Raw genomic sequence first — 48,443 nt, 5'->3', positions numbered from 1 at the left:
GGTCGAACGGCGCGATTATTTCGGCGCGAAATGGCTTCTCGGCGACGCGAAAAAGCTCTGCCCGCGGAAACTGGATGCGTACGAGATACTGGAAAAGCGTATCGCTCGTGAAGAACGTGCGGCCGAGAATTTCCGTATTGCCCTGTCATCGGTCGAGACCCGCAATTATACCAATGCGCAGAAACTCCTTGTCGATGCAAAACGCCTTCATCCTTTGGATATACCGAAGTTCGCGGAACTCGAGAACCGCATCACAAGCGAGCTCAGGGCGGCGGAGAAATATGCGGCAGCCGAAAGCTTCATCAAACGGGATGTGTACGACCGTGCACGAATGCTCATCGGCGAGGCGCAATTCCTTTCGACGCGGGACAGATCGCGCGGTGATGAGCTTACGCGGCGCATCGACAACGAGATCCGTGCGGCGGTATGCTACCGCGATGCCAGGGAACTTGTCGGACAGAAGAAATACTGGGATGCACGGACGAAACTTTCGGAGGCGCGCGCGCTCGGGGTGAATAACACCGCATCGTATGAAGCGCTCGAAAAACGCATCGCTCTTGAGGAGGGCGTCGGCGATAAGCTTCGCCAGGTCGAATCACTCGTTGCGAACAATGAATTCGCGAAGGCGAAGACGATAATCGCCGAGGCGCGTGCCGTTCGTACCGGCGCTGCCGACCGCGCATCGTTCTCAGCAATGGAGGCAAAGGTGCTTTCCCGTGAGCGCGCGTATACCGCGGAGCGCAGGGTGCTCTCATACATCAATGCGCACTCCTATGCGGATGCACGCGCACTCTTGTCCGAGATACGGCAGACACGAACGCTCGATACGAATACGACAGCGCTGCTTTACGGACGGCTCACCAATGAGGAACGCGCGTGGTCGGTGTTCCGGCCGTCCTATCTCCTTGTCGATGCGCGCAGGTATGAAAAGGCACGTACGGCGATGAACACCGTTGTACGCGTATCGGATGCCGACAGCCGCCGATTCGATGAGCTCACCCGCCGCATCTCGGATGAACTTCGCGCCGACGACCTCTATCGCGACGCGATACGGCTCCTGTCCAACCGGTCGTTCGCGGACGCGCGTCGTACGATGGCCGAAGCACGAACGCTCAATCCCCGGGAGGGATGGCGCTTTTCCGCTCTTGTCACGGTCATCGATGCGGACGAACGGTTCGATGCGAAGTATCGTGAGGCTCTCGCATTCGTCGACGGGGAAAAGTATGACGATGCCGATGCCGTTCTCGCAGGGCTCATCAAGGCGAACCCGAAGGATATGGTACGCTATCGCTCGCTCTCGGCGCGCATCGGCAATGAACGCTCGGCGGCGGCGAAATACGAGCGCTCGCGTTCGCTCATCGATGATCGCGCCTATGAGAAAGCACGCACGCTCCTTGTCGAAGCACGCACGCTCCATGCGGACAAGGCGTATCGCTGTGATATGCTCGAGCGCAGGATCAATGATGAGATCGCAGGTACGGCGGCGTACTATCGCGCCGTTGACGCGGTATCCAACCGCGGTTTCTGGTCGGCAAAATGGTCGCTTGCCGACGCGCGAAAGCTCAATCCGCGCGATGAAAAGAAATACAATGTGCTCCTGCAGCGCATTACGCTCGGGGAAAAGGCGGATGAGGCCGCGCGAAAAGCGGAACAGGCCATCTATGAGAGACGATATGCGGAAGGGTACAAACTGCTCAGGGAAGCGCGCGGCATCGATGCCAACGAACGTCGTTATTCCGAGATAGAAAACCGTATCCCCCCCGCCGAACTGGCAAAGCTCAAGCCGAAGGCCCGCGCGAAATGACGTTCGATTGACAAGCGTTCATGCCGTCCGTATAATGACTTCATGCTCCCCTCGTGCTATCACATCCCCGCTCAAGCGCAGAGCAAACGCGACTGGGCATCGCTCATCGAAGCGCGCGGGAACGTCTTTTCCTTCCGACAGAACGCCCCTGTCGAGATGTACCCCTACTATGTGTCTTACGATGGCCCGCGAACGATAGCGCCGCATTTCCACGGCTTCCTTGAGATAGAGCTCGTGCTCTCGGGCACATCCATCGTTCATATCGGCGGCAGGGAACACCGCGCACGCACCGGCGACCTCTTCTTCCTGAACGATCTCGAAGAGCACCGCGAGATCATCACCGCAGCGCGCATGGAAAAGCTCATCATCGGTTTTCTGCCGAAGGTCATCGATGATGCACTCACCGGCAGTACCGCGGACGACCTCCTCGGGGCGTTCCTTCTCGCACGGCCGTTCTCGGTGAAGGCGGGCATCGTGCATTTCCCGGACGATGCCCTTGCACGCATCACGAACGCGTGGCTTTCGCTCATCCACGAATTCTCCGCCGCACGGCATGACCGCATCTTTCACCTTTCAACGCAGTTCCGTTCGCTCCTGTCGCTCATCATTAGTACCGCCGGTCTTGCAGCAAAGAGCGAATCGCCCATGGCCCCCGTGTTCGATTATCTCGCCGCGCATATCGCCGAACCGACCAATGTCGCGAAGGCCATCACCTATTCGGGATTGAGCAAGAGCCATTTCTATCGGCTTTTCCAGCGTGCGTCAGGGATGCCGGTGACGGCCTATGTCAATCAGGTGCGCGTTGAAAAGGCGAAACGTCTTCTCTCTGCGACGACACTGCCGATACCGCGTATCGCCGCCGAGCTCGGATTCACGGATGCCGCCTACTTTCACCGCGTGTTCAAACGCATCGCCGGTATGACGCCGGAAGCGCTGCGTCGAGCGGAAGCGATACGCCGATCGGCTGCGACACCTATGCCATGACGCCGGGAACTATACGCCCACTGCCACGTCTAACGATGACCGGAGCGTGATCAATTGCGCCCGAACGATCATCAGGAGGATCTCTATGAAACGTATGCTTCTCTGCCTGCTCGCCGGTGTATTGGCGGGAACGCTCTTTGCCGCGGACACGAAAAAAGACGAGACATCGGGTACCGCAGACAAGAAAAAGACCGAAAAATCCGAAAGCGGTGAACACAAGCGTCCCGACATGCAGACGCTCACCGGCATGGCCGAAATGCTCAAGCAGACGCTCACGCTCACCGATGAGCAGTATAAGAAGGTGAAGGATCTCGCCGAAAAAGGCCAAAAGGAATTGGACGCCAAGAGCGAGGAGCTCAAAAAGTTCGTCGAGCCGCTCGAAGCCGAACGCGCGAAAGACGCCCCCGATATGGCGAAAGTGAAGGACGGCATGGAAAAACGGGCGAAAATGGCATCAGAGATCGAGTTTCTGCGCTTCAAATTCAATGTCGACTGCAAGCCGATACTCACGGCCGAGCAGGTGGAAAAATGGAAAGAAATGCGTAAGAAACTGGAAGAGCGCATGAAAAGCGCCCGCGAAAAACATAAAGAGAAATAATTCGACACCCTTGGTCCGCCGTTCGCCCTTTCCGGCGGCATTCCGATAATTCCCGGGATAACGAAGCATGGCTTTCGTTATCCCGTTTTTTATGCTCGGCGGAGGGGACGATAGTACACTGCAATGGGAAACGGCTACCCGCCACAATCCTGAATTCCATGGTATACTGATGTCATGAGAATGCATGTACTTTTCATCCTTGCTGCTATCTGCGTAAGCGCCGCCGGCATCGAGGAATCCGGTTTTCGCATGGACTGGACAGGCAATGCCGGATTCTCCGTCGCCCAGAGTAATACTGTCATTATCGCCAATTCACTCCTTCTCTGTATGGAACCGCCTTGGAAAAGCCACTGGTATTACGGTGCGAAACATGCCCCGCTCGTCACTCGCTCGGAACATGGGCTTACCGTCGCCACCGACCCGGCGAAGCCATCGCCATTCGCCGTCGAATACCATCGCATCACGGCGGCATCTCCCGATACGTTCGCGATAGCGGTGCGCGGCATTCTCACGGAGAACGTAAGCGCCTTCGTTACGCATGTCGTTGCGAACATACCCGAAGCGGTGATGAGCGGAGCGAAGATGGCATTCGACGCAAAGACCATCGATCTGGCGGCATATTATGCAGGAACCATGCCCGATTCTCCTCCATGGAGCGTCTGCGAGATACGCTCACCGAAGTGTGACATTACCGTCACCGTCAAGAAGGGCAGTAAGCTCATCATGCAGGACAGGCGCGAAAAGCCCTATCTCGGCGCGAAGGGTTTCATCATCATGGAGCAGAAAGCGGTAACGCTCTCGCAGAACGATGTGTACGAGCAGGAAGTATCGTTCACCGTACGTCAGAAAAGCACTATGGCCGCTGCGGCAGCTTCGGAGATACCGCCGGCCGTGCTCAGGACGAAAGTCTTTTTCGGTACCGCTGATGAACGCCCGCTTGAGGATATCGTACGGGCGGAATCGGCGTACGGCGGGAAATTCAGCTGGGACGATTACCGTACGCTCCTTGCCGAGATAACGAAACCGCAGTACCGCGTGCTCACCGTGCGCGATCTCGTTACGGATACAACAAAGGATACAGTCGTCATCGGCATGCGCCACGATATCGACAGCCATCCCGAAAAAGCGCTTGCGATGGCGAAGCTCGAGCATGAAGCGGGCATACGGTCGACATACTACATCCTTCACTCGGCAACATATTACGGCGATGTGAAGAACGGCATCATCGCCCCGAACGCGGCGATACGCGCGCTCGCGAAAAAGCTCTCGGATAAGGGATTTGAGATAGGCATACATACCGATCTTTTCAGCATGATGTGGAAATATCAGTTCGACCCCGTTGCGTTCATGAAAGAAGAGATAGAGCGATACCGCACGCTCGGCATCACCGTTACGGGAGCGGCGGCGCACGGCGACGGCACCGTCATCGGTATGGGACTCAACAATATGTGGATGTTCTCCGAGTTCGGGAAGAAGGGACATATCGTGACGAACGGCGTCTCCTATCCGTACGGCATGCATTCCACCGCCGACTACGGACTTTCGTATGAGGCATACCTTATCAAGCGCGATGTGTCGACCGGCGATATCGACGGGCGTTTCAAGGACAAAAGTGTCGCCGATCTTGCCGCATACCTCGCGTCGCTCACACGGGGCACACGGGTCATTATTCTTACGCATCCTGAGCATTGGGGAAAACCGCAATGAGAAGCAATATATATCATCCACGAGAACAGCGATTTGCAACCCGCTGTTCCACTGCTGTACGGAGGCAACCATGAAACACGTGATCGCGCTCATCATCATTCTCACTGCATCGATCTTCGCCCAGGGCGACTGGAAATTCGAAATGGCCAACCGCAACGACGGCCCGACGGTCACTTTCAAGGAGAACAAGTTCAGCATGGGAACTTCGTTCGTCTGCGTGGAGAAAAGCTGGAAGACGCAGTATTTCTGGCTCGCGAAATTCCCCGTTAAGACAACACGCACGGCATCGTCGCTCCTTATCACCTCCGACCCTGACAGCCCCACCGATTTCTACATGGACGAATTCCGGTTCGAATCGGTTTCACCCCAGTCGATACGCATCGTCATCGACGGCACGCTCAAGGTGGAACGCGATGCCATGCTCGAATACATTCCGCTCGCAATACCGGCGATATTCATGGAGGATGCACGCGTTGAGAACGAAGGCGGCATGGTGATGAACGTGACATCATCACTTTCCGAAATATCAGCGGAATCGAAACGGCTTACCATGAAAAGCAAGATCGGCACGATAGTCATCGAAGCGGTGAAAGGCCCCGGTTTCACGATGGTCGACCGCCGTGCAAAACCGTACAAGGGCCGCGAAATATTCATTTTTCCGGTATCGACGGCGCCGTCCATCGCGAAGGGCGAGCGTTTCTATCATGAGATGACGCTTACCGCATCCGGCGATTTCAAGAGCTTCATCGCGCTCCCGGCGGTGACGCCGCAGGGCGGATCGATCTCGCTTCGCGCACCGATGTCAGTGCAGAAACGATCGCTCAGCAGCGAGATATTCCCGAAGCCGAAGAGCGCATCGATATCCGGCGGAACGGTGATGCTCCCCGCATCGCTCGGCATCGCCATCGAGAACTCAAAGAACACGGCGCGCTACGCATCGCTTCTCACGGAGCTCTTTACCGCCGCCGGTATCGCCCGTACGGCAAAGCCGGAAGCCGCCGGATTCATCACCGTGAAGAAAGCGGCCGCGCCGAACGCTTCATCATTCGATTATCACGAGATATCGGTTAGCAAGTCAGGCGTCGTCATCAGCGCGAACACGCCGGCGAGCATTTACTATGCTCTTTCCACCGTAGTACAGCTCTGTGATGAGAGCGGCGCCATTCGCATCGGCACCGTGAAGGACTGGGCGGATTTCCCCTATCGCAGCATACATCTCCTTGCCGACGACAACTCGCTCAAGCTCCATTCGCTTTTCATCAGGAACGTGTTCGGCCCGCTCAGGATAAACCGCATACTCTTCGAATGCGAATACGCGAAATGGCCGAGCCATCCGGAGCTCCATCAGGCATGGGGCATGTCGATGGACGATATGAAGGAGCTCATACGCATCGCCGAAGAGCATTTCATCGATGTCGATCCGCTCTTTCAGACCTATGGACACAGCGAATATCTCTTTAAGAACAAGGCGAACATCGATATCGCCGAAGACCCTGGAATGCCGTATGCGTATAACGTTTCCAACCCGAGGACATACGAGATAATGAACGAACTCTTCGCGGACATGCGTACGATATTTCCCTCGCCGTCATATATCCACATCGGTCATGATGAGGTCACTATGCGCGGAAAGTATCCGAACCGTCCGGAGAACATGAAGCTGTCGCTTGCCGATCTTCTCTGGAAAGACATGCAGTTCTATGAAGTGTACGCGAAGAAGGAAAACCTGTCGCTCATGGTCTGGCAGGATTATCTCAACGGGCGTTCGCATCCGGCGCATCGCGAGGAACTCCTCAACGTAGCGAAAAAGATGGATAAAAGCGCGATGATAGCCGTCTGGGATTACCGCCCCGCGGCGGAATTCCCCGAGGTCGATCAGTTCCAGGCCCTGGGCTTCCGTGTTATCGGCGCCACCGGCGAAGAGGATGTGAACAACATCATCAATTTTTCACGCTACGGGAAAAAGAAGAACATCTACGGCATGCTCCATACCACGTGGACAGGATACAGCGGCAATGCGAAGTCGATGTTCCAATACGCAAAAAAGATGTGGCCGTATGTACAGGCGGGCGTATCGTTCTGGAATGCGTATACACCGGCCGTCGATTTCTATACGCCGTCGTTCGCCGTGCGCGGTTTCAACAATGTCGTCGCCGGGATGTATCCGGTACGCTATTTCCCGCGCGGCGGTGAGACGGCAGCACCCGTAGACCTCTCCGCGGCGGCTGATTCTTCATTCGCTGAGCCGGGCGGTTTCAGCGCCGGAACGTTCACGACCGAATACGGCATGCCTTTCTTCTTCGCGGGAAGCGGATCCGCGGCGGGCATTACCGTTACCGAGGAGAAATCGCTCACGATACCGGTCGGCAGGCGTGCAAAGGCGATATCGTTCCTCTATACCAGTCTTCAGACGGACGTTGCGATGAAGGAGATCGGCGCCATCAGCATTGAGGGGGATACGTCGGTCAAACAGCCCATTGTCATACGCCGCGAGATCGGCAATATCGTCATGAAGCTTCTCATGCCCGGCGATGTCGAGAACGGAAAACTGCTCACGCGCAATGCTCGCGAGGAGATCTATTCCGTCGCACAGCCGGTGTATTCCTCCGGCGGGAAGCATGGGCTCTGGCAGTACGACATGGCCGTCGGCGGCATGGTGAAGTCGATAACGCTCACTGCGGCGAAGAACATGGGATATGTGATCGCGGGCGTTACGATCGTAGAGTGAAGAAGCACAGGGCTTCAGCCCCGTGTAAAATTTTCAGTGACCGCGGTCCTGCCCGCGGTATCCGTAGAGGAGCGGTATCACCTTCTTCCATACGCCCTTTTCCTCTTCGGTGATATCGACCTTCTTGGTGAAGTCCGTGCTGTCGATGAATTTCCGCGACGCATCGCGCAACTCGCGGTATTTTTTCAGATGGTATTCATGGAACCATTTCGGCATGCCCCATGTCTCTTTCTCGAGCATGGCGTAATGCGGCACACAGAGTCCCGGCGATGAAAGAAAATCGCGCTTAAACGCATCATCCTCGAAATAGGCGGCCGTCGTCGAGAGATACTGCATTTCCATGGTGCGCTCATTCACGCACATCTTGCATTCCCCGCGCTTGATGCCCTTAAGCGATCCCTTCGCAAGCGCTTCGATGGCGATGTCAAGAAGGCTTTCATGCACGATGGCAATGCCGGCACCGTTGGTATATTCGAGGAATTTATGCGCATGATCGTTGCAGAAACCGAACGTCGTATTGTACGCGGCGCGGAAGAATTTATCGGTGAGATGCTCATAGACGAGCGTGTTGAAGTATTTATCGCGGCGGTCCTTGATGAGGTGACAGACCGGGCATTCCGACGCCTTGAACGTCTCGACAAGCTCGAAATACGGTATGTGCTTTTCGCGCTTCATGCTGCTATTATACGCCATGGGACGATTATAGCAAACAAAAAGCCAATTATCGGTACGATGCTCTTGGTATCACCCTAATCGATTCGATAATGACAGCCGGCGCTCACACGGTTGTCATTCGCTGCGGACGCGACCGCACTCGCCGTCGTAAGCGCGTTCTCCAGCTGCAGCAGCGAGCGGTTCTTTTTCGCCCCTGCATAATATCGCCCCATCGCCGCCCGCACATGCGTAAGGTCATGTACCGCACGCGCAAGGCGTCTCCTGCCCCGTACGATGCCGACACAGTTCCACATGATGTTCTTTATCGATGTCCAGTCCTGCGTTATCATATCGGCCTCAGGCACTCGGCTGCCGTTGTCATGCCACGGAGCAATGGCCGGCGTTGAACGCATGAACTTCTGCTCCGCGATATCCTGTGCGGCTCGTCTGCCGAACGTAAGACCCTCAAGAAGCGATGTACTCGCAAGCCGATTGGCGCCGTGCAGACCCGTCGAGGATACCTCGCCGACCGCGTAGAGCCCGCTCACCGCTGTGCGCGCATGCTCATCGACGGCGACGCCCCCGCAGGAAAAATGGAACGCGGGCACCACCGGGAGCGGCGTCGTGGTGATATCGACACCGGCGGCGAGCGCCTTCTCGACGATATGCGGGAAACGATCGCGAAGCATGTCCGCGCTGATGCCCCTGCAGTCGAGGAGCACATAGCCCTCGTTGCGTTTGACGAGCTCAAGCGCTATCGCGCGTGAAACGATGTCGCGCGGGGCGAGCGAAGCGGCGGGATGATACGACGGCATGAAGTCATCGCCGTTCTTCGCCAGTATGCGTGCGCCTTCTCCGCGCACTGCTTCGCTCACAAGGGCGTTGTTCGTACGCGGGTCGAACATGGTCGTGGGATGGAACTGCGTATATTCCATGCCGCGAAGCAGAGCCCCGGCACGAAGGGCGAGTGCAAAACCGTCGCCGGTGGCCGAACGGGGGTTCGTCGTATGCGCGTAGATCTGCCCGAGACCGCCCGCGGCCAGTATCACCGCGTCTGCGGGCAGAGCGGCAACATCGCCGTCGTCCTCTTTGGTGTAGACGCCGACGGCCCGTTTCCCTTTCACGGCGATACCGGCGATCATCGTCCGGCGCCGTATCGATATGAGCGGATGCTTCTCGGCATGCGCATAGAGCGTGCGGACTATCCCTTCGCCGGTGGCATCCTTGATGTAGAGTATACGCCGTGTGGAATGCGCGGCCTCGCCGCCGAAGCACAATTCGCCGTGCCCGTCGCGGGCGAACGGCACGCCGTATCGTTCGATGAGGAGCTCACGCACGGCAACGGGGCCTTCCGTCGCGACCAGATGCGCTATCGCCTTGTCGCCGGTATTGCCGTTGGCGGTCATGATATCCGCGACAAGGAGCTCGGGGGAGTCCTCGCGGCTGACATACACGATACCGCCCTGCGCATGATAGGAATTGCTTTCGAGGGGGTCCACCTCTTTGGTGATGAGCTCGACGGATATGCCGCGTTCGGCAAGTTCAAGTGCGGCGGTGAGTCCTGCGATGCCGCATCCGATAATGGCTGTGTTCATCTTTTATTTTCTATGCGGCGAATATCGATTGAAAGAGCGGCGCCCCGCCGGTGCCGCCGAGTATGGATTCGCTCACCCGCTCCGGATGGGGCATCATACCGAGTACATTCCCCTCGCGATTGATGATGCCGGCGATATTCCTGCACGAGCCGTTGGGGTTCGCCTCGGGCGTCACATCGCCCGCTTCCGTGCAGTAGGTGAACACTATCTGTCCGTTTTCAACGAGCGATGACAAGAGCGCATCGTCGGCACGGTAATTTCCCTCGCCGTGGGCTATCGGCACCGATATGACGGCGTTCTTTTTGTAGCCGCTCGTAAAACGCGTCTTCGCGTTCTCGACACGCAGACAGGAATCCTTACAGACGAATTTCAGGTTCGTGTTGCGGATGAGCGCACCGGGAAGCAGATGCGCCTCGGTAAGCACCTGAAATCCGTTGCATATGCCGAGCACAAACCCGCCGCGCTTTGCATGCGCTATGACGCTCTGCATGACCGGCGAAAAACGGGCGATGGCGCCGCAGCGCAGATAGTCACCGTAGGAAAACCCGCCCGGGAGTATTATCAGATCGTACGCTTTTTCATCGAATTGGTCCTTGTGCCAGACGAATGACGCCTGTTCGTGGAACACCGTGCCGGCTACGTGGCGGCAGTCGCGGTCGCAGTTCGATCCGGGGAAGACAATGACGGCGACCTTCACACGATCACCTCGAAGTCCTCTATCACCGGATTGGCAAGGAGCTTATCGCTTGCTTCGGCGAGCATTTTCTTCACTGCTTGCGGGTCGTTGCTGTCGACCTCTATCTCAAAGCGTTTGCCGATACGGAGCGAGGAAACGCCGAAACCGAGCGAGGACAGCGCTTTCTGCACCGTTACGCCCTGCGGATCGAGGATGTTCTTTTTCAGGTACACATTGACAATGGCCTTCATGGGGACCGCCTCATATCGGATGTGCGGATTATACCCTGACACAATGCAAAGTCAAGGAAGTGCATCGAACACGGCGTTCCTTCCGCCAAGAACATTCTTGACAGCACGCCCCGGTGCTGTATCATACGGGTAAGAAAGGAACCTCATGCACGACCCCTATCCCTACCCCGCAGTGTTCGGCTCGCGCTATTTCGTCACACTGCGATATTCCATCTCCGCTGTCAGCAATTGTGCGCTTGCTGCGGCCATGTTCGTTTTTCCGCAGTATCGGGATATTCTCTTCCTGTATTTTATCGCCGCCGTGGTAGAGACGGGCATTATTGCCGTGGTCGACGCCGGCTTACACCTTTTCCGCAGGAAGGACTGTAATCGCGATATTATCCTGCATTTCCTCTTGCTCGATATCATCTATCTCCTCGTGCTCGATGCCATCACCCGTGTCTATTTCCAGATACAATTCTCGCCGATATTCCTCATCCCCATCGTGACCATACAGGGGGCATATTTCTATCGTTCCATCACCCCGGCTTTTCGCATCCTGCCGAACGCGTTGTGGATAACCGTCTATTTCCTTGCGACCATGATCGCCACGGATGCCGTGCTCTATTTCCGGTACGCTCATTCCAATATCGTGTTCTTCCTCGTCAAGATTCTGATAATAATCTCCGCACATGCCTTCGTCACCCGGCTCTACAGCCTGCTCCTCTCATACATCGCCGAACGCCTTGAGGAGAACACCCGTCTCAATGAACGGCTCATCGGCTCGATGAAATTCATCGTGAGCGGCGAGATATTTTCCGTCATGCTCAACGACGTTAAGAGCATGATGCACACGATAGTCACCTCGCTGAACAGCATACGCGCGCATGCGGCGCAGCCGGCGGAGGGTGAACGCTTCTACCCCATCATCGGGCAAAGCGTAACAGATACAGAGACCATCGTCGATCAGTTCCTCTCATACATCAAGCTTGACCCGCAGTTCGTGGAGACCGTCGATGTGCGGGAGATCACACGGGAAGCGCTCGCGTTCATCCGCATCAGCCGGAAAAGAACGGCGCTCATCGAGTTCGTAACATCCGGTATCGATGAGGGCGACCCGATATACCTCACCGCATCAAAGTACCGCCTCCTCTCGGTGTTCCTCAACCTCATCACCAATGCCATTGACACGCCGGCCATGCAGTCTTCCGCGGAAAAACGCGTACGCGTATCGGTCGCTGCCGGCGAGTGCATCGAGGTCACTGTCGAGGATAATGGCCCCGGCATCAGCGCCGAGGACATCACGGACATGTTCTCGCTCTATTCGAAGAAGAAGACCGGGCTTGGCCTGTATTTCGTCCATGAGTACATCGTGGGCACGCTCGGCGGCACGGTCACGGCGGAAAGCGTTCCCAACGAACGCACCGTGTTCACCGTCCGTATCCCGCACGTGGGGAAATGAACGCGGTGAAGGCACGATATTCCACCGCCGGTGTCTTGACAAGCGTACTTCATACGGTACTATTGCGATACGTAAACTTCATTGGGGGAACAATGAAACGGAAAACCATCGCGGTCATCAAAGAGCTCTGTGTCATCGGCATCATCGGCTTGGGCGGCCTTGTCGGCGCCTTCTTCCTGCTCAACCACTATCATGAATGGAAGCTTTTCATCTTCTTCGCCGCGCTGCTCTTCGTCATCGGCATGTGCTTTGAGATATTCACCGACAGGCTCTGGGAATACGATTTTCTCATGCTGCGCATCCCGTTCGTCAAGCGCGACCTTTCGTTCTCATTACCGCTCGCCTGGTCGGGTCTCATGTCCTTCTGTTTCGCCGTAACGCACTGGCTTGAGACGGATATCCTCCGTTTCACCTTCGTTCCGCTCGCAGGCCTCCCCTCGGTCATCTACTACGTGTTCCCGTCCGTGCTCGTCACCTTCCTCATCGGGAATATCATCGAAGCGCTCTTTCACGCCATCCATTATTTCAAGTATACCAATTCCTTCTACAAAATATTCGGCAAGGCCATGACGCCGTGGAAGATACCCGTCCCTGTGTCGCTCGGCTACGGCTGGTTCTGGGGCATCGTCGTGTTCGCCGTACTGCGTACCGCCGCATGGCTCTTCCATGTCTGAGGCACTGTATCCCTGGTTCAGGCCGCGGCAGTACATACTCCTTCGCTATCTCCTTGCCGTCATCGGCAATGCAGGGCTTGTCGTGGTCGGCTTCATACTGCCGCAGTACCGGTCGCTGTTCGCGTTCTATATGGCGGTGTCGTTCGCGGTAGCTTTTATCGTCATCATACCGGACATCATCTTCCACATTCGCCGCGTCCGCGGATACGAGTCGGGTCTTGTCATATTCTTCGGCATCCTCGATGTGATAAGTCTCACCGCCCTCGATGTTGCGACACGCATAGAATTCTCGATCACGTTCTCCCCGATATTCCTCGTACTCCTCGTGACGCTGCAGGGGATGTTCTTCTTCTGGCGCTTGCTCCCGAACCTCGCGATGCGGAAAGCAGGCCCCGTCCTCATAACGTCGTTTTTCCTCGTCGTTCTGGCGGCGGGGGATGTGTTCGCGGCGCTTCGCTTCGGGAATTTCAGCGTGCCCATCATCTTCCTCAAGGTGTTCACGATACTCACATTCCATCTTTTCATCTCGTACTACTACGGCATGCTCATCGACACCATCACCGCGCAGCTCAATGAGAACCGCTCGCTCAACGAGAAGCTCATCGGCGCGATGAAATTCATCGTGAGCGGTGAGATATTCTCCGTCATGCTCCATGATCTCAAGAACATGCTCCATACCATCGTCATGGCGCTTGAGGGCGTGCGCATGCATGCGAATACGCCGGAAACAGGCAGATACTACCCGCTCATCGGGAAGAGCATTGACGATATCGAGAAGATCATCAATCAGTTCCTTTCGTATATCCGTCTCGATCCGCAGCGCGAGGAACGCATCGATGTACGGAGCACCGTGCGCGAGGCCGTCGACTTCGTGCTCTTGAGCAGGAGCAAGACCGCGCAGATAACGTTCGACTGCTCGGGACTTGAGGGGGGGGTGATACCCGTCGTCACATCGAAATACCGGCTCCTCTCCGTATTCCTCAATATCATCACCAATGCGGTGCAGAGCCTCAATGCATCGCAGGTCACGGAAAAACGCATCGGCGTCTCGGTAGCGCATACGGCGGACACGGCCGTGATAGTCATCAACGACAACGGCCCGGGAATATCCCCCGATAATATCAAGAGAATATTCACCGTGTTCTCCACAAAAAAAGAAGGGCTGGGCCTGGGCCTTCACTTCGTACACGACTATATCGTGAACACGCTCGGCGGCGATGTGACCGTTGCAAGCACGCCGCTTGATCGGACAACGTTCATGATACGGCTCCCGCTCACGCCTGAGGAGAAATGATAATGGCGCAACGAATGCATCGCGCCGCGGCGCATGTCCGCCGCGCGGTATACAATGTGTCGGTGCCGGCGGACGCTGCTCGCGCTGCCGAGATCGCACGCACCCCGTTCGATGTCATCATCGCTGGTGCCGGCCCCGCGGGACTTGCGATGGCGCATGAGCTCTCGCAGCGTAAGATCCGCTCCGTCCTTTTGGAACGGGGACGCTTCCTCGAGACGGACAAGGTGTTCGCATTGCCGTACCCCATCGTCGAGCGATACGGCCTTGCCGCCGCGGTACAGATGCGCCATCGCGACACCTACTTCCGCAATTACTTCGGCCTGAACGCGCCCACGCATATCGACTACTGCCTCATGGACCAGCGGAAAGTGCTTTCGCTCCTCGCATCGCGCATCGATGATGCGTACTGCACGGTGGTCGAGAACTGCGAACTGACCGCCTTCGCGCGCGATGGCCTCGTCATCGGCAAGACCGTCGTTAACGACTACCGCACCCTGCGTTATAGCGTTGCTCGTAAAAGCTTTCCACGCTCGACATCGCGCCTGAACGTGGATGACGCCTTCTTCCAGAAGCATGACCCCCTGGTCACCGTCAATGCCATGGACGAGCTCGATAATATCGAAAAAGAGCGCGACAACATGGCGTTCCGTGCACGGATGATAGTCGATGCGGGGGGATATCATTCGAACCTCGTACGGTCGTTCCACCGCCAGCGTTCCTGCACGGTGCTCAAATGCCTCATGTACGAGTTCAGCGGATTGAAACGGCCGCAGCCGGAGATAATCTGGGACCTTGCCATGCCCACGGTGACGAGCGCCAATTTCTGGGTGGACGTTTTCGGTCCGAAGTCGGCAGGCGCGGGCGTCATGGTCTTCACCGAAACGACGCCGGGAGATCCCGCCGGTGAGCCGCCGTCGGAGGAGATGGAACGCTACCTGTCGAGCTGGCTCAATATCAGGAAACTTTCGGGAAACTTCGAGCGCGAACGAAAAGGCATCATACCGATGACGGATTTCCGCGAGGCATCCGCCTACGACAATATCCTCTTCATCGGTGCGAGCGCCACACGGCAGATACCGGATACCGGCTTCGGTTTCGCACCCTCGCTCGAGGAAGCCTCCCTCGCAGCCCCCGTCATCGAGAAGGCGCTTGCCGCCGGTGACACATCCGTACGCATGCTCCGTGAGTATGATATCGCGTGGCTCAGGTCATGCGAGAAGAAGATGGCGCTCAATAAATTCTTTCAGGGCTTTCACTACGCCATTCGCCGCGATGAATACTTCCATGAGTTCGCGAAAAGATGCACGGAGCTCCCCTCGGAGATAATACAGCGGCGCATTGCGAACGACCTCACGGGCGGCGATCTGCGTACCATAGCGGCCATGTTCGTGAAGAACCCGTATCTCCTCCATCCATCGCGTTTTGAAAGCGCGCGCATGCCGGAGCTGAAACGCGATCTCGCGCGATTCCTCTACTGTCTTGTATCGCAAGCCTTGGGCTTCTACGTCCCCGAAGGGAGTGAGATGTTCGACCGGGAGCCGCTCTCCGGGAGCATGCTCAAACGCATGCTTTTATCAATGAGAATATACTTCGGCAGGCGGATACCGGAGACTATTCTCTGTAAGATCGGATCGCTCTTGTTCAAGCCGTGCGTGCAGGCGGTGATAGGGATTATTGGCGGTCAAAAGCGGTAGTATCTCTTATTCAAAGCAGTTGCGATAATAAAGAACAAGGGCTCATGGGCCCTTGTTCTATTTCATCCTATTAGCTTTTTTTAGACCCGAGTCAATCCACGTAACTATTTCCCTGTCTTCGCCGGAGTTGTTGTCGCCGGTTTCGTATCCGCCGGCTTTACCGGTGTCGTCGTTACGGGTTTCACCGGCGTCGTCACGGGCTTCGCATCGACCGGTTTTGTATCCAGCGGCTTGACCCCCGCCTTATCCGCCGGTTTCGTATCGAGGGGTTTGGTATCCACAGGCTTTGTATCGACGGCTTTCGGCGCTTCAAGCGGCACGGTATCGAAGCGGTATGAGAGCCCGATGGCATGGTCCGCTCCGAGGTCGGCCTTGTTCACGAAGGCATACTGTATCGCGATGCCGAGTATCTCAAAGCCCGCACCGAAGCGGAGCGTGCCGAGTATGTCGCCCGCGTAGGGGAGACCGGCGCCCGCGCGTGCGGATATCTTCATGCCGAGGGGCAATCGTTCGTAGGAGAATTCCACGCCGTAGCGCATATCGAAACCTATTTCCGAAATCGGCAGCACATCGATGGGGATGCGGAACGATGCGAACTGTCCCGCATTGTCGCGAAGCGGCAGGGTATAGCCGAGGCCTATGGCTATGGTCATGGGAAGGGTGACCGCCTTGCCGCCATCAAAGGCGGGGCCTACGCCGAGGTTGCGCGCGACCACGCCCAAGTCTATGCCGTTCAGCCATTCATTGTTGACGAACGCGCCCACAATGCCGCGCCAGAGTATGCCCACATCGCCGGCAAAACCGAATCCCTGATACGTCGGCCCGAGGCTTTCCATCATCACCCGGGCGACTATGCCTGCCGACAGGTTCGACAGAATGGGGGCGAAACTGAGCGGGACAGCGTATCCGATATTGGCGACCACATCGAACGGCATAAGCGATCCGGAAAGCACGCCTTCGACATAGTTCGGTATGTCACCATAAGTGAATCCGATGACATTCACCCCTATCGCACCGAACGGCAGCGGCATACCCCAGGACACATTGCCGTAATGCATGCCTTCGATGTGCATCGTATATTGTCCGGCGATCTGCATGCCTTTCATCGACGAGAGCCCTGCCGGGTTCCCGAATATCGAACTTAACGTGCCCGAGAACGTTGCATTGGCGTCCGCCAGTCCCGCCGAGCGCGCGTCGGGTGCAATGGAAAGCGCCGTAACGCCGGTGCCGGTGAACTGCGCGAGAACGGGTGATAACGCGATCGCTGCGATGCAGAATATCTTTGTTATTTTCATGGTACTATCCTTTCTCCCTGGTTACCGCAGTATCACTATTTTATACGAACCGACAAAGGCACCGCTGTTGCGTATCTTCACGATATAGACGCCCGAGCTTAAATTCGCCGGTATCGTCCAGTACGTCGTTGCGGCCACATACGGCACAGTGGCGAGTTTGTATCCGCTCGCCGAGTATATCCATATCTCGTCGCCGGCAACAAGATTATTGAAGCGCACCGATGCATCCGTCCTTCGAGTTATGGTGTTATATGGCACTCCGCGGTTGGTGGAGATCGCCTCCCCCACGGTGAATTGCCATGTGTTATTTGCAGCTATGCCGTCATACAGGTTGCCGCTTCTGTCCACGAGAAGTGTCGGCCCGATAAGGACATATAGATTCTCCCTCGGCAGCTCGGCGGACGGATCAATGCTGATGACGTTCCCGCTGATAACAACCGACGGATCATTGTTCGTGAACGTGTAAAGTGTTGTATTATCAATGAAACGCTTTATCGTGATCGTATCACTCCCGCCGGCCCAGAGTATCGGCTCAACGAACGTCATGATGAGATTCGACGACATGCCCGCGTAGCGATCGCCGTTGGTCGGTGAAAGACTCTGCACGGTCGGAGGCAATGTATCGGGTGTTTCGAACGACCACACGCTCTTCGAGCTTATACCCCCGTAATTATTGACCGCGTTCGCCATATCCTTTATCGCGCCGGCATCGATGGTCACATAATACTTCATGTTCGTCGCAAGTCCGCCAGGCGGCGTTATCGTCACCCTGTTAAGGGCGATGGCGACATTCGCCGTCGTCACATCGATGGTATGTGTCACCGCATCGGTCGCGAAATTCTTGATATAGATATTGCCGGCCCCTTTTTGCACTATTTCATCGAATGTAAGCCGGAGAAATTCACCGACAGAAACGCCGATCTGTGTGTTCGTCGGCGTATACGCAGTTACCACCGGAGCAAAATTATCAAGAATGCTGAAATCCCAATCCGTAGTACCGGTAACCCCTGCATATTCATTCGCCGAAAGGTCCTGTATCACGCCGGAGGCAATATTCACATACACGTTCGTATCGGGGATGGACAATGGATGCGTGATGAGCACGACATTCGATGCTACGAGCACGTTCGTGCTCTGCACATCGATCGCCAAGAGAAGCACATTGTCGTTCGAGCGTTTTATCTGGATAAAGCCCGATCCTTTTTGAATATCCTCACTGAAGGAAATAGCGAGCGGCGTGCTCGGCACGACGGCACTCGCACCGTCCAATGGGTAGAATGCGGTCGCCGTCGGCGCGGTCGTGTCCGCAGCGACGAATGACCACACGGTTTTTGCGCTTATCCCGCCGTAATTATTCTGCGTTGTCGCGGTATCTTTTATAGCGCCTGCGTCCATGGTCACATAGTAGCGCACACCGGCGATAAGATCGCTCGGTGGATTGATGGTTGCCTTATTCCCTGCTATCGTCACCGCTGCAGTGGCAACATCGATTGTCTGTGCCATGCTGTCATCGGAATATTTCTTGATGTATATATTCCCCGTTCCCTTTTGTATAGCCTCATCAAATGTTATTTCAATATCTGCAGTCAGGTTGAAACCTGCCGAATTATTCGGCGGATTCAGTATGAAAATGGTCGGTGGTGTTGTATCTGCGACGGTAAAATTCCACGTCGTATTATTCAATATACCCCCGTACGCCATTTGACTGAGATTGCTTATCGCTCCGGAATCAATGTTCACATATATCGCTCCCTCGGGAAGGTTGCTGGGAGGGTTGATATAAATGGCATTATTTGAAATAACAACATCACTGGACTTGATCTGCTGAAGCAGCGTCGGGCCTGCCGTCTGATAGATCGAAAAATACCGATAGGTTCCGCTTGCGTCATCACCGGGATACAGGCATATGTTCTTATCGAATGCGATCACAAGGTTCGCCTCGGACGATACACCGGCCGCCTCATCCGCAGGGCTGAGTAACAGTATCCCAGGGGCGGTCGCGCCGGTCGTCAGGAACATCCAGCTGTTCTTACCGCTTATACCTGAATAAAAATTGGCGACAGCGGCAAAGTCCTTTATCGCGGTAGCGTCTATCGTAACATAGTATTGCTTATCCACGAGCAGTCCGCCCGGCGGCGTTATCGTCACAACCGTGTTGGCGATTACAACGCTGCCGCTTGTCACATCGATGGTATGGGTGATGCTGTCATCTAAAGAATTCTTTATGTAAATATTCCCCGTACCTTTTTGTACATTCTCAGTAAAAACCAATTGCAATGTGCTGGCGGTGGCAACGCCGAGCGCCCCGTTGAGCGGAGTTATCGCTGTTACTGTCGGTGCAACACCGTCGAAGACCTGAAAGTTCCAATCCGTTTTCACCAGGAAACCAGCATGGTTGTTCGCTGAAAGGTCTCGTATAGTGCCGGCAGGGATGTTCACATATACATTTGTTTCAAGAATATCATTCGTCGGATTTATGGTAACGATATTGTTCGATACGGTGACCTCCGGGGAAGTCACGGGTATCGTGAGAATCGTCGTATCGTCGACATAATTCCTGATAAGGATGCTCCCCGCCCCCTTCGCTACACTTTCATCGAAGGTGAGGACAAGGCTCCTGCTCGGCATGATATTTAATGAACCGTTCGTAGGACTGAGCGCGGTCACTGTTGGAGGGACAGCATCCGTAGTTACAAATCTCCACGTTGTTTTTGATGATATACCGGGAAAATCGATCGGCACGGCCTGTGTGTCTTTTATAGCCCCGCTGTCAACCGTAACATAGTATTGTGTTGCTGATGCAAGATCGGCGGGAAGATTGATGGTAACGCTCGTCGCGCCCATGGTAATAACGCCCGGAGTTGCATCGTTTATATCAATTGTCTGCACAATACTGTCATCCATATATTTTCGAATATAAATATAGCCCGAGCCCTTCGCGACAGCCACATTGAAAGTCAGAACGATATTCGCCGTCACCAGAACGCCCGTGGTATTATTGAGCGGACTGAGCAATGTTACAACCGGCGGTATGCCGTTGATCAAGGTTATGTCGTCAAAAAATATTACCTTTCCTCCGTTGGCGGGGACTTGTCGCGGTTCAGCGGTGATATAAAACTTCGCCGTGCCTGCCGGACTTGTGATCACATTACTGGCATTCGACCACACACCATCTGCCAGACCGGTAAGCGACAATGTGGCGCTTCCATTGGCCCCATCAGCAGCCGTGAGCCAATTGACCCGCAAATTTCCCTGCAATTGACCCCCTCCGCCGTAGTTCTTACGCAATATCCACGCTGAAAAACTGTATCCTGTTGCTGCGGAGGCAGCGTTAGTTCTGGACTGAAAATGCATCGTCCCTGCCGGTTGTACGGCATTTGATATCCAATATGAAAAACCGCCGTTCTTTGAAAACAAGCTCGACCGGCCCATGCGAGAACCCGAAATCGTCGCTCCCACATTTGAGAACCAATCTGTCGTTTCCCACGTCGCCTTTTCGAAACCACCATTCGACACTATGTCGGTTGCGACAGCAGTGGTGGCGAAAAGCAGCAATGTGGTGATCGACGCGAAAATTTTGTTGCGATTCATGACATGACTCCTAATGATGACGTAACGAAAATTCGGATGGGATCATCCGCCGTGATACACGACACCCCCCACAGAGATGAAAAACGATGTCTCCAACAGAACACAGAATACCGGGCATGCACACCTCGAGGGCTGTCTAACAGTATATTGAAACCATGTAATATTGTCAATATTATTTACACTAATACCCGAAGGTTAACAGAATATCCTTATTAATACCGTGATCATGAATTTCAGGCACAGCGGGCTTTGCAGAAGAACAGGTGCGATGAAAATAATGGGAATTGAACCATGAAAGAAACGAAAAGGGAAATAATCATTGATTCCCCCTCCCCTTTCGTGCCTTTCGTGGTCGGTTCTTTCAATAATTCGCTGGGCGGCCTTGGGCTTCGGCTCCATGATCGAAACCGGGACCGCCATTTTATTTCCTATAGGGCGTATCCCATCTGTCATCTTCCGGAAGCAGTATCGCCTTCGCGCTCCGGAAGTACCCGCCGCCCTTCATGTGCGCGACGATGGCTTTCTGCACGGACGTCGTCTGCGGGGCTTCCTCGATATGCTCATAGCGCTTGAGGAAGACGCGCTCGAACATCTGATCGTCATTCGCCTTTTCGAGCGGAAGAAGATAGAACTCGCGGAGGAATTTCACGATGTTGGCCGCGGGCGGAAGCACTTTTTCAAGCTCGCCGTCATAGAGCCACGACGTCGAGAAGAACGCTTTTGATCCGTACTCCGGAAAATACTTTGGAAAGAATTCATTTGCACGCGCGAACGATGCGCCGCAGGCCCCATGGTCCATCGGCCCGCTTGCGGGGATGTGGAAGCTCAGCGCATTATCCCCTTTGGATACGACGCGGCGATATTCGTTCTTCGGAAGAACTGCGACGGTGTCGGTGATACGCCCTGTCGGCAGAATGACGTTGCCTTCAAACGCTTTCTCGCTCTCGCGAAAGACCGTTGTCCTCGCATTCGCATCGATGATGCCGTTCGTGCCGTCGTAGAGGCCGTCGGCGCGGTACTTCATTCCCGCAGGTGCGAGCACGGTCACCGAGCCGTCCCTACGGTGAAGGATGATATCGTCGAAGGAGAAATGTTCCATCAGGAACTGCAGGCGACCGAGTGCGAACAGCTTTCCCGTTATATGATTGCACAGCCAGCCGACCTCGCGGAAGCCGAAGGCACCGTGCCGCTCTTTTTCCGTGTGTATCCAGCGCTCGATATCGGCGAGCGTATCGCGTGTGATCTCCTCGGGTATGCCGCGGCGCGCATGCAATGCGAACGTATCGGGCACAAAGGAAAGCACGACGAATGCGTAGAGCATCGATGCATTCGGCCCGCCGGAGGGCACGCCCCATCGGTTGTGATCGCCCCGTTCACCGGATGCAATGCGCCGCCGACAATGCCAGAAAAGCGCCTTCGCACGGACATCATCAAAAAGCACGAGGCTGTCGATGATAAGCTTCGCGATCTCGTCGCTCATGGTGAGGCGTGCGGTGTTCGCCGCAACGGATCCTTTATCGAGGAAAGCATCGGCTTCATGAAGTGCTGTCATCGATGCATCGAAGCCGTCGCGAAGACCGTCGGTAAGACCGAATGTGGTTTTGATCTCGTCGAATGTCATATCATTCCTTCCAGAGGAAAAGCCCGGTCGTCTCATCATGTTCGCGTACCGGCGCAGGGGATGATATTGACCGACGGCCGCTTTCCGGACGGCACCGATGACGGATGCCATGCCGAGCGTCCTTTCAACGCACGGATGAATTTCCCGTGCACGCGTCCGTTGCTCGCGACAATGCACTTCCGTGAATGAATATCGTACGGCTTTCCGTCAAGCCCGCTCACCGTACCGCCGGCCTTTTGGACGATGATGCCCCCCGCGCAGACATCCCACGGTGCGAGCGAATATTCCCAGAATCCTTCAACCGCGCCCTCGGCCACGCGGCAGAGATCGAGCACGGCCGAACCGTCGCGGCGAACGCCCTGTGTGCATTTCACGATGCGATTGAACTCGAGCATATTGTCGTAGCCGGTGTTGTCCATTACATTGTAATAGAAGCCGGTAATCATGAGCGAATCGATGAGCCGTGCCGTGCGTGAAACATGTATCACACGCCCGTTCTTTTTCGATGACGCTTTCGTATGAGCGGTATAGAGCGACTTGGTGAGCGGCTCATAGACGCAGCCGAGAACGGTCTCGCCCTGAAAGACAAGTCCTATCGATACCGCATAGAACGGATAGCCGTGAACGAAATTCGTCGTGCCGTCGATGGGGTCTACCACCCAGACGAATTCCGATGTACGCAGATCGCGGCCCGATTCCTCGCCGTAGAACGAATGATGGGGGAACTTTTTCTCGATGGCAGCGCGTATGAGCTTCTCCGCCGCTTTATCCGCCTCGGTGACAAGATCGATGGCGCCCTTGCGCTTTATGTTCCGTGCCTTTCCGAAACGTTTGTGCGCGGCTGTGCCGGCGCGTACCGCTGCGCGAGCGGCGACATTTAAAAATCGGTCAAGGTCTTTTGATGAAAGCAGGTGCGTTGGCATGTGCTCTGGCATGCGCGTGATGACGGCTTATCTGCGTCCGCGGAAAGGTTTTCCACCGCCGCCGCCGGCATGATTGAGCTCACCGAAAAGCATCCTTCCCGCCGATGTCTGGCGCACCGTCTGTACGCGCACATCCACGGTCTTGCCGATGCTCCGGTCCGCGTTCTCGACGACGACCATGGTGCCGTCCTCGAGATGACCGACGGCCTGGTTCTTATCGGTGCCTGCGCGTATGAGCTCCACTTTGATGACATCGCCCGACTGTACATCGGAGCGCACCATCGTGGCAAGATCGTTCAGATTGAGCACTTCGACGTCGTGTATGGATGCGACCTTGTTGAGATTGTAATCGTTGGTTATCACCTTGCCGTTCATCGCCTTCGCGAGCTCAAGGAGCTTGAGATCGACCTCGCGTATGTTCGGATAATCGATGTCCGAGATGAGCACCGGCACCTTTTTCGACGATTTCATCTTGTTGAGTATATCGAGCCCGCGGCGGCCGCGTATGCGCTTCTGCGGATCGGCGCTGTCGCTCAAGTACTGCATCTCCTTGACGACGAACGCGGGGACAACGAGCGTGCCCTCGATGAAACCCGTTTCCGCGATAACGGCGATGCGCCCGTCAATGATAACGCTCGTATCGACGATCTTCGCTTCCTTCGCCGCATCCTGACCGGAAAGCCTCGCCACAAAACGCCCCACTTCGGGAGAGATCGCTATCGATGCCCCGAAGACAAGATAGGCGATGCCGAAAAAGAGAACAAAGCGCGCCCAGGATTCTATGCCCGGGAATACGGCGGTCACCGCCGCGGAGGCGAGGAGATAGAAGACGAGCGTGAGCAATATCGCGCAGGCGCCGAGTATGATGTCGCGCGCATGCGACCGGCGGAAGACGAAGAATTCCCCGGCGAAGAGAACAAGGGCGCACATGCCGAACACGATAGCATGAACAGGATAGAGAACGAATTGATCGACAGCGGCTATGGTAACGGCTGCCGCTGCAAGTACAAGGATACGCCACATAGGATGCTCCGGATAACGACCGCGTCAGCGGTGTTCGAATTTTTTCGCCGATTTCTCAAGTGCGCTGGAAACGATGTCCTCGATGAATTCCTTGTCCTTCTTGAGGGCAATGCTTATCTCATCGACGATGAACTGATACGCTTTCTCGTACAGACGCTTTTCGGACGAAGACAGTTCCTTGAAACGATTGCGGATGAAAAGCCCGCGAGCGACCTCGATGGCCTCTTTGATGCGGCCGGTCTTGAGCTTATCGACGTTCTCCTGATAGCGTATCTTCCAATTGTCCTCGATGTCCGTCGGTTTGCGCTGGAGCATCTTGAGGAATTCACTCGCCTCGGCGCGGCTTATGATCTTCCGTATGCCCATGGTCTTTACGCTGTCGACGGGGACCTTCAATACGATATTTTCCATCTCGCATTCGAGCACATAAAAGTCGATGTTCTTATCGTCGAATTTATGTTTTTCAAAGGTAACGACCTTGCACACCCCGTACATGGGATACACGACATAGGCCTTCTTTTTAAACATGTATATTCCCGTATAGCATGAGAGATGATAACGTATTCATTGTGTCCATTCAAGCCGGATTATAGCACACATTGATAAAAAAACAAGGCAACGCGGGGCGCTATTTCGACGGCTATTCCCCGCCGGCAATGACCTGTATACGGCCCCCGAAATACCGCTTATACATGGCGGCCAGGTCATCGCGGGTGACCTTCTCGAACAGTTCCCTGCTTCGGTAGAGGTCGTTGGGGTCGGCGCTGCAATATACCCTGAGCGCGAGCTCGAACGCTTCAAATGCGGTATCCTGCAGTCCGCGGTCCATTTCCGTAACGGCGATATTCCTGGCACGAGTGAGTTCGCCGTCGCTCATGGACTTCATAAGACGGTCAAGTTCGCTCTGCATGAGAGAGGCGGCAAGCGGCGCTTTTTTTTCAGCGGCCTCGACAGCGGCATAGAGCACTATGACACCGCTCCCGAGCTTGGGACTCTGATAGCACCCCACCGAATACGCGAGCGAATTATCGCCCCGTACTGCGGTGAAAAGACGTCCGCCCATGCCGTCAAGGATATTACAGAGTATTTCGGCAGGATAATAATCGGGGCTGTAGCGATGCGGGCCCGGCATACCGATATTGACAATGCTCTGCGCAAAACCGGGCATCGGCTCGGCGAACGTCCTCGTTGGCATCTCCGGCGTCGGGAGCGATGACAGTTCGTTCACCATACCGGCGGCGATGGGCCCGAACGCGGCACGCACCATGCTGATAAGCGCATCGGACGGCATATCGCCGGCGATGGCGAGTACGATGTTCTTCCCGGTAACGGCCTTTTTGTGGAGCGACACGACATCGTTCCTCGTAATGCGTGCGATGGTGTTCGTCGTTCCGAGCGAGGGCCGCGCATAGGGGTGTTCCGCGTAGATGCGCGAACGGAAACGCATGCCGCCCTGATAGAACGCATCACGTTCGGAGCGCTTGAGCGAATGCTCGGCCTCTTTTTTCACAAGGCCTATCTCTTCCTCGGTAAGCGTCGGCTCGCGGAGGGCGGATGCAAGTATCGTGAGCGCCTCGCGGGCGTCCGCAGCGAGCATTTTTACCTTGAGCGCGCAGTAGTAATTACCGCTCTCGCCGGTAAGCGTCCCCCCGCGGGAATTGAGCGCGGAAAAAAGTTTTTCCTTCGGGAACGATACCGACCCGCGCGCCATCGTCGTCGCGAGCAGGTTGTGAATGCCGTTATTCGATGCATCCTCGGCGACAAGACCGCCGCGGAAGAGCGCCGCGGCGCTTATCGTCCGTGCCGGTGTACGCCGCGCGACCACGGTCATCCCGTTCGGCAGCACCGCCGTCACGGCGCGTTCCGCCGCCGCCGCGGTCTCCACCCGTTTCGTTTTCTCTTCGGTCCCGGCAGGGAGAAGCGCTACCAGCGTCTCTTTCTCTTTCACGAAATAGCGCTTTATCACACGTGCGATATCATCAGCGGTCACACGTACGATGCCGTTGAGATACGTCTCGTCGAACAATGGATTGCCGGCCCATATATAGTTCCCGCCGAGAGCACCGGCAATGCCGTCGACGCTCTCTCGCGAGCGTATCGCATGCACGATAGCGGTGTTTTTCGCCCGGTCGAGCACCCCCGCCGGGAGTCCCTTGCCGATCTTTTCGATGATGCTGAAAACAGCGCGCTCGTATTCAGCGTACGTCCGTTCCGGCATGAGCTCCGCGTAGAAGCTGAAGACGCCGCGTGAACGGGGTGTCCACGACTGCGCTTGGGCACGGTATGCTATGTTCTTCTCGACAAGCTCCTTTTCAAGGATGCCGATGTTCTCTTCGGACAATATCGATGCGAGGAGATCGAGCGGGTACATATCCTCATGGAACACGCTCACTGTCTGAAAGCCGATCTCCACCATGGGCACTTTCGTCACGCGCGATCGATCGATGAATTCCCGCCGTGCGGTATGCGGCGGCTCATCCGGCACATAGAGGTCCCTGATCGGTTTGCGTGCAAGCGGTCCGAACGTCTTCTTCGCCGCTTCGAGCGCCTTCCCGCGGGCGATGCCGCCGGCGATGACAAGTACCATATTGTTGGGGACGTATCGTGTACGGTAATACGCGTGGATATCGTTCGTGGTGAGGCGGTCATAGATGTCACGGTAACCGATGACCGGATAGCGGTACGGGCTTTCGGTGAAGAACGAGCGGCTGAAGAAGCGGGAGAACACGCGGTCGGCATTATCCTCGCCCATGGCCATTTCCTTGTGTATCGTCCCCTGCTCCGCTTTGACCGCAGCGGCCGGGAACACCGAATTGCCGATCATGTCCGCAAGTATCGATAACCCTTCTTCACAGCCGTTGGCGCTCACGGTGAACAGATAGCACGTGTGGTCTATCGTCGTATATGCGTTAAAATTGCCGCCCCCGAGGGATTCTATGTCCGCGGCGATGCGACGCTGATCGGGGCGCGATGTCGTGCCGAGGAAGAGCGCGTGTTCGAAGAAATGGGACAGCCCGGAACCGAGCCATGTGTCCTCGTGTATCGATCCGGTGAGCACATAACAGCGCACCGCGACGAGCGGCGAGCGGAAATCCTCATGGATGATGACGGTAAGTCCGTTCTCAAGCGTCGTCTGCGATGCGCCCGCAATGACCGCGTTCGATACGTGATACGAGGGGGCGGCGAACGATGCGGCGATAAATGCCGTGAGAACGGCGGCAAGACGGAGCACTACGTTCTTTCCGCGTGCTCTTCGACGAATTTATCGAATTCCTCTTTGCTCATCTTGTCGGCATACAATGGGTAGAGCGCTTCCTTCAACTCTTCTATCGTGTTGAATTTGGCGCCGTCAAGTTTAAAAGGCATGCTCCCCCCCTAATAATTTCCTGATATGAACGTCTCCGGGTCGACAAGCGTGCTTGCGACCATGAGCTGATATAAGAACGGCCGTCCCGCGCCGGCAAGACCGATCACTTCACCCTTTGCCACCTGGCGCGACGATTTTACATCAACGCGGCCCAAGCCGCGGTACAATGTCTTGAAACCATAGGGATGCATGACGACGACGCGAGTACCGTCGTCCCCGTCGGGGCCGACCTCGATGACGGTGCCGCCTGCTGCGGCGCGTACCGGTGTGCCGGCGATGACACCGAGATACAGCCCGCGGTCCGCATACGGGTCGCGGTCCGTGTAGCGCTTGACGATGACGCCGTTGCCCGGCGTGAGCGGCCAGAGATTCGGTATGCAGTCGACGAACGATTTTCGCGATTTGAGGAATTGCTGCAGTTTATCGAGATAGCGGCGGCTTAAGGACAGCTCATTGACGACGCTTTCCATTTCGATGAGCTCGGCGCCTGAGGTTTCATTCGTTGCGGAAACAGAGAACGGGACATCCTCTTCACCGCCGCCGATGGCGAGAATGGAATCCCCGGGGCGTATATAACCCGCGGACACGAAAAGTCTTTTCAGATCGTCGCGATATCTCGTCTGCGAAACGAATTCCTTCACCTTCTCCCGCATGACCGAGAGCTGATATTTCGATTCGTCGATGCGTCGCGAGAGGAAGGCGCGTTCGTTCTCTTTCATCGATTTACCGGTCAAAAGCGAGAACGAAAAAAAGGAGACGACGAAGACGATGCCGACGGCGGCAAAGATGGCATAATACGAGATATGGAAACTGCGTATCTTCTTCTGCGAATGGGGGACGAACATGACCGTAATGCGTTCGCGGCCCTTGGCATCCACCTTCCGCAGTGTTTCCCGTATCTTCTCTTTCAGTTTCATTCGTGACGTATGCGCTCCCGCGTCTTCTACCTTATTACTATTATCGGTCCCATGATAAATGTTTTTTAGCCTGCTGTCAAGACTTTTTCGGGGTTTTCAGCCGCCGCGTACCGCGCGTATACGTGCCGTTAGAACGATGTGCTAGACCGCATCGCGCATATCGCGGGGGGACATGCCGTACCGCTTATGGAAAAGCCGGGTGAAATACGATACATCACGCATGCCGATGGACGCGGCGACCTCGGCGATGCTCGCCCGCGATGTTCCGGACAGTGCGACAAATGAACGCCCGAGCTTCATTTCGCGCATATATTCGCCGGAGGACATGCCGGCGAAGCGATTGAATATGCGGTTGATATAGCGCGCCGAAAACCCCAGTTCGGATGCTACACGCGCGGGGGTAATGGGTTCGGAGATATGTGCCGAGATGAAAGCGAGCGCTTTTGTGTAAAGAGCCATTTCCCTGCGTGAGCTTACCGACGGCGGTGCGGCAGCGGATGCGCCCAGCGCACGGGTGAAATTCTCCCGGAACAGCCAGTATATCATATCGGTCACGAGGGCATGGACGCGCCGGCGGGCATAAGGCGCGTTCCCCTCTATCTCGCGGTCTATTTCCGGGAGCACGGCGGCGGGCGATCGCATCCGGTAGTGCGATTCTTTCGCGAGCGCGGAGATCGAAGCGACGAAAGAACGATACGGCGGCGGCGCGGCTATCGAGAGCATGAAGCCGTCAAGTACGACGGGTATCGGACCTGTCATCCAGCGATGACGTTTCCCGGCAGGGATGAATATCGTCTCGACGGGTTTGCGCTCGCATCGTTCGCCTTCGATCTCGTAGCAGATGCTGCCGCTGCGCACAAAGCTGTACTCGTGATATTCATGCGTATGGAACGCTGTCGCCTCGTTCGGCGTGCTCGTGCGCTGATGGAAAAGCGCTATCGTCACGGCGATGCCGTCAAGATCGATGACGCGCTGGCGAGAGAGCGCTTCGGAAAGGAACGTGTTCTTCTGGTCGTCCGGAAGGAAATCCATGGGGAGAGTATATCAAATGCCGTACGGTTTACAATGGCCGGAAAATACGATAGGATAGGACAAAGACAAAAGGATGTCCCATGGAACCGAAAAAACGCGATCCGAACGCACCGAAGCATCTGTCGATAATCGTCCGCGACCCCGACGGCAGGGAATGGAAAACGATACTGGCCCAGGAGAAGGTGTTCTCCACCGGGTCCATCGGATTCTATGCCGGCGATAAAGTGGAGAATCCCGAAAGCCATGAACGATATCAGGTGAGCATCAATATCACCCTTATCGGGAGCAAGCCGGACGGGAAATGAGCGCGCTGAGGCTCCGCCTCAGCGCTTCTCATTTTTTCCGGTTTGCTGTATACTGGAGCACAAGGAGCGAGATGGTATGATCGAACTCGCCGTCATGACGACCGTAGTCCTCTTTCTGCTCGGGGTCATCGTCTACTATATCTTCCGCATGATATACATGCCCCAGCAGATATCGGCGGTGCAGAAGCTCGTCGAGAACAAACAATATCCCAACGCCATACGCATCATCAAGAACATGCTCGCACAGAAGGGCAACAGCGGCATTTACGGACAGCTGCATGCGCTCCTCGGCGACTGCCATTCGGGTGCCGACAATCTCGCCATGGCGATCGTTGAATACCGCGCGGCGCTCCGCGATACGAAAAGCGAGAGCCTGCAGTTCGAGGTGAAGCTGCGCAAGAAGCTCGGCAAGGTACTGCTTACGCTCAACAAGACCGAGGACGCGCTTAAGGAATATCTCATCCTCGCCAAGGTGGACCCCAACAGCCACGAGCCGTATTTCTTCATCGGGAAGATATACTACGAAAGCAGCAACTACGATAATGCGTGCGGGTATCTTGCCAAGGCTATCGAGATCAATCCCCAGTTCGGCGAATCATTCATGTACCTCGGGCTGGCGAAATTCAATTCCGGCAAAGAGGTCGAGGCGCTCGACTTTCTCATCAAGGCGCTCAAATTCGATCCGAAGAACCCGCTGCTCCATTATCATCTGGGCAAGCTCTACCGCAACGGGAAGGACTATCTCAAGGCGCTCGAGGAATTCGAGCTTGCGCTGCGCGATAACGATCTCAAACGCAAGGCCTTCCTTGAACGCGGGCTGTGCTTCATCGAGATCGGGAATTATCTCAAGGCGATCGTCGAACTTGAGCGCGGACTTGCGGGACTCCCGGGGGACGACAACGTGAGCATCGCCACGCGGTATGCGCTCGCGAAATGCTTCGAGGAAACGCGCGATCTTATTTCCGCCATCGAGCAGTGGGAGAAGATCAACGCCATACGCGCCGGGTATCTTGATGTCGCCGAGAAGCTCACTACCTATGCGAGCCTGCGCCATGACGATGCCATGAAGGATTATCTCACGGCGTCCAATAATCGTTTCGAAGAGCTTGTCAGAAAGCTCGTTGCGGTCATGGGCTTCAAGATACTCGATATGCGCTTCGAGATGAACGGCGATGCGGTCATCAACGCGACGGAGGCCGACGAGGTCAAGTGGCGAAACGCGAAACTGCTCAATCGCATCATCCGTATCCGGCGGGAGACGCAGAAGGTGCAGGAGCCCGAGATACGGCAGATCCTCGATATCGCGAAAAAGAACAATATCAGCCGCGCGGTGTTCATTTCACCCGCGAAATTCTCCGACCAGGCCCTGGCATTCGCCACCTCGCGCCCTATCGATCTCATCGACGGTTCGGGCCTCCAGTCGCTCCTCAAGAAGGCGCAGCAGGTGAAGCTCGATGAGAGCGGCAGTGCGATAACAACGCCCGACCGTGACGAAGCCCACGAGGAAGAGCTCAAGGAAGAGAACGAGGCCGAGGGGACGGAGAATTGAAAGAGGTTCGCGACCGGTATTTCCGGAAGGCGAAAGAGGAACAGTATCTTGCCCGCTCGGTGTACAAGCTTTCGGAAGCGCTTGAGAAGTTCTCATTCATACGCCCTGCCGACCGTGTTCTTGATGTCGGCTGCGCACCGGGGTCGTGGAGCCAGTTCCTGACGCGATCGGTCATCACCACCGGTTCGGTCACCGGCATCGATATACTCCCCGTACAGTTCAGTCATCCGCATTTCACGTTCATCCAGGGCGATATCAAAACGATCGACGCCGCATCGCTCGTCCGCGGGGGGCTGTTTTCCGCGGTGATAAGCGATGCCATGGCGAACACCATCGCCGACCCCGAGGCGAACCATTATCGCTCTATCAATCTCTGCCGGGTGATAACACGCGCGCTGCCCGCGCTCCTTTCGCGAGGCGGCCACTTTTTCATCAAGGTGTTCGATGGTCCCGACCTTACCGCATACCGCACCGAACTGAAGGCGATGTTCGCAACTGTAGCGAATTTCAAGCCGAAAAGCTCGCGTGAGGAAAGCCGTGAGCTCTTTCTCTGCTGCCGGGCATTCCATACCTGAATTAAAAAATCCTTCCTTAATTGACGATACTTATAAGGCGGTCCGGTCCCTCCGGACGAGGATATCGGTATGATGAGCATTCGCCGGCGACGGCAATTGACAAAAATAGGCGTGACGATAGCCATAATCGCGGCTATCGTTGCACTTATTGCATGGCTGTCGTTCGGTGCGAAAGGGCTTACGAAAAGATCGGTGTACGTACGTGAATTGCCGCGCTCGACGTTACTCTATCTCGCCTGCAAGGGGCCCTTGCGCCTGACCGAGCGCTTCCTCGAATCCGAATATGCGAGCGATCTGCGAGAGGAAGAGGCAGTGCGTACCTCGCTTCAGGCGCTGCGGTCGGCCGTCACGGCGTGCAACTCCCTGCCGTTCTTTCCGCGCTCCATCATTCGCTCAGCCCTTTCGCGGGACGCCGCGTTCATCCTTCTCAGCGGTGATGCCACGAATATCGCCGAAAGCAGGGCGTATGTCGTCGCCGATATCGGGAATCTTCCCTGCGCCGTACTCTCGATCATCGGCACGCCGGTATCGACGATCAGGCTTGCGGGGAGACATCTCGAGAAACGGCGTTCGTCCTATCGCGGGGTGACCGTGGAGGAATGGCGCGAGGGCGATGCCCCCGTGTTCTACAATGCATGGTTGCGCGGGCGTATCATCGGTACGGGCGGCTACAGCAATCTTGTGTTCCTCATCGATTTTTACCGTTCGAAGGGGCCGGCATTGTCCGAAGAGCGATTCCTCCGCGATGCGGCCGATCCCGGTGCCGCTCCGGTACAGGCCTATTTTCACACGGCACGTTTCCGTACGTCGGCATTGTCCTCCGTGGAGCCGTTGGCATTCATCGCCGGCAAGCTCATACGCGGTGATGAGGTCTTCGCCTCTGCCCGTCCGCACGCGCGTGAAACGGATGTGACGCTTTCCATCAATCATCACGGGAATGCCTCGTATGAACTGTCCGAGGTCTTCGGGCCGGCGCGGAAAAAAACGGCGCATCTGTATTTCCCGCGCTCAACGGTGCTCCTGCTTTCACTTTCTGCGCGCGATATGGGCCGCTGGTATGCGTCGGCGTACGCGTATGCGACCACCATGACCAATGTCCGCTTTGCAGCGGCCCTTGCCGCTTCATTGAACAGCATGAACGCGCGTACCGGCATAGCCGACCTGCTGCCTGCCGTCGGGGGCGAGGCCGCTATCGGCGTGCTCCGCGGTACCGACACCTATCATGTCGTCGTCATGTGCGTGCTTAAGGATGAAGCGACCGCTTTGCCCGCACTTGAAGCCTCGCTTGCGAAACGCACCAGCGCGCTCCGAAAACGGGAGATACGGTTCAAGGACCGCTTCATCTATTATTACGATCTCGGCGACCAGAAGATATTCTTCTGCCCGATCAGGGACCGTTTCTTCTTCTCGTACGACCTGGACGCGCTCAAGGACGTCATCGTAAGCGCATCGCGTAACGACAATCTTGCGTCAAAAAGTCCGCACATGAACGCCATGGGGCTTGCCCCGTCGCACGGCATGTTCTATTTCAATTTCCCGCTGTCGTACGAATATTTTTCGACGTTCGGCATGCTCCGCCGCGAAAGCTTCCCGCGCATCGTGTATCTCAGCCTGCGCGCGGAGAGCGATACGCTCTCGCTTTCCGGGAAACTCCTCGTCAATCTTGAGCGGGCACGATAAGAGATCCGAGATCAATCTTCCTCTTCGGCGAGCCGTATGTGGAGTTCCTTCAGCTGGCGCGGCGTAACGCCTGCCGGTGCACCCATGAGCAGGTCCTGCGCCTTCTGGTTCATCGGGAAGGCTATGACCTCGCGTATGTTCGTTTCGTTCGCAAGGAGCATGACCATACGGTCTATGCCCGGTGCGATGCCCCCGTGCGGCGGTGCGCCGAACTTGAACGCATTGATGAGCGCGGGGAATTTCGTATCGACGACGCTCGAATCATATCCGGCGATCTGAAACGCCTTGTACATGACGTCCGGACGGTGATTGCGTATCGCGCCGCTTGAGAGTTCGATGCCGTTGCAGACGATGTCGTACTGATAGGCGAGTATATCGAGCGGGTCCTTCTTCTCGAGCGCTTCCATCCCGCCCTGCGGCATGGAGAACGGGTTGTGCGAGAAGATGACCTTTTTTTCCTCGTCGCTGTACTCGAACATGGGAAAATCGGTTATCCAGCAGAATTTGAACACGTTCTCTTCGATGAGTTTGAGATCAGTGCCTATCTTCGTGCGTATCTGACCGGCGAGACTGTCCGCCGCTTTCTGTTTTTCGCAGATGAAGAACACAACGTCGCCGCTGCCGATGCCGCAGCTGTCGGTTATCTCCTTGATGCGCTCCGGTGTGAGGAATTTCATGAGCGGCCCCTTTATCGAGCCGTCCTTTTCGAACTGGAGATACGCAAGGCCTTTCGAGCCGAGGGACTGCGCGAACTCGACGAGCTTGTCAAAAAAGCTCCGCGGCTCATCGACGATGCCCTTCACCGGTATCGCGCGGACGACGCCGCCCTTCGCGATAATGTCCTTGAATATCTTGAAATCCGAGCGCTTGAAGATGTCGCTCACATCGCGGTTCTCTATCGGTATGCGGAGGTCCGGCTTGTCGGTGCCGTATTTCACCATGGACTCACGGTACGGGATGCGGGGGAACGGGGGCTTCGTCATCTGCCACGAGGAGAACTGCGTGAATATGGTGTACATCACATCCTCAAGCGTCGTAAAGATATCGTCCTGCGTGACGAACGACATCTCGATATCGAGCTGATAGAATTCACCGGGCGAGCGGTCGGCGCGTGAGTCCTCGTCGCGGAAACAGGGCGCGACCTGGAAGTAGCGGTCAAACCCCGACATCATGAGGAGCTGCTTGAACTGCTGCGGGGCCTGCGGGAGTGCGTAGAATTTCCCCGCGTGCACGCGCGAGGGTACGAGATAATCGCGCGCGCCTTCCGGGCTCGATGCGGTGAGTATCGGCGTCTGGAATTCGTTGAAACCGAGCGATGTCATCTTCTGGCGTATCGCTGAAATCACCTTCGCGCGGAGGATGATGTTCGCATGCAGGTGGTCCTTACGCAGATCGAGGTAGCGGTACTTCAGACGCAGCTCTTCGGATGTCAGATCGTCCGGGAATACGCTGAAGGGCACTATCTCTGCGATTCCGAGCACTTCGTATGCGCTTGCTTCCACTTCTATCGCACCGGTGGCGAGCTTCGGGTTGACGTTCTCCGGGGTGCGTTCTATCACAACGCCGTCGAAGCGCACCACCGTCTCCTTGGGAAGATGCGAGACGGCATCCTGGAACGGCGCCGAGGGGCGTACCACCACCTGCGTGAGCCCGTAATGGTCGCGCAGGTCTATGAAAAGAACACCGCCATGGTCGCGTTTATTGTGTATCCAGCCGCTCACGCGGACGGTTTTCCCGACATCCGCCTTGGAAAGCGCTCCGCAGGTATGCGTTCGATAGGTGTGCATATTCATCCTCATATCATATTGAATGCGGCGCCATTATATAGTAAATACCGATGTGCCGCAACGCCGGGTGAATGAATTTATTTTGTAGGTGAAATGCTCTGATCGATTGACGCCAAATTAAGAGGGATAGACACGAATTGCACGAATAACCACGAATAATTCGTGGAAATTAGTGTAATTCGTGTCTGGCTGCTGATTCCGGCCTCATGCAATTATTTCGCTGCGTTACCATAATAGAAAGTCAAACACCACGCCGAGGGGGGTATTGCATAAATATCCTGAAAATGTATAATCCTTCACACGGAAATAACTGCTAAACCATGAGCTTGACCGAAATGGAGGAGTCGCTGGCGTTTTCGCAAAATAATAAAGCGGGAACAATAGCGCAATTGAACGAATCACTTTACGATCTCGTATTATTAAGAGGAGTTAGAAGAAATGAAAAAGATTCTCACATCACTGATGGCGGTATGCGTTATCGCAAGCTCGTCATTCGCGATCACTTCGCTGCAATGGGGCTACAGCTACGGCCTGTTCGAGAACGACGTATATATGGCGGCTGATCCGCTCTACATTTTCAAGGTTGAAAAGAACATCACTGACCTTGGCTGGAGAGGGTTCAATGCGACCATGAACACGGTGAACTGGGACGGCATGATAGGTCTTATGACCGGTCTTCCTGTTCGAATCACCTTGGCCGTGAACGATACGGAAAACATTTCGCCGATGTCCAATTTTTCGTTAAGCACCAATATTCGGCAAAACGGAACGAATTTTGCGAACAGCACGATCGCCGGAAATCTCACGCTTGATAACTCGCAGCGCAACATCAAACTCGTTGCCAGCCTTATCAACAGCGATGCGATGAAGCTCGGTATATCGTATGAGCTTATCATGAACATGAACAATCGTTCTGGAACGCTTGATAATCTCGGCGCGCAGCAGGGGAACTTGGTGTCCAACGCGCTTGCGACCAATAACGGGACCATCTGGAATACGCTCACGTTGGGATATAATCCCGGTAACCGGCAGAGCACGAATACGATCACGCATATACTGACCCCGGCCGTGAAAATGGGCGATATGCAGATCTACATACCGATATCGTATCGGCTTGTTGAGAACGCGACCATCGGCTCATACGGCGAGACCAACGTGTTCCCGACGAATACGATCACTACGCCGGTCGCCAGCAACCAGAACTGGGTGAACAATACGAGCGTTAATTATTTCGGGCTCGGTGCCGCAACACGAATGACGCTCGCAAAGGACATCGGACTGAAACTGTATGCATCACTGAACGCTGCTCTCGGAATGCGCTTCAACGGCGCTACCGCCATCAACTCGGGGAGGAGAGATTATGTCCCTGCGGTGGGGTACACGAGCAACGTGACAGTGTCCAATGTGACGTATCAGGACGGGTATATGGCGCTGCCGCTTTCGACGAGTAACTGCCTCTATATGAACACGCGCATCGCCGACAACAAGATAAAACTTGGAGCCGGCCTCGGACTTGAGGCGACATACACGCCGGAATCGTACGTACAATCGACGACGAATTTCACTCTTATGGGGTCGAATGGATACAGCTATCAGCTGCAGACACCGACGGCGAACACGACCAGCATGAATGTACAGACCATTGCGGGAAGCATATTCGTTCCGGCCGCTGTTCAGATCGATTGCACGGAGTGGTTGGCGATACGCGCCGGCATACAGCCGAGATTCGCGTATTCGTATTCCTCGACGACAAGCACCTCAGTGCCGAATAAGATCACTTCGACGTTGATCACCAACGGCGTGACGACAACGACCACGAACTTCGGTGCCGGCAACGAAACGGCATCTACCAATGTGGCGGGACTCGCAAGCTGGACTACTGGTGTAGCGTATTCAGTCGGTCTTACGTTCACCGTTTCGAAAGACTTTACGATCGACATGCAGTACGTCAACACAGGTACCGTTGTTGCAACGGATATCTGGTCTCTCGGCAACTGGTCGATACAAGCAAGCATGCGCTTCTAGTATCTACTGTAACCTTATCACAAAAAGGCCGTCCGCACAGTAACAGCGGACGGCCTTTTTCATTTGTTGTGTGCAGCAATGCGGTGCAGATCGCTCTTTATAATAATCGCAAAGCAACTACGGAGGCTGTCGCGAAAATGCTACTCGCCCATAACGAAGAATAATGAGCATCAAGAATTTATCAGGATCGATGAGAACAGCGGGTTGCAACCCGCTGTTCTCTATTTTCGCGACAGACGCCTACGCGGTCGCCACCATATCCGTGGCTTATTTTCCTTACCTGCAATACACATTCTCACACCTATTGACAGCGCCCATGTGATAAATCAGTTACGCTACCGCATCAGATAGACGATCATCGAAACGCCTGCCGCAATGCAGTAGAAACCGAACACGAAAAAACTCCCGCGGCGTATCATGGCGATGAGGAGCCTCAGCGCACAATAACCGAATACGAACGCGCTTATAAATCCGACGGCAAGCGGGATGAGTTCCATAGCGGCGATGTTCTTCACGTCAAGGAGCGCCGCTCCGGCGACCGCGGGTAAAGAGAGCAGGAAAGAAAGGCTTCCTGCGGCTGCCGGCGATATCCCCGAGAGAAGCGCTGCGGTTATCGTAATCCCTGAGCGTGAAATGCCGGGAAAGAGGGCGAGCCCCTGCGCGATGCCGACGATAATGGCAATGATGACGGTCGGCTTGCGATGCTGTCCATAGCGTTTCGCCAGAAGCGATGCGAAGAGTATGAAACCGGTGACGATGAGCCCCGCCGAGAACGTCATGAGCATGCCGCGTTCCGCCTCTGCATCTGATGATACGGTGTCTTTGAGCGGAACGCCGAGCATTTTCATCGCAAAATAAACGAGGAAGGTCAACGCCGTTGCAGTGAGAACGTAGATGACGAAGCGCAATTGCTCGTTCTTACGCCAGGTGCGCCGTATGTCCTTTATCGATGACGGGGTGAGTGCTTTCATGAAGCCTGTGATCACCGTGCGTATCTCCTCTCGGAACACGATGACAACGGCAAGCAATGTCGCGCAATGGAGCGTGATATCGAAGGCGACGGTGTTCATGGAAAGATCGAAGCCGAAGAAGTGATGCAGAAATCGCAGATGCGTCGAGCTTGACACGGGAAGGAATTCCGTTACACCCTGTACGGCGCCGAGTATGAAGGCTTCAAGCATCGCGCGCTATCGCCATTTGTACGATTCAACGATGAGCGTGGAGACGGCGAGACAGACGGTTATCCATGTAATGAAGAAGAGGATGTTCGACACGTCGATGAGGCCCTTGGTGAAATTGGCGAACTGCGTGGTTATCGATATGGCCTCGAGCACGCGCTTGGCGGAGTAGAACATATCCGCTATCCAGTTGATCACATACGCGAGGAGTGCGAGCGAGACGCCGAGAATGGCGGCGACAAGCTGCGAACGCGTGAGCGATGTGGCCACAAGGCCGAGCCCGAGCACGGCCGCGCCGAGAAGGAATAGCCCGAGATAGCCTGAGAGTATGACGCCGACATCGGGCGTGCCGAATATCATGAGGAATACCGGGTAGGCGAGCGTTATGATAAGGAACGATGCGTAGACGGTGAGCACCGAAAGATATTTGCCGAGCACATATTCGAACGACTGTATGGGAGAGGTCATCACGAGCTCGAACGTTCCCGACGATTTCTCCTCGGAAACGAGCTTGATGCAGAGAATGGAAAGGAAGAGTATCGAGAAGAAACCGATATTGTAGAGCGAGTTCTCCATCACCGCGAGCTTGACGAAGTGAATGTCCATGGTGAAGAAAAAGCCCGTGAGCGCGAGATAGATGAAGCCGAGTATGTAATAGAGCGGCGATATGTAGAACGAGCGGAGCTCGCGGAGGAATATCGTGCGTACGTTGCGCGCCTTCATGCATGTGCCCCGGCATGTGCCCCGTGTGCATTGCCCTTGTGCGTCAGGTGAATGAATATCTCTTCGAGATCGATGGCGTTCGCCGTCAATTCGACGACATCGTACCCTTTCGTGACGAGCATGCGCGCGACGTCGGACCGTATATCGGTGCCCGTTTCGCTCTGTATGCGGATAAAGCCGTCCTCGGCGGTCTTCACGCTCGATACGCCGATCATGCGTCGAAGGTCCGCCACCGCTTCATTCATTTTTTCGCGGACGCGCACGAGCACATTACCGCCCTTTATCTCCGTCTCCACGCGGCGCTTAAGCCCTTCGATGGTGTCGGTGGCGATGACCTTACCGCCGTTGATGATTATCGCGCGCTTGCATGTCGCTTCTATCTCGGGGAGTATATGACTTGATATGATGACCGTGCGGCTTCCGGCGAGCGATGAAATGAGCGAACGTATCTCCACGATCTGATTGGGATCAAGGCCCACCGTCGGCTCATCGAGTATGAGCACATCGGGTTCATGCAGTATCGCCTGGGCGAGCCCCACGCGCTGGCGGTACCCCTTCGAAAGACGGCCTATCACGACGCGCCGCTTATCGGTCAATTTCACGAGCTCCATGGCCGTATCGACCTTCGAAGCGATAGCGTTCGATGCGACGCCTTTCAGTTCCGCGCAGAAGGAAAGATAATCGGCCACGCGCATTTCGTTGTAGAGCGCCACGTTCTCAGGCATATAGCCGATGCGCTTTTTCACCGAGAGGGGATCGTCATGCACTTCGGCGCCGGCCACGAACACTTCACCGGATGTCGCCGGAAGGAAGCCGGTGATGATGCGCATGGTCGTCGTTTTCCCCGCGCCGTTGGGGCCGAGAAGCCCGACGATGTCCCCGCGGGCTACCGTGAATGAAACATCGGAGAGCGCGCGGTGTTCGCCGTAATCCTTGACGATGGAGCGTACTTCTATCATGGCGCCGCAGTATACCGCGTCCGCGCTAAAAATCAAGACAAAAGACCGTCCTTTTCCCTTGCGGCGGCGATATCGTTCACCGCATCGGCCGCCACGATACAGCTCTTCGCGGCCAGGCGCTTCCCGATCTTTTCGGCTGCATCCGCACCGATGCCGTGTTTCGCCGCGGCACCGCGTGCGGATATATTCCCTTCGCCCGAAAATCGTATCACGCGCGCCTTACTGCGCTATGGCCTCGATGTCGATGGTAAGCGTAACGCTCTCGCTGACCGGCATTTCGCCCTTTTTTCCCACGCCGAAATCGGTGCGATTGATGACACCCGTTGCGGTACCGGCGATGCGCGTCTTGCCGTTCTTGTCCGTCATGCTCCCCGTGATAACGAGGTCGAGCGTTACGGGTTTTGTAACTCCGTGCAGCGTAAGATCGCCGAGGATCTTCCCGCCCGCCTTCGTCCCCGTATACGACTTCATGACGAATTTCGCCGCGGGAAACTGCTTCACATCGAAGAAATCGGCGCTGCGAAGATGGTTATCGCGCATATCCACACGCGTATCCACGCTTGCCGTGTCTATGTCGGCTGACAGCGCACTGATGACGCCCTTCTCCTCATCGGCGGAGAACGTCGTCGTGAACGTCTTGAACAGTCCCCGCACCGTGCTTATCCCAAGATGTTTCACGGAGAAGCCGATGCTTGAATGCGCCGGGTCCGCGATATACGTTCTCGCGGAGAGCGCAGCTGCAAGAAGCATGAACGAAAGTGGGATGATCGCTTTCATGAGGAACTCCTTCTCAATATTTACTTCGCAGATAAGGTAATAATCCAAGCCGGCGAAGTAAACACCGGACAGCGGCATACGCGATCACTCGCTGCCGCGGCGGGTCTCACCCGAATTATCACGTAAGAAAATAAAACCACGGAGAGCACAGAGGACGTAAGAGAGTGCAATAAAAAGCATGGAGGATAATGCGCAGAGGGTGTCATCTTTCGGGTGAAAATGTTCAGCTGCCCTTCCGTTCTTTCTCGGCCTTTTCTCCGTGATCTCCGTGGTTTCTCTTTATCCTTATGTGAGGATTTGGGTCTCACCGTATTCTTGCTATTTCGCCGGGAAAACTATACCATGGCGTATTATTATGTAAACATGAAGAGGAATCGTATGCAGGTCCTTCTCAACGATACGCCGTTCGATCTCAAGGTCGAACAGGAAAAGACCGTGGCCGATATCATCGCAGGCATGGAAACGTGGTGCGCCGGCGAGCGCATGGCGATAACCGATGTCGTCGTCGACGGGAACGTGCTCTATGTCGTCGATAATGCCGGGAGCGATGTGCCGATTTCCGGCGTGAAGACGATACATTTCCACGCAATGGCATACGAGGAATACGCGTACACGTCGCTTACGAGCGCATACGAGCACATCGAACGCCTCGTTGCCGCGAAGGATGACGCATCCGTGAAGCTTGCCGACGCGGTGGACGGCATCGGATGGCTCATCTCGATACTCCCGCGATCGGCGCATCTGCTCGGCATCAATCTCAACGAGGAGAACACGAACGAGAAGCTGAAGCTCCTTGAAATAAAGAAAGAGCGGCTCGCACGGCTTGTGAACGATGCGGATGCGTCCGCACGGAAATTCTTTGCCGATGACATAGTCCCGTTCCTCGCCGACCTCGGGCATCATGTGCTCCTGCACATCGCCAATGCCGAGATACAGCTCTTGAAGCTGATCGGCGGCGCGATAACGGCGGAGAACGCGCATGAGCGCCTTGCCTCGCTCATCGGGCTCGTCACCCCGCTCTCATCGCTGCTCGACAAGGTCGTTATCCTCCTCCACAAGGGACGCGATAAGGCGGCGCTTACCGGCATCGATAAATTCTGCGACGGCGTGGGGAGCATCATCTCCGTCCTTGCGCGCATACAGGAAACGTTCTCGCTCGACTATTCGTCCATCACGCACGGGAACGTCACGCTCGAAGCGCAGATAAAAAGCCTTCAGGATGTGCTCGTGGGCGTGCTCGATGCGTTCAAGACCGACGACTACGTCACCGTATCCGATCTCCTCGCCTATGAATTAAAGCCGCGCCTGGATACGCTCGCCCATCATCTTACCGCACTCGATACGGTCATTAAAACGCGCACACCGAAGTAGCGGAACAATCCCGTGGCGGAGTCGAGCGATCTTTTTGATGAAGCGCCCCCGCCTGAGGGGACATCCGGTTCGAAAGGCCCGCTTGCCGACAGAATGCGCCCGCGGACGCTCGCTGATATGGCCGGTCAATCGCATATTCTCGGAGAAGGAAAACCCCTCCGCCGATTGATAGAAAGGGATATTCTCACCTCGCTTATTTTCCACGGCCCTCCGGGAACCGGCAAATCGACATTGGCGGCCATCATCGCCGAACGCACGCACTGCGCGTACCTCCGCATCAACGCCGTTCTTTCCAACGTGGCGGAACTCCGCGATGCGATACGCACCGGCGAAAAGAACCTCCGCGCCGGAAAGAAGACGATACTCTTCATCGATGAGATACACCGCTTCAACAAAGGCCAGCAGGACGCGCTCCTCCCCTCGCTCGAGGCGGGCACGGTGATACTCATCGGCTCGACAACGCAGAACCCGTATTTCTATCTCACCAATGCGCTTCTCTCGCGCGTCATGCTCTTCGCGTTCAAGGAACTCTCCGACGACGACGTGCGCTCATCGGTCATGCGCGCCATCTCCCATGCCGACGGTCTCGGGAACGAAAAGGTCGCCATCGACGACGACGCGGTCACCGCCATCGTCAAGGCCGCGCTCGGTGATGTGCGCAAGGCGCTCACGTATCTTGAATTCGCTTTCCTCGCTTCCGTCATGGACGAGGACCGCGGCACCGCGGTCACGCGCGACATTGTTTCCGAGGTGGTGCAGAAGAAGGCACTCCGCTACGACCGCGACGGCGATGAGCATTATGATGTCATAAGCGCGTTCATAAAATCGATACGCGGGAGCGACCCCCACGCGGCCGTCCACTATCTCGCGCGCATGCTTGAGTCCGGCGAGGACCCGCGTTTCATAGCCCGCCGCCTCTCGATACTTGCCGCCGAGGACATAGGCTTAGCCGACCCCAATGCACTCACGGTGGCCGCCTCCGCGTTCACGCTCGTCGATCTTGTCGGCATGCCGGAGGCATCGCTCATACTCTCCGAATGCGCGCTCTATCTCGCGCTGAGCCCGAAATCGAATTCGGCATATCGAGCGATAAACAAAGCGCTTACCGAAGTTCGCGCCGGTGATGTGCCGGCGGTACCGAATTATCTCAAGGATTCTCACTCATCCGAACGCGATAAGAACGGTCCGGGTGAATACAAATATCCGCACAATTTCCCCTATCACATCGTCGCGCAGGAATATCTGTCGAAGAATGCATCGTACTACGATCCTGCGGACATCGGTTTCGAGAAGGAACTGAAGAAGCGATATGAGTGGATAATGAAGCAATTGAAGGGCGGGTGAGTGTTCGATCAATGCAAGACCACATGCGTCATATTCGTTGCTGTCACCGTCATCCGTACTATCGATGCCGGGTGATTCGCGACCGTAAGATACGACACGCCGTTTATCATGTGATGCACATCCGCATGTGAATGCCCGCTCAGCACATAGGATACCGACCTCGTTTCGAAAAGATACATGAGATATGCCGCCTCTTCGATATCGGTATACTGCTGCGTCTCGGTTATCGCCGGGCTGAAGAATTGAAAGTGCGTGAACACGATGCAGTGTGCTTCGGAGCGGCTCGCCAGCGTCTGTGAGAGCCAGTCATACTGCTTTTTTCCGAGCGTGCCGTTCGCAGAGTCCATAGCTATGACGCGAAGCGCTCCGGCGGAGAAGGAGTATATCGAACGGCCGATGTGCTCGCGGAAATTCGTCCAGCCGCCGAAGTAGAGGTCATGATTCCCCGGGACGGCGAACCAGGGTATGCCGAGCGCGGCTGTCGCTTCCCGCATGGCGTTCGTAAAGAGTATCACATCGCTTCTCAAGCCGTTCTGCACGAGATCGCCTGCGGCGAGGACGAATTCATCGGCAGCGATGAGCTTTAGGGAAAGCGATGCCACACGCGCTGCCGACTCCGCGTCGTGCACGTGCGTATCGGCGATGACGACGAAGGAGTACGGCGGCGTGAGCGAAAGGTTCGTCGGCGCGGGGAGCGAAAGCCCGTCGTTGAAGCGCTCATCGACATCGGAGGAGGCGAGGAAGCCGAACGGATCGAGCGAGCAGCCGAGCATGAGCACGGCACCGAGCGCGGCAGCGAGCACCGCGCGCATCATAGTGTCACCCGTCCGCCGATGCAGATAAAGATCACGGCATAGGTGCCCGCCAGTGCAAGGGACCCGCTCGGGCGTATCGTCACATCGGCAAAGACGCGCCACGGTGCGGAGACAAGGAATTCATTGCGCATGCGGAGCATGATGGTGCCGAAATTGCCGATGTAGAATTCATCGAAGTTGCCGAACGACGCCGTGAGCGTCCAGAATTCGTTGAAGAATGCGAAGGTGCATCCGATCTGATAATGGAAGAGCGTTTCGAAGACGGGGCTTGCGTAGTGAAAAATGTTCCATATCGCGGCGCTGTCGGCGGTGAAGGAACGCAACGCAACGCCGAATTCAGCGAAAAAGAACTGCATGCGCCAGGACAGCGAGGGGATGATGCCGTGCACTGCTTTGAGCGATGCGGGGAATATATCGGCGATGAAGGAGACGCCGGCACCGAGACCGGTATCGAGGATATTCTCATATCGCACGGAAAGGAAGTACCCGTCAAGCGACGGTGACATCCACGTGAACGAAATACCCGCGGACGCACGCACGTGATCCCACAGAAGCGCACGGTAGAGCACGCGCGTATCGAACGATACCCCGAGCATTCGGTTCACATCGAGGGCGGCATAGGCTTCCATGTCGTGTGATATCCACGACACATTCGTGTTCGTCGCCCCGAAACATGGTACAGTGAAGAAGCCTGCGATGCAGAGGGTGATACAGGCGCGTGAAAAGCGCACACCGAAGCGGGACATCATTCCTCTTTCGCCCCGCGGCTCATGAGCGCCATGAGCTCTTCTTTCGCATTGGATTTCTCAAAGAGAACGCGGTACACGCTCTCGGTTATCGGCATGACGACCTTATGCTTTTTCGCGTATTCATGTATCGCCTTCGCCGCATATACGCCCTCGGCGACCTGCTTCATCGATGCACGAATATCATCGTAGTTCTTCCCTTCGGCGATGAGGCGCCCCACGTGATGATTGCGGCTCAATTCGCTCGCGCAGGTGACGATGAGGTCGCCCACGCCCGAAAGTCCGTAGAACGTCTTTGCCTTCGCCCCGTGCGTAACGCCGAAGCGCACTATCTCCGCCAAGCCGCGCGTGATGAGCGCTGCTTTGGGATTATCGCCGAGATGAAGCCCGTCGATGACGCCCGCTGCGATGGCGATGATGTTCTTGAGCGATCCGCCGAGTTCTACTCCCTTCTGATCATCGGACGTATAGACGCGGAAATACGGCGGCGTCATGAACACATCGCGGATACGGCGCGCTGTCGACAGCTTTTTCCCCGCAAGGACCACCGCGGTAGGCACAAGACGCCCCACCTCTTCGGCATGCGACGGCCCCGAGAGCGTGAGCACTTCCACGCCTTTCGGCAGAACGCTTCGCGCCACTTCGCTCATCGTACGCGTGCTGCCGACCTCAAGCCCCTTCGTTGCGGATACGACGACGGTCTTCTTCGTTATGAACGGCGCTATGCCTTCCGCCGCCGAGCGATAGGCGAATGACGGCGTGACCATCACGATAACATCCGTATCGCGAGCGGTGTCCTCAAGGGAATCGGAGAAGCGTATCGAGGCATTGAGCTTGATGTCGGGAAGATATGTCCTCGATTCACGATCGCGGCTAAGCGCATCCAATTCCGGCTTCTCGTATACCCACACGCTTACCGCATGACGCGATGATAGAACGTTGGCAAGCGCCAGTCCCCAGCCGCCGGCCCCGATAATGCCGATGCGATTACTTGTTTCGGCGTCCACCGGAACGCTTTCCTTTCGACGATTTTTTTGCGGCTTTCTTTTTCGAAAAGCTCATTTCCGAGCCGGCAAGAAGACGCTTATAATTCGGTATGTGCCGGATGACGATGAATGCGCAGACGATGAGCGAAAGCGCGAGGAGATACGGATAATCGATGCCGAAGAACCAGGTGTTAAACGACGGTATGCAGAATTGAAATATCGTCAGTATAATGGGAAACGTTATCGCGGCGGCTGTCGAGCCTATGGCGACCGTTTTCCCCGACGCAAAGAACGCAATGCCGAATGCTATCGCTGAGGTGATGACCGACACCGGGGCGAGTACGAATACCGCACCCGCCGATGTGGCAACGCCTTTACCGCCCTTGAATTTCAGATACACCGGGAAGATATGGCCGATGATGGCGGCGAGCGCAGCGGCGACAAGATACCATTTCGGATAGCCGGGAATGAAATGACCGAGAACGAAATAGGCTGCGATGACCATCCCGAGGCCCTTGCCGATATCGAGAACGAAGGCGAATATGCCCGGCACAAGCCCCGCTGAACGAATGACATTCGTAGCGCCGATATTGCCGCTCCCCTTTGTACGGATGTCCACACCCGCAGCAAAACCGATAAGCAGCGAGAACGGAACGGCCCCGACAAGATAGCATGCGATGAACACGGCTGTTGGTATCAGGATATCGCTCATCGTTTCTCCTCCCTGCGCTTCTTGTATCGCATCTCTATCGGCGTGCCCCGGAAATCGTACACTTCCCGCCGGCGGTGTTCGAGATAACGCCGATAATGCATCGCTATTGTATCAGGATGATTGCAAAAAAGCAAAAATGTCGGCGGTTTGATGTCGGTCTGCACCACGTAGAACACTTTGAACGTCGTTTTCCCCGCGGTCACCGAATAGCGTTTGGTGGCGCCGTGAAGAAGCTCGGTAAGCGCATGCGTTTCCAGTTTCGTTTCGCGTACGGCGGCCACCCGGAGCGCGAGCGACATTATCTGATCGGCGTCCTTTTTCTTCATGCCGGAAAGCTTCGTGATCACCGCGTATGGTGCCACCTGCAATTCTTTCCTGAGATACGCTTCATAGTCGGCCCACGATACGTCTTCCGGGTGCTTGTCCCATTTATTGACGCCGATGACAAGCCCGCGCCTTCTATCGACGATGAGCGAGGCTATCTTCTTATCCTGATCGGTGAAGCCGTCGGTGATATCGATGAGGAGTATCGCCACGTCGCACGATTCTATCACCTTTATGGCGCGGTTGACGCTGTAGTACTCGATGTCCTCGGCGACGCGCTTTTTCTTCCGGATGCCCGCCGTATCGACGAGGCGTACGCGCTTACCCTTGAATTCGATGAGCGAGTCGACCGGATCGCGCGTAGTGCCGGCTATCTCGCTTACGATGCTTCTGTCATCACCGACGAGCGTGTTGAGCAGGGTCGATTTACCGGTATTCGGTTTTCCAACGATGGCGATGTTCACTTCATCGGTCGGCCGGGTCTGATCCTCAGTGATCTGCTGATCGACGGGAATATCCGGGATATGCGCTTCTATCACCTCGGTAAGATCGGCGAGACCAATGCTGTGTTCAGCGCTTATCACGAGCTTCTCGGAAAAACCCAGGCGATCGAATTCATACGCCGCCTGCGCACGAGTATCATTGTCCGCTTTGTTGATGACGAGGAGAACGGGCTTGCCGAGTTTTTTTATCCGCCGCGCATAGAAGCCGTCGTCCG

General features: G+C 55.8%; 41 protein-coding genes. 16 read left to right on the top strand and 25 right to left on the bottom strand.

Annotation, left to right across the window (positions count from 1 at the left end):
* The 5 genes from AABZ39_01920 to AABZ39_01900 form a co-directional block, all read left to right on the top strand.
* On the top strand, window positions 1-1,804 hold a 1,804-nt coding region (locus AABZ39_01920; GenBank protein MEK6793506.1), incomplete at its 5' end, for a hypothetical protein.
* A 42-nt stretch (window positions 1,805-1,846) separates the two neighbouring features.
* On the top strand, window positions 1,847-2,788 hold the full coding sequence (locus AABZ39_01915; GenBank protein ID MEK6793505.1) for an AraC family transcriptional regulator: 942 nt from the start codon (window positions 1,847-1,849) through the stop codon (window positions 2,786-2,788).
* Window positions 2,789-2,873: 85 nt separating this feature from the next.
* A complete protein-coding gene (locus AABZ39_01910; GenBank protein MEK6793504.1) occupies window positions 2,874-3,386 on the top strand; it encodes a hypothetical protein in 513 nt (170 codons plus the stop codon).
* Between the two features lie 174 nt (window positions 3,387-3,560).
* Window positions 3,561-5,093: a hypothetical protein gene (locus tag AABZ39_01905; GenBank protein MEK6793503.1), complete on the top strand. Its 1,533-nt coding sequence runs from the start codon at window positions 3,561-3,563 to the stop codon at window positions 5,091-5,093.
* A 70-nt stretch (window positions 5,094-5,163) separates the two neighbouring features.
* A complete protein-coding gene (locus tag AABZ39_01900) occupies window positions 5,164-7,821 on the top strand; it encodes a glycoside hydrolase family 20 zincin-like fold domain-containing protein (protein MEK6793502.1) in 2,658 nt (885 codons plus the stop codon).
* Window positions 7,822-7,854: 33 nt separating this feature from the next.
* On the opposite strand, the gene AABZ39_01895 is transcribed toward AABZ39_01900, so the two are convergent.
* The 4 genes from AABZ39_01895 to purS form a co-directional block, all read right to left on the bottom strand.
* A complete protein-coding gene (locus AABZ39_01895; GenBank protein MEK6793501.1) occupies window positions 7,855-8,496 on the bottom strand; it encodes a DUF6062 family protein in 642 nt (213 codons plus the stop codon).
* Window positions 8,497-8,570: 74 nt separating this feature from the next.
* Window positions 8,571-10,070: an L-aspartate oxidase gene (gene nadB, locus AABZ39_01890; GenBank protein MEK6793500.1), complete on the bottom strand. Its 1,500-nt coding sequence runs from the start codon at window positions 10,068-10,070 to the stop codon at window positions 8,571-8,573.
* Window positions 10,071-10,080: 10 nt separating this feature from the next.
* Window positions 10,081-10,767: a phosphoribosylformylglycinamidine synthase subunit PurQ gene (gene purQ, locus AABZ39_01885; GenBank protein ID MEK6793499.1), complete on the bottom strand. Its 687-nt coding sequence runs from the start codon at window positions 10,765-10,767 to the stop codon at window positions 10,081-10,083.
* The gene (gene purS / locus AABZ39_01880; GenBank protein ID MEK6793498.1) at window positions 10,764-10,997 is read right to left on the bottom strand and encodes a phosphoribosylformylglycinamidine synthase subunit PurS; all 234 of its coding nucleotides are present in this window, start codon (window positions 10,995-10,997) and stop codon (window positions 10,764-10,766) included. Before purS ends, purQ begins: the two co-directional genes overlap by 4 nt.
* 145 nt (window positions 10,998-11,142) lie before the next feature.
* Between purS and AABZ39_01875 the strand changes: the two genes are divergently transcribed.
* The 4 genes from AABZ39_01875 to AABZ39_01860 all read left to right on the top strand — a co-directional run bounded on the left by AABZ39_01875 (window position 11,143) and on the right by AABZ39_01860 (window position 16,100).
* On the top strand, window positions 11,143-12,438 hold the full coding sequence (locus AABZ39_01875; GenBank protein MEK6793497.1) for a HAMP domain-containing sensor histidine kinase: 1,296 nt from the start codon (window positions 11,143-11,145) through the stop codon (window positions 12,436-12,438).
* A gap of 92 nt (window positions 12,439-12,530) precedes the next feature.
* Window positions 12,531-13,112, top strand: coding sequence for a hypothetical protein (locus tag AABZ39_01870; protein MEK6793496.1), 582 nt, complete (start codon window positions 12,531-12,533; stop codon window positions 13,110-13,112).
* A complete protein-coding gene (locus AABZ39_01865; protein ID MEK6793495.1) occupies window positions 13,105-14,406 on the top strand; it encodes a HAMP domain-containing sensor histidine kinase in 1,302 nt (433 codons plus the stop codon). The genes AABZ39_01870 and AABZ39_01865 overlap by 8 nt, the downstream gene beginning before the upstream one ends.
* Before the next feature lie 2 nt (window positions 14,407-14,408).
* Entirely contained in the window at window positions 14,409-16,100 is a 1,692-nt protein-coding gene (locus tag AABZ39_01860) for a lycopene cyclase family protein (protein MEK6793494.1), read from the top strand.
* 104 nt (window positions 16,101-16,204) lie between these two features.
* On the opposite strand, the gene AABZ39_01855 is transcribed toward AABZ39_01860, so the two are convergent.
* From AABZ39_01855 to AABZ39_01810, 10 genes are all read right to left on the bottom strand, one after another.
* On the bottom strand, window positions 16,205-17,395 hold the full coding sequence (locus AABZ39_01855; protein ID MEK6793493.1) for a PorV/PorQ family protein: 1,191 nt from the start codon (window positions 17,393-17,395) through the stop codon (window positions 16,205-16,207).
* Between the two features lie 21 nt (window positions 17,396-17,416).
* Window positions 17,417-20,653: an Ig-like domain-containing protein gene (locus AABZ39_01850; GenBank protein ID MEK6793492.1), complete on the bottom strand. Its 3,237-nt coding sequence runs from the start codon at window positions 20,651-20,653 to the stop codon at window positions 17,417-17,419.
* A gap of 754 nt (window positions 20,654-21,407) precedes the next feature.
* Complete coding sequence (locus AABZ39_01845; GenBank protein MEK6793491.1) at window positions 21,408-22,718, bottom strand: acyltransferase domain-containing protein; 1,311 nt, start codon at window positions 22,716-22,718, stop codon at window positions 21,408-21,410.
* Complete coding sequence (locus AABZ39_01840) at window positions 22,643-23,530, bottom strand: inositol monophosphatase family protein (GenBank protein ID MEK6793490.1); 888 nt, start codon at window positions 23,528-23,530, stop codon at window positions 22,643-22,645. Before AABZ39_01840 ends, AABZ39_01845 begins: the two co-directional genes overlap by 76 nt.
* A gap of 27 nt (window positions 23,531-23,557) precedes the next feature.
* A complete protein-coding gene (locus AABZ39_01835; GenBank protein ID MEK6793489.1) occupies window positions 23,558-24,553 on the bottom strand; it encodes a PIN domain-containing protein in 996 nt (331 codons plus the stop codon).
* Window positions 24,554-24,577: 24 nt separating this feature from the next.
* A complete protein-coding gene (locus tag AABZ39_01830; protein ID MEK6793488.1) occupies window positions 24,578-25,081 on the bottom strand; it encodes a CarD family transcriptional regulator in 504 nt (167 codons plus the stop codon).
* A gap of 112 nt (window positions 25,082-25,193) precedes the next feature.
* A complete protein-coding gene (locus AABZ39_01825; GenBank protein MEK6793487.1) occupies window positions 25,194-27,785 on the bottom strand; it encodes a pitrilysin family protein in 2,592 nt (863 codons plus the stop codon).
* Window positions 27,785-27,919 carry a hypothetical protein gene (locus AABZ39_01820; protein ID MEK6793486.1) on the bottom strand — a complete coding sequence of 45 codons (135 nt, stop codon included), beginning with the start codon at window positions 27,917-27,919 and terminating at the stop codon, window positions 27,785-27,787. Before AABZ39_01820 ends, AABZ39_01825 begins: the two co-directional genes overlap by 1 nt.
* 9 nt (window positions 27,920-27,928) lie before the next feature.
* Entirely contained in the window at window positions 27,929-28,837 is a 909-nt protein-coding gene (locus AABZ39_01815; protein ID MEK6793485.1) for a M23 family metallopeptidase, read from the bottom strand.
* Between the two features lie 141 nt (window positions 28,838-28,978).
* On the bottom strand, window positions 28,979-29,869 hold the full coding sequence (locus AABZ39_01810) for an AraC family transcriptional regulator (protein ID MEK6793484.1): 891 nt from the start codon (window positions 29,867-29,869) through the stop codon (window positions 28,979-28,981).
* An 80-nt stretch (window positions 29,870-29,949) separates the two neighbouring features.
* On the opposite strand from AABZ39_01810, the gene AABZ39_01805 reads away from it, so the two are divergent.
* The 4 genes from AABZ39_01805 to AABZ39_01790 all read left to right on the top strand — a co-directional run bounded on the left by AABZ39_01805 (window position 29,950) and on the right by AABZ39_01790 (window position 33,978).
* Window positions 29,950-30,174, top strand: a complete 225-nt coding sequence (locus tag AABZ39_01805; protein MEK6793483.1) for a hypothetical protein — start codon at window positions 29,950-29,952, stop codon at window positions 30,172-30,174.
* 76 nt (window positions 30,175-30,250) lie between these two features.
* Entirely contained in the window at window positions 30,251-31,723 is a 1,473-nt protein-coding gene (locus AABZ39_01800; GenBank protein ID MEK6793482.1) for a tetratricopeptide repeat protein, read from the top strand.
* Window positions 31,720-32,298 carry an RlmE family RNA methyltransferase gene (locus AABZ39_01795; GenBank protein ID MEK6793481.1) on the top strand — a complete coding sequence of 193 codons (579 nt, stop codon included), beginning with the start codon at window positions 31,720-31,722 and terminating at the stop codon, window positions 32,296-32,298. The genes AABZ39_01800 and AABZ39_01795 overlap by 4 nt, the downstream gene beginning before the upstream one ends.
* 69 nt (window positions 32,299-32,367) lie before the next feature.
* The gene (locus AABZ39_01790; protein ID MEK6793480.1) at window positions 32,368-33,978 is read left to right on the top strand and encodes a hypothetical protein; all 1,611 of its coding nucleotides are present in this window, start codon (window positions 32,368-32,370) and stop codon (window positions 33,976-33,978) included.
* 11 nt (window positions 33,979-33,989) lie between these two features.
* Here AABZ39_01790 and aspS read toward each other — a convergent pair whose 3' ends face one another.
* Entirely contained in the window at window positions 33,990-35,765 is a 1,776-nt protein-coding gene (aspS, locus tag AABZ39_01785; protein ID MEK6793479.1) for an aspartate--tRNA ligase, read from the bottom strand.
* A gap of 438 nt (window positions 35,766-36,203) precedes the next feature.
* Between aspS and AABZ39_01780 the strand changes: the two genes are divergently transcribed.
* The gene (locus AABZ39_01780; protein ID MEK6793478.1) at window positions 36,204-37,790 is read left to right on the top strand and encodes a hypothetical protein; all 1,587 of its coding nucleotides are present in this window, start codon (window positions 36,204-36,206) and stop codon (window positions 37,788-37,790) included.
* A 335-nt stretch (window positions 37,791-38,125) separates the two neighbouring features.
* On the opposite strand, the gene AABZ39_01775 is transcribed toward AABZ39_01780, so the two are convergent.
* Genes AABZ39_01775 through AABZ39_01755 form a run of 5 tightly spaced genes read right to left on the bottom strand, consistent with a single transcriptional unit; the run spans window position 38,126 to window position 41,427 of the window.
* Window positions 38,126-38,971, bottom strand: a complete 846-nt coding sequence (locus AABZ39_01775) for an undecaprenyl-diphosphate phosphatase (protein ID MEK6793477.1) — start codon at window positions 38,969-38,971, stop codon at window positions 38,126-38,128.
* A gap of 6 nt (window positions 38,972-38,977) precedes the next feature.
* On the bottom strand, window positions 38,978-39,691 hold the full coding sequence (locus AABZ39_01770) for an ABC transporter permease (GenBank protein MEK6793476.1): 714 nt from the start codon (window positions 39,689-39,691) through the stop codon (window positions 38,978-38,980).
* Window positions 39,688-40,650 (bottom strand): ATP-binding cassette domain-containing protein, encoded by a 963-nt coding sequence (locus tag AABZ39_01765; protein MEK6793475.1) that lies wholly within the window; start codon window positions 40,648-40,650, stop codon window positions 39,688-39,690. Before AABZ39_01765 ends, AABZ39_01770 begins: the two co-directional genes overlap by 4 nt.
* 32 nt (window positions 40,651-40,682) lie before the next feature.
* Complete coding sequence (locus AABZ39_01760) at window positions 40,683-40,862, bottom strand: hypothetical protein (protein MEK6793474.1); 180 nt, start codon at window positions 40,860-40,862, stop codon at window positions 40,683-40,685.
* A gap of 7 nt (window positions 40,863-40,869) precedes the next feature.
* Window positions 40,870-41,427 carry a YceI family protein gene (locus tag AABZ39_01755; protein MEK6793473.1) on the bottom strand — a complete coding sequence of 186 codons (558 nt, stop codon included), beginning with the start codon at window positions 41,425-41,427 and terminating at the stop codon, window positions 40,870-40,872.
* Window positions 41,428-41,805: 378 nt separating this feature from the next.
* On the opposite strand from AABZ39_01755, the gene AABZ39_01750 reads away from it, so the two are divergent.
* Together AABZ39_01750 and AABZ39_01745 are read left to right on the top strand one after the other, a co-directional pair.
* Complete coding sequence (locus AABZ39_01750) at window positions 41,806-42,798, top strand: hypothetical protein (GenBank protein ID MEK6793472.1); 993 nt, start codon at window positions 41,806-41,808, stop codon at window positions 42,796-42,798.
* 93 nt (window positions 42,799-42,891) lie between these two features.
* A complete protein-coding gene (locus AABZ39_01745) occupies window positions 42,892-44,142 on the top strand; it encodes a replication-associated recombination protein A (protein MEK6793471.1) in 1,251 nt (416 codons plus the stop codon).
* An 8-nt stretch (window positions 44,143-44,150) separates the two neighbouring features.
* Here the strand turns inward: AABZ39_01745 and AABZ39_01740 are convergent, their stop codons facing one another.
* The 5 genes from AABZ39_01740 to der all read right to left on the bottom strand — a co-directional run.
* Window positions 44,151-44,957 carry a metallophosphoesterase gene (locus tag AABZ39_01740; GenBank protein ID MEK6793470.1) on the bottom strand — a complete coding sequence of 269 codons (807 nt, stop codon included), beginning with the start codon at window positions 44,955-44,957 and terminating at the stop codon, window positions 44,151-44,153.
* The gene (locus AABZ39_01735) at window positions 44,954-45,706 is read right to left on the bottom strand and encodes a hypothetical protein (GenBank protein ID MEK6793469.1); all 753 of its coding nucleotides are present in this window, start codon (window positions 45,704-45,706) and stop codon (window positions 44,954-44,956) included. The genes AABZ39_01740 and AABZ39_01735 overlap by 4 nt, the downstream gene beginning before the upstream one ends.
* Entirely contained in the window at window positions 45,703-46,710 is a 1,008-nt protein-coding gene (locus AABZ39_01730; protein MEK6793468.1) for an NAD(P)H-dependent glycerol-3-phosphate dehydrogenase, read from the bottom strand. Before AABZ39_01730 ends, AABZ39_01735 begins: the two co-directional genes overlap by 4 nt.
* Window positions 46,691-47,401, bottom strand: coding sequence for a glycerol-3-phosphate acyltransferase (locus AABZ39_01725; protein ID MEK6793467.1), 711 nt, complete (start codon window positions 47,399-47,401; stop codon window positions 46,691-46,693). The genes AABZ39_01730 and AABZ39_01725 overlap by 20 nt, the downstream gene beginning before the upstream one ends.
* On the bottom strand, window positions 47,398-48,443 hold a 1,046-nt coding region (gene der / locus AABZ39_01720), incomplete at its 5' end, for a ribosome biogenesis GTPase Der (GenBank protein ID MEK6793466.1). The genes AABZ39_01725 and der, both read right to left, overlap by 4 nt.

This window comes from Spirochaetota bacterium, from assembly GCA_038043445.1.
In the GTDB taxonomy this organism is placed as follows: Bacteria; Spirochaetota; Brachyspiria; order Brachyspirales; family JACRPF01; genus JBBTBY01.
Note: the sequence above shows the minus strand (reverse complement) of the source record. Positions and strands in the feature narration are given on the sequence as shown.

Bases quoted from the DNA above. Each gene is read 5' to 3' on its own strand.
- AABZ39_01915 (MEK6793505.1), top strand. From the start codon at position 1,847: ATGCTCCCCTCGTGCTATCACATCCCCGCTCAAGCGCAGAGCAAACGC.
- AABZ39_01910 (MEK6793504.1), top strand. From the start codon at position 2,874: ATGAAACGTATGCTTCTCTGCCTGCTCGCCGGTGTATTGGCGGGAACG.
- AABZ39_01905 (MEK6793503.1), top strand. From the start codon at position 3,561: ATGAGAATGCATGTACTTTTCATCCTTGCTGCTATCTGCGTAAGCGCC.
- AABZ39_01900 (MEK6793502.1), top strand. From the start codon at position 5,164: ATGAAACACGTGATCGCGCTCATCATCATTCTCACTGCATCGATCTTC.
- AABZ39_01895 (MEK6793501.1), bottom strand. From the start codon at position 8,496: ATGAAGCGCGAAAAGCACATACCGTATTTCGAGCTTGTCGAGACGTTC.
- nadB (MEK6793500.1), bottom strand. From the start codon at position 10,070: ATGAACACAGCCATTATCGGATGCGGCATCGCAGGACTCACCGCCGCA.
- purS (MEK6793498.1), bottom strand. From the start codon at position 10,997: ATGAAGGCCATTGTCAATGTGTACCTGAAAAAGAACATCCTCGATCCG.
- AABZ39_01875 (MEK6793497.1), top strand. From the start codon at position 11,143: ATGCACGACCCCTATCCCTACCCCGCAGTGTTCGGCTCGCGCTATTTC.
- AABZ39_01870 (MEK6793496.1), top strand. From the start codon at position 12,531: ATGAAACGGAAAACCATCGCGGTCATCAAAGAGCTCTGTGTCATCGGC.
- AABZ39_01865 (MEK6793495.1), top strand. From the start codon at position 13,105: ATGTCTGAGGCACTGTATCCCTGGTTCAGGCCGCGGCAGTACATACTC.
- AABZ39_01860 (MEK6793494.1), top strand. From the start codon at position 14,409: ATGGCGCAACGAATGCATCGCGCCGCGGCGCATGTCCGCCGCGCGGTA.
- AABZ39_01855 (MEK6793493.1), bottom strand. From the start codon at position 17,395: ATGAAAATAACAAAGATATTCTGCATCGCAGCGATCGCGTTATCACCC.
- AABZ39_01845 (MEK6793491.1), bottom strand. From the start codon at position 22,718: ATGGCATCCGTCATCGGTGCCGTCCGGAAAGCGGCCGTCGGTCAATAT.
- AABZ39_01840 (MEK6793490.1), bottom strand. From the start codon at position 23,530: ATGCCAACGCACCTGCTTTCATCAAAAGACCTTGACCGATTTTTAAAT.
- AABZ39_01835 (MEK6793489.1), bottom strand. From the start codon at position 24,553: ATGTGGCGTATCCTTGTACTTGCAGCGGCAGCCGTTACCATAGCCGCT.
- AABZ39_01830 (MEK6793488.1), bottom strand. From the start codon at position 25,081: ATGTTTAAAAAGAAGGCCTATGTCGTGTATCCCATGTACGGGGTGTGC.
- AABZ39_01820 (MEK6793486.1), bottom strand. From the start codon at position 27,919: ATGCCTTTTAAACTTGACGGCGCCAAATTCAACACGATAGAAGAGTTG.
- AABZ39_01815 (MEK6793485.1), bottom strand. From the start codon at position 28,837: ATGAAACTGAAAGAGAAGATACGGGAAACACTGCGGAAGGTGGATGCC.
- AABZ39_01810 (MEK6793484.1), bottom strand. From the start codon at position 29,869: ATGGATTTCCTTCCGGACGACCAGAAGAACACGTTCCTTTCCGAAGCG.
- AABZ39_01805 (MEK6793483.1), top strand. From the start codon at position 29,950: ATGGAACCGAAAAAACGCGATCCGAACGCACCGAAGCATCTGTCGATA.
- AABZ39_01800 (MEK6793482.1), top strand. From the start codon at position 30,251: ATGATCGAACTCGCCGTCATGACGACCGTAGTCCTCTTTCTGCTCGGG.
- AABZ39_01790 (MEK6793480.1), top strand. From the start codon at position 32,368: ATGATGAGCATTCGCCGGCGACGGCAATTGACAAAAATAGGCGTGACG.
- aspS (MEK6793479.1), bottom strand. From the start codon at position 35,765: ATGCACACCTATCGAACGCATACCTGCGGAGCGCTTTCCAAGGCGGAT.
- AABZ39_01780 (MEK6793478.1), top strand. From the start codon at position 36,204: ATGAAAAAGATTCTCACATCACTGATGGCGGTATGCGTTATCGCAAGC.
- AABZ39_01775 (MEK6793477.1), bottom strand. From the start codon at position 38,971: ATGCTTGAAGCCTTCATACTCGGCGCCGTACAGGGTGTAACGGAATTC.
- AABZ39_01770 (MEK6793476.1), bottom strand. From the start codon at position 39,691: ATGAAGGCGCGCAACGTACGCACGATATTCCTCCGCGAGCTCCGCTCG.
- AABZ39_01765 (MEK6793475.1), bottom strand. From the start codon at position 40,650: ATGATAGAAGTACGCTCCATCGTCAAGGATTACGGCGAACACCGCGCG.
- AABZ39_01755 (MEK6793473.1), bottom strand. From the start codon at position 41,427: ATGAAAGCGATCATCCCACTTTCGTTCATGCTTCTTGCAGCTGCGCTC.
- AABZ39_01750 (MEK6793472.1), top strand. From the start codon at position 41,806: ATGCAGGTCCTTCTCAACGATACGCCGTTCGATCTCAAGGTCGAACAG.
- AABZ39_01745 (MEK6793471.1), top strand. From the start codon at position 42,892: ATGCGCCCGCGGACGCTCGCTGATATGGCCGGTCAATCGCATATTCTC.
- AABZ39_01740 (MEK6793470.1), bottom strand. From the start codon at position 44,957: ATGATGCGCGCGGTGCTCGCTGCCGCGCTCGGTGCCGTGCTCATGCTC.
- AABZ39_01735 (MEK6793469.1), bottom strand. From the start codon at position 45,706: ATGATGTCCCGCTTCGGTGTGCGCTTTTCACGCGCCTGTATCACCCTC.
- AABZ39_01725 (MEK6793467.1), bottom strand. From the start codon at position 47,401: ATGAGCGATATCCTGATACCAACAGCCGTGTTCATCGCATGCTATCTT.